We start from the raw sequence: 57,671 nt of genomic DNA on the forward strand, positions 1-57,671 counted from the left end.
CGGGACTCTATTTCGCCTGAAGAAATTCCTGCGGCAGACGAACATGTTCAAGAGTTGCAACGCCTGCAGGAGGTAGAGCAACGCTACCAAAAGGCCGTTAAGGTCCTTGGTGAAAAAGAACTCGAAATCGAAATTTTGCGAGAGTTGCTAAAAAAGAAAAACCCCGCTTATCTGAAAAATTTGAAATAGCCGACCCATTCATTAAGCGGGGGGAACCGGCAGCTGTTGTGCTGCGCATTCTTGGGTTGTCAGAATCAACGTATTACGACCGTAAAAAGCGACTGGCCCAGTCAGCAGAAAAAGGCGAAGAACGTCCAACCGAAAGCCGTGCAGGTCGTCCCGTGCCTGGATACTCTTACACGGCTACAGGTGAGAAAGTTAGCGACGCACAAATCAAAGAATGGCTGCTCGAACTCCTTGAAGGAGAAGAGTTTGTCTATGGTTATAAGTTTTTGGCCCAATCCCTTCGAGATAAGTATGATCTCATCTTCAACAAAAAGAAGTCTTATCGACTTTGCCAAGAGTTAGACATATTGCAGAAACCTAGAAAGCGCGTACGTTCCCACCCTCGCCGATTACCGAGAAATCGAGTTATAACGGGGTCAAACCAACTTTGGCAAATGGACATTAAATATGGATACGCGATCGGGCAGGAACGGTTCTTTTTTGTACTCAGCATTATAGATGTGTTTGACCGAATGGTAGTAGGGCAGTATAGAGGCCCAGTATGCGAAGCTAAACAAGTCGTCCAAACCTTATGGTATGCCTTGCAAGACCGTATAGAGCCCGGCGAGCCTATGCCGGTGGTTCGTACAGACAATGGTCCGCAGTTCGTCAGCAAGCTATTTGGAGATACCTGTGAAAGCTTGGATCTTATTCATGAGCGTATACCACCTCGGTCCCCCAATATGAACGCCTACATTGAGTCATTTCACAGCGTCCTGGAGCGCCATCTGTTTAGCCAAAGGGACTTTATGACCCTCGATGAAGCTTATGAGGCGCTGGACCAATACATGGACTTTTACAACAACCGAAAAATTCACGGTAACTTAAGAAAAATGTCTCCAGCGAAGTTCTCGATATGGGTGAGGACACTGGAAGACACCTCTGCCTTTCATAGAGCGGTGTAATACGGCAGAATAAGGAGCAATCCTGTGAATTCATAAACATTGTAGGGTAGGACTCCGGATTAAGGGGGCCTAGCCGAATCTGCAGGCATTTCTAGCGATTTTAGAGAAACGAGCCTGTTTCGTAGAAAATTCATGCAGAATTGCAGGAATTTTGAAATTTTTGTTCCTAACAAGAAAAAAACATGCGGATATGCAGGAATTCTCTGTTATCAAGGTTGTCTGATGGGGTACTAGTGTAGTTGGAAGAGAGAATGTACTGCTAATGAACCTTGATAGTGCAGCTGAACAAAAAAGGACAGGCCCAAGATGACTTGGTCTGTCCTTTCCGTACGAGCCGCATTGCGCGTCAGAATTGCGGGATGTCCCGCGGATCGCTTGCTTCTTCCGGTCTTTCCAGCAAACCGCCGACACCGTACTCGCTCAGATTCTTGATAAACTGCAGCGCTTCGGCCCGGGTGAGTTTCCCGGCTCCGTCGAAGCCTTTTACGCTGAGGTCGTCCGGGTTTTTACCTTGAGCCAGACCGAAGGCCAGCAGGTAAGAGATGGCGTCATCTCCGTTAAAGCTGACGCCCTCGGCCGACGTCAGCAGCTCGGCCACCTGTTTGCGCGGGATCGGAAGCTTTCGGGACGGCAGCTCGGTATAACTCTTTACGGGATAGTTCAGTTCGCGCGCCCGGTTGTAGTAGATATCCGCCCAGTGGCCCGTTGGACCGGTGACCGCGTCCTTTTCAAAAGCCCGGAACAGCATCGCCAAAAACTCTTCTTCCGTCACAAGCTTGTTCGGCTGAAAGGTTCCGTCCTGAAAGCCTTTGACCATGTTATGGGACAGGCCCCACTGTACGGTGGCTTCATACCACGAACCTTGGCGGACATCGGTAAAAGACGTGCCGGCCGCTTTGACGCCGGACGAAAGCGAAGCTCCCAGCAAGCCGAGGAGGAGGGCTGAGGCGGTTAACGTATTTATAAGCTTGTTGGTTTTCATTTTCATCGTATAATCCCCTATCTGTTGATTCATGAATGTCCATTAGGATGAAAATAGCGGAGCCGGCAAGCCGGCCCCTTTAGTCCGATTAGCGGGTCGTAAATTCCAAAATCAAAGGCTGCTCCAGCGGGCTTCCGCCGGTCGCCTGCAGGCTCGCTTTCCCCTTGACCGTCTTGTCGATCAGAACGCTGTACGTCTCATTGGCGGCAAAATTTCCGCTGCCCGGTTTCACGAAAATCCGGTTCCACAGGATGTAAATCTCGGCATCCTTGACGATTTCGCCCTTACTGTTGATGACGAAGACATTTTCCCCCGGTTTGATCGAAGAGAGGTCGATGTACTTGAAGTTGGTATTTTTCATGGCGACCTGCAGACTGATGCTGATCGGAACGGTAGGCTTGATTCCCTTCCTGGCCGGGAGATCGCGAATTTGCAGTTCCTGCTTAAGCTCATCCAATTTCTCCCGGAATTCCCGGCGTTTCTCGGTATCCGTCAGCGCTTCGACCGCCAGCTTGGTATCAATAAAATCTACCAGAGTCAAAGACGCTTTGGCCTTTTCCAGGGTGGCTGCGGCTCTCTCTACCGGAGTTTCCGCCTTCTCCGCCGGTTTGGACGGAACTGCCGGGCTGCTCGGAGCAGCGCCGCCACCACCGCCACCACCACCGCCACCACCGCCGATTTGGGCGCTGCCACCGGAAGGAGCCGGCGTCGGGTTGGCCGGAATCACGATAACATCCGGCTGGGAAGGCGTGCTTGGCGCCGGCGGCGTAATCGGCGGTGCCGGAACGGAGGCCGGCCCGGTACGTGCCGTCTGACTTGCGCCTTGAGACAGATTGCCTGTGAGATCCTCGGTTTTAACGACAATAGTATATTCGGTATCGGCAAGCAGCCCCGTCAGCTCATAACCGGAACCGGAAGTTTCTCCGGCAAACAGGCCATTGATATAGATTTTCGCCTTGGCAAAATCGCTGTCCGCAGGGTTTGTCCAATGAATGCGAATAGCGTTCGGCATGATCTCGATGGCTCCCCACATCACTTCCCCCGGTGCGGTGGAGTCGCCTGTCGGTGTTGGGTCCGGAGTTACAACAGGCCCGGTCGGGTCCGTTCCCGGATCGGCCGGAACCGCAGGACCGGTAGGCGGATCGCTTGGGTTCCCCGGATCGGTAGATGGGTCGCCCGGGTTCACCGGATCGGTTGGCGGAACGACAGCCGGCAGCGTTCTTACCGGTATGGTTACCCCTTGCGAGCGGTTGTTGCTGCTGTCTATCGTTTTGACCGTGAATTGATAATCGGTATCCGGCGCAAGTCCTTCAAATCGATAGGCTGGAATTGCCGTTTCATTAACGCTTTGGCCATTCACGTACAAGCCGAGTTTGGCGAAATCAAGGTCTAGCGGATTCGTCCAGCTCAACTGAACGGAAGTGTCCGTCACTTCATCGACCGTCAAGCCCGTAACTTCGGCGGGCGGCGTGGCGTCCGGCAGCGGCAGGGTCGACTCGGTCAGGGTTTGACCGGCGGCCTCGTTGCCTCTGCGATCGACGGAATTAATGCTGATTTGATAGCTTGTTTCCGGCGTCAAGCCGGTGGCCTGATAAGAAGTGCCGGGAACCTCGGCGACTTTAACGTTATTGATATAAAAGCGGTTGGTCAGAAAATCGCTATCGACCGGGTTTGTCCACGAAAAAGACAGGCTGTCGGCGGTTTTGTCCGTGACTTGCAAGTTCGTCACATTGGCCGGAGGCGTGCTGTCCTCGGCAAAGGTTAAGGCGCCGAAGCCGAATTCGATATCCCGACCGGGGGAGCCCAGATCGACGGCATATTTCTTTAACTCCTCGCGAAGCTGTACGTTGGACATGGCCGGAAGGGCCTGCTTCAGCAAAGCGAGCATTCCCGATACGTGCGGGGCGGCCTGGGAAGTCCCGTCCGATAAGGCATAGCCGGGCGTGCCGTCGTCTTTCACATAAGTGGAAAGGACCGCAACGCCGGGGGCCGCCACTTCAACCTCGTCCCCGACGGAAGAGAAGTCGCCTCTCCGGTTGTTTTTGTCTATCGCCGCAACGGCGATGACGGAACTGTATTTGGCCGGGTAGTTCACGGTGTATGTCGAAAGAGGGACCGGTACCCCGTTATCGTCGACCTGGCTGTTTCCTGCCGAGCCGACGACAAGAATGCCGGCGTTATAGGCTTGATCCATCATATTGTGCAAAATGGTGGAATCCGTATCGGTTCCAAGCGAAACATTGACGATATCCATGTCGTTTTGAATGGCCCACTCCATGCCCTCCAAAACATCCTGCAAGGTTCCGTTCCCGGCTTGATCCATCGCTTTTACCGCGTACAACTGGACGTTCGGCGCGATCCCGACCCGGGCGTTTCCGTTGCTTTTCGCTGCAATGATGCCGGCGACATGCGTGCCGTGGCCGTTATCGTCGGTATAATTATTGGTGTAATCGACAGTGGAAATGCCGCCGGCGACCGTGAGCTCCGGATGAGTGGTGAGGATACCGGAATCGATCACCGCCACCTTCACCCCTGCGCCGGTATAACCCTGATTCCACATCTTTGTAGGCTGTACCGCTTGAAAATTCCATTCCGATTGTTCGAGGGGGACCGTATCGGATGCGATTTTAAAATCCGCATCCGTCGTTCGAAACGTAATATTCCGCTCAATGAGGGCTATATTAGGATCGTTGACAAGTTCTTTTAGTTCGGCAGGCGTTACCGTTGCCGATACGGCCGGGATCGTATCGAACTCGTGATCGACTTCGACGCTCTCCTCGTAAACGGCTTCCTTGCCTTCGTCATTTTTGTAGACGACGATAACTTCCTGCTCTGTTCCTGACTGCGGGTCACCGGCATAGGCCTGACCTGTCGCTCCTGCATAAAACAGGAGGGACGTAGCGAGAACGGATGTAATGATCTTTTTAGCGCTTCTGCTCATAAGATGATGCTCTCTCCCTTTTAAGATGGTGTCGATTCCTGGAAGTCGATGTAGTGGGGAACACCTCTTTTCGTGGTGAATTAGGGACCCGTCATTAATAGAAAATAAATCAGGATTACTCCATATATCGGAAGGGATTACGGTATAACTTTAGAGGGGAAACGGACTAAAGGGCCGATTTGGCATATTTTTTTTCTCGTCCAGAAAGCTGTATTTCCGGGAGCCCGTCTATTTTTCCAAATGGTGGTTGACAAAGGAAGGGAAAGTGCATATAATACAATTAACAAAACGTTAATTGTTAAAAGCTAACGAAAGGAGTGAGCTTTAACCATGTCAAACGAACAGGCGATGAAGCAGTATGACGTGAAAAAATACGTGACCCCCGACGGTTATACGGCGGATATCGCCGTGTTTACCATCCTGTCGACAAAAGCGGACATGTTTAAGCCGCCGGTCATGGACCTGCACATCATGCTGATCAAGCGCAGTATGACCGACAGCGAGGGACGCCCGAACATCGAGGCGGGGAAATGGGCGCTTCCCGGGGGCTTTGTAGCCCACACGGAAACCGCCTTCCAGTCGGCGGCGCGGGAGTTGAAGGAAGAGACGGGGGTGGAGGACATCCATCTCGAGCATTTTGGCGTGTACGATACGCCGGGGCGGGATCCGCGGGGGTGGATCATTTCCAATGCCCACTACGCCATTGTGCCGGAGCATCAGCTGGCCAACCGCCAGGCGAATGATGACGCCAGTGAGGTGGAACTCTTTTCCGTCAAAGAGGTGCTGAATCTGGATCTTGCCTTCGATCATGCCCGGATCATTAAAGACGCGATCGTGGTGATCCGCCAGAAGCTGCTGGAGACGACGGCCGCCAAAGCGTTTCTGCGCGAGGAATTCACCTATTCCGAGCTTCAGGCCGTGCTGCTGACGGTCACGGACGATTCGGCCATTGCGCTCGACGCCGCGTTTGCCAGAAAGATCAAGACGCTTCCTTTTATTGAGGAAATCCCGGGGAAAAAGACGACCCGCACCTCCAAAAAGCCAACCCAGCTCTACCGCTTCGTGGACGTGAAAGTCAATCATTCACTTTACCATACAAGAAAGCAGGGATGAAGGATGAACGAACCCAAACGGGCCTTGATCAACATCGATTATACGAACGATTTTGTGGCGGAGGACGGCGCTTTGACCTGCGGTGCGCCCGGCCAGGCGATTGAGGGAGCGATCGTGGAAATTACCCGCGAGTTTTTGCAAAAGGGCGAGTTCGTCGTGTTTGCGATCGATCTTCACAAACAGGAGGACGCGTTCCATCCGGAGACGAAGCTGTTTCCGCCTCATAATATCGAGGGGACGGACGGGCGCCGGCTGTACGGGGCGCTGGAATCGGTATATCTGGCGCACCGCGATGAGGGCCGGGTGTACTGGATGGATAAAACGAGATACAGCGCCTTTGCGGGGACCGACCTTGAAATGAAGCTTCGCGCCAGAGGGATTACGGAGCTCCATTTGGTGGGCGTCTGCACGGATATATGCGTTTTGCACACGGCGGTGGATGCCTACAATAGAGGATTCTCGATTGTTGTCCATGAAAAGGCGGTGGCCAGCTTTGACCAGGAAGGCCACGCCTGGGCCTTAAGACATTTTAAAGGCTCGCTCGGCGCGTCGGTCATCTAAATTGTTCAAACAACAACCACTCTACTTACCTAGGAGGAACGCAACAATGAGCTACTCGGACGACGGCCTCGCGCTGCATACGGATAAATATCAAATCAATATGGCGCATGTCTATTGGAAGGATAATATGCACAAGCGCAAAGCGGTGTTTGAAATATACTTCCGCAAAATCCCCTTCCAGAACGGCTATGCCGTATTCGCGGGATTGGAGCGGGTGATCCGCTATCTTAGCGATTTCCGCTTCACGGACAGCGATTTGGCTTATTTAAGAGAAGAAGGCTACAGCGAGGATTACCTGGCCTATTTGGCGGAATTGACGTTTACGGGGACGGTCCGTTCGATGAAAGAGGGCGAGTTGGTGTTTGCCAACGAGCCGATCCTGCGGATTGAAGCCCCCTTGGCGGAAGCGCAACTGATCGAAACTGCCCTGCTGAACATCGTGAATTTTCAGACGCTGATCGCGACGAAGGCATCCCGGATCAAGCAATTGATCGGGGATGAGGTCAGCATGGAATTCGGGACCCGGCGGGCGCAGGAGATGGATGCCGCCATTTGGGGAACGCGGGCGGCATATTTAGCCGGGTTTGACGCGACCTCGAACGTCAGGGCGGGCAAGCTGTTCGGCATTCCTACGGCGGGTACGCACGCCCATGCGATGGTACAGGCTTACCGCGACGAGTACACGGCGTTTAGCAAGTATGCCGAAACCCACCGGAATTGCGTTTTCCTTGTCGATACTTATGATACGCTGAAGTCGGGCGTCCCTACGGCGATCCGGGTGGCCAAGGAGTTCGGCGACCGCATTAATTTCCTGGGCATCCGGCTGGACAGCGGCGACTTGGCTTATCTGTCCAAGGAAGCGCGCAAAATGTTGGATGAGGCGGGGTTCACCGAGGCGAAGATTTACGCTTCAAACGATCTGGATGAGCTGACGATCATGAACTTGAAGGCTCAAGGGGCCAGAATCGATGTGTGGGGGATCGGGACCAAGCTGATCACCGCTTATGATCAGCCGGCCTTGGGCGCCGTTTATAAACTGATTGCGATCGAGGATGAGCACGGTCAAATGGCCGATACGATCAAAATCAGCTCCAATCCGGAGAAGATCACCACGCCCGGGCGGAAAAAAGTGTTCCGCATCATCAATAAGGGCAACGGGAAATCGGAAGGCGACTATATCGTCCTGGAGCATGAGAATCCGGCTGGGGAAGAACGAATCAAGATGTTCCATCCGATACACACGCATATCGCCAAATTCGTGACCAATTTTGAAGCGAGGGAGCTGCATCATTTGATTTTCCGGGACGGGGAATTGGTCTACGAGGTCCCTACGCTCCGGGAAATCCGGGAGTTTCATGCGGACAATTTGCATGTGTTGTGGGATGAATACAAGCGGCTGCTCAATCCGGCGGAGTATCCGGTCGATTTGAGCCAGGCATGCTGGGACAATAAGATGAGGCTGATTGAGGAAATCCGTCAAAAAATCAACGATCGGATCGAATCCTGAGGAGGCGGCCATGGGGAAAATCGGAATTTACGGGTCTTCCTTCGATCCGATTACGAACGTCCATCTTTGGACCGCAAGCACCGTCGCCCACCGCTGCAGGCTGGATAAAGTGATTTTCCTGCCCTGTTCGAACAAGCGGCCCGATAAGACGATGCACATCAGCGATGAGCACCGGTGGAACATGATTTTGCTGGCGATTGCCGGAAACGGAAAGTTCGTGGCCGATGACTACGAAATGAAGCAGGCCGGTTGGGAGATCGCGACCTACATGACGCTCCAGCATTTCAAGGCCGCGTATCCGGAGGATGAGGTGTACTTTATCATGGGAGCCGACCTGTTGTTGGACATCGGAGAAGGGAAATGGAAGAAGTCCGAGGAACTGATTGCCGAGAACAAGTTCATCGTCATGGCCAGGGACGGCATCAACATGCTGTCGGCCATCAGCCGGTCGCCCATTCTCCGCAATGCCGACGATGGACAGACCTTTCATTTGATCGACAAGGGCCTGGCGATGGAGATCAGCTCCAGCTATATCCGGGATGAGCTGCGGCGGGGCGGGGAGCCGCGCTACCTCGTTCCCGAGAGCTGTTACAGTTATATAAAAGAGCATCGATTATACCAATAGGAAGGGGCAAACCAGATGAACACGCAGCAGCAAATCATTGAAACGTTAAAAGTAAAGCCGGGGGTCGATCCGCGGGAGGAGATCCGCATTCGCATCGACTTTTTGAAGGCCTATTGCATTAATTCCGGTGCCAAAGGCTTTGTCCTGGGGATCAGCGGCGGGCAGGATTCCACGCTGGCGGGACGGCTGGCCCAGCTGGCGGCCGAGGAACTGCGCGCCGAAGGGCGGGACGCCGCTTTCTACGCCGTCCGGCTGCCGTACGGGGTGCAGAAGGATGAATCCGACGCTCAAGCGGCGTTGGAATTCATCCGCCCGGACCATTCCCTGGTGTATAACATTCTGGAGCCGGTGGAGGCCGTTACCGAACAGTTTGAGCAATCCGTAGGCGAAAACCTGTCGGATTTTAACAAGGGCAACGTCAAAGCGCGCATGCGGATGATTGCCCAGTACGCCATTGCCGGGGCCAAGGGTTGCCTCGTCATCGGCACGGATCACGCGGCGGAGGCGGTCACCGGCTTCTTTACCAAATTCGGGGATGGCGGTGCCGATATTTTGCCGCTTTCGGGCTTGACGAAAAGCCAGGGGCGCGAGCTTCTGAAGGAGTTAGGCGCTCCGGAACGCTTGTATCTGAAAACGCCGACCGCCGATCTGCTGGACAACAAACCGCAGCAAGCCGATGAAACCGAGCTCGGTATGACCTACGAGATTCTCGACAAGTACCTGACGGGGAACGAGGTTGAGCCGAAGGCGAAAGAGAACATCGAGAAGCGTTACCGTGTAACCCAGCATAAGCGCGAGCTTCCGGTAACGCCGTTCGATACGTGGTGGAAGTAAGGCGAAAGTCAATAAGAAAGCTCAAACAAGGCTGCCCGCAGGGCAGCCTTTGTTCTTTTTACCCGGTTTCCGCCGCCCGTTCCTCCGCGCCCTCCGTTTGATCTATCGCCGGAACCGTGATCATCACGGCCGTTCCATACCCTTCCTCACTTTGAATGCGGATACCGTAACGGGGACCGAATAACAGCTGAATCCGGCTGTGGACGTTCGAAACTCCGATTCCCGACAACCTGTGTTTTTTACGGTCGCGGATCTGCGCGGGGACCGCCGACATCCCGACTCCGTTATCCATGATTTCAATCTTCAGATCCTCTTCCTGCCTGCGGATATAGATATGAATATTTCCGCTGGAGGAGCCGGGAAAGGCGTGGAAAAAGGCATTTTCCACGAACGGCTGAATCACCAGCTTCGGAACGAGAAGCCGGCGGCAGTTCTCGGCAACCTCATAATGAACCCGGATTTGATCGCCGTACCTGATCTGATTAATAAACACATAGTGCTTCAGCGTCTCGATTTCGGTTTCGACGGTAACCCTATCCTCCGTGGAGCCCAGTGTGCTTTGCAGCATGGAGATCAGGCTGTCGATCGTTAGATCCACCTGGTCGGAGCGCTGCATTTTTGCCAAGTACTTGATGGAGCTTAACGTGTTGTACAAAAAATGAGGATTGATCTGCATCTGCAGCGCGTTTAAATCGGCCTTTCGTCGTTCCTGCTGCTCGTAGAGCAGTTTTTCGGTGTAACGGTCGATCTCTTTGATCATCCGGTTATACGCTTTGGTCAACACGTTGGTTTCATAGCTCCCGTCCTCCTGGAGGGGGTGCAGCTTAAGATTGTCCCCCTTGTTCGTCTGCATCGTTTTGACCAGCTTGTTCAGCGGACGGGTAATCCGCCGGCTCATGAAATAAACAAAAATCAGGGTGAGGACCAGCACGATGCTCACGGCTTTCAAAATCTCCCACGAGATGTTATATAACGGCGCGAAGGCCTTGAGCTGGTTGATTTCCTCCAGCAAATAAGCGTTGAACTCCGGCAGATAGTAGGAAATATAGGTTTGCTTCTGCCGGGATTCCGCCCGTACTCCGTCTTTCTGCTTGGCGGTCTCCAGCGCTATGGAGAGAAGCGAGTCGTCCTTTTTGCTGATCATGCTCCGTTCGCTGCTGGAGAGGATGGTCCCGTCCGCCGAAATCAGGGAAATATGGATGCCTTCGGATACATAAGGACTGTATTTGCGAAAAATATTCAATTCATCCATGACCACCGCCGCATACCCGTACATCCAGCCCGTGCCGCTGTCGACGAGCGGCTTGGTGGCGAAAATAAAGTTGTCGTAAGGAACGGATTCCACGAATAAATCGGGACTACTGTGGTACAGAATGCGATTTGGGATCTTCCCGTCGACGGTCATATATTTGGTGACGATATCCTGCGGGATCTTGTCCCATTTAAGCGCATTGCTGGAGTAATGCCGTCCCCCTTCGCCCGGCAGTGCGGAGACGATGATATGCGATTTTTCCGGACTTAAGTAGTCCTTGTACAGGTCGATATACCTCCCTAGCGAAATGACCAGATTGATTTGCTGCAAAGGCGTGTCGGCCGGCTTGGTAATATAGTTTTTGAACTCGCTGCTGCTGCTGATCTGCAGCATGGTGCCCGCGACTTGATCGTTATAGCTCAGCAAATCCTCTTTGACCAGGTTCATATTGGCTGAAGCGCTCCTTACCACCTGCTTTAATAAAATGCGTTCCGCGATCGTGGAAGAGGCGATCATCAGCAGCAGAGAAATGACCAAAATGCCGGATAGCATCAGAATCAACATTTTGATGAATATGCTGTTCTTTTTCAGCATGGGGCCACCTGTCTTTACTGGAAAATATGGTTCCGATACTCCGCCGGAGTCATTCCCGTCATTTTTTTAAACACTTTAGAGAAGTAATTATGCTCCGAAAAACCGGTTAACCGGCTCACCTCGGAGATCGACAACTCATGGTTAAACAGAAGTTCCTTAGCCTTCCCGGTGCGTACCCGGTTGATGTACGAGGTCAGGTTCTCCCCGGTGCGCTGCTTGAAGTACGAGGACAAGTAACTGTAATTCAAATGGAGCGCGTTCGCCATTTCCGCCAGGGAAATGTCCTTCTCGAAATTCTCGTTAACGTAATCGTAAATTTTTTGCAGGATCGCGGTTTGCGACAGATCGGTGGACCGGACCGCACCTTTAAGCGCTTGCAGAAAATGAAGCAGAACCTCCTCCAGTTCCCGGATGCCGAAAGCCAGATCGATCCGCTTAAAAAGCTTCAGCTTGGAAGCGCCCAGCTCCATCACGGGTTGTTTCATCTGTTCCAGCGTGGTCAGCGCGTTATAAACCAAGTTTTGGCACAGGAGTTTCAAGCTGTACTCGTTATAGGACTGGGCCGACGAAATCCCCGATAGAAGCGCTTTCAATTGGCGGATGGATTCATCCATGGCAAGCATGCGCAGCGCGGTCAGAAACGGAGTCTGGTCGAAGGAGGCGCTGTCGTCGTTATGATTTACAATCCGGGTTTCCGGAATGATGGCGCTGTCGGGAAAATAGATCAGTTTGCCCAGACAGGGGAGAAGCCGATCCCGCTCCCTCGCGGTTTGCCGGATATCTTCGAAAGCTTCCGATTGAAGGAAGGTAACAAAGTTCAACGAGGCTTGAATCTGCCGCGCAAAGGCGGCAAGCGAATCGACCGCGTCCCCGGCTTCCTGTAAGTTGAAATTAATAAGCAGCAGTACTTCGTTTTTCAAAAATACGACGGTGTAGGGAAAACCGCTAAATTCTTCCGCCGCATATTGGAGAATGACCTGCTCCACTTGGCTTTGAGTCCATTTGGTTCGGTTCAGCAGCAGGCTGAGATCCGCCAAGGCCATGCGATAAAAACGCGACGGGAAATGTCGGGTTAGCCGGCGCAGCAGCTCCTCATGCATCTCCTCCCGGGGGGTGTCGTGATCCAGCCACTGACCTAGAGCAAGCGAGATATCCAGGGTTTCGGAAGCGGGGGCTTTCGTCTTCCACTCCAAATCGCTGCACAAGCTTTTAATCAGAGAGATGAGCTCGGGCGCAGAAACCTTGGGCTTCAGCAAATAGTCGGTCACCCCGTATTTAAACACCTCGCGGACATAACTGAATTCGCTGTAACTGCTCAATACGATGATTTTGATCTCCGGGTAGCGCAATTTCATCGCTTTCGTAAATTCTACGCCGTCCATCAGCGGCATGACGATATCCGTAATGACCACATGCGGACGAACCGTTTCGATCTGTTGAAACGCTTCCTGGCCGTTTGAGGCCTGAGCGACAATTTCGATTCCATGCTCGCTCCAAGGGCATAGATGCAGCAGTCCCGTTCGCAGGATCGCTTCATCGTCGACAATCATCACTCGGAAGTTTTTGGAGCGCTGTTCCATATTCACACCTCACTGCGGGTTTTCTTTTACCTCATCATATATCAATTTAATATAGAAAGGTATGGCAGGACCGCTAAGAAAAATATCTGCAAAAATATTTGCTAGTCTCCATAATTTTTACTAACCGGGTAAGACCGGTCGGGAGACATCCAAAATTCCTGCTAATATTAAGCTAATTATTATTATACTTTGGGGCCCGCTTTTTCTAAAATGAATATCGAAATCCATGAAGCGCTTACACAAATCAAACAAAAGGGGTTGTACACATTGAAAAAATGGCTTTCCGTTCTTATGCTCGTCTCTCTGACGGCTTCGCTGCTCGCGGCGTGCGGGTCCGCCAAGTCGGAATCCGCCGAAGGCGCGGAGGGAAGCGAAGGAAAATCCGCCTCCAAAAAGGTGGTTGCCTGGGCCTGGGATCCTTCCTTTAACGGCGCGGCGTTGAAAATCGCCGAGGAACTGTACAAGAAAGAACACCCGGATTTCCAGCTTGAAGTGGTGGATATGGCCAAGACGGATCTGGAGCAGAAGCTGAATACGAATTTGGCGGCAGGCGTGAAGGACGGGCTTCCGGATATTATTTTGGTTAACGATCCGAATATTCAAAAATATGTAACCGCTTATCCGAATACGTTTGCCGATTTCACGGACAAAGTGGACTACAGCCAGTTTTCCCCCTACAAAGTGGACGCCCTGCGCATCGATGACAAAATTTATGGCGTCCCGTTCGATATCGGCGTGACCGGCATGTTCTACCGCACCGATTATTTGGAACAGGCCGGCTTCAAAGCGGAGGACCTGGAGAACATCACCTGGGACCGTTATATCGAGATCGGGAAAGCGGTCAAGGAAAAAACGGGAAAATACATGTCCACGATCAACCCGAACGATGAAGCGCTGACCTCCATTTTGCTGCAGTCCGGCGGCTCCTGGTACATTACCCCGGATAACAAGGGGAATTTCGTAGACAACCCGGTTATGGCGGAAACGCTCCGGGTATATAAAGCGATTTCCGATTCCGGGATCGCCAAGCCGGTCACCGGATGGAGCGAATTCGTCGGCAGCTTTAACTCGGGCGACGTCGCCACGGTCGTTTCCGGGGTATGGCAGGTGGCCTCGATTATGGATGCCAAGGATCAAAGCGGTAAGTGGGGCGTGGCTCCGATTCCTAAACTGAATGTCGAAGGTGCGGTTAACGCGTCTAATGAAGGCGGATCGAGCTGGTTTGTCCTTGAAGGTTCGGCCAACAAGGATTTGGCGATCGACTTCCTGGCCAAAACGATTGGCGGCAGCAGCGAATTCTACGAGCGGTTTCTTAAAGAAAAGGGCGGCGTAGGTTCTTACATTCCGGCATTCTCCAGCGCAGCGTACGGCCAGCAATCGGAGTTTTTCGGCGGGCAAGCGATCTACAAAGATTTCACCGAGTGGTCGAAACAGGTGCCGGGAATCAGCCTGGGAACCTATACGCAAGAGGCCAAGGATGCCTTGAAGAACGAACTGCCCAATATATTGAACGGAGCAGACCTGAAGGACAGCCTGTTCAACATCCAAAGATTGTTTGAGCAGCAGGTGCAATAAATCCAATCGAGGTGCAGGTGACTTATGGGCAGTAAATCGACGAAATCAACTTTTATGGGGTGGCAGTTTGTACTGCTGCCCTCCGCTATCATTGTCTTGTTCAGCTTTTATCCGATGATCCAGTCTCTCATCCTATCGTTTCAATCGGGCAAAGGAAATGTCACCAGCTTTATCGGACTGAACAATTACGCGAGACTGTTCTCGGATCCGATGTTCAGGCAGGCGCTGTTCAACACGCTGCTGTATTTGATCGTGCAGGTGCCGATCATGCTGTTTCTGGGCCTGGTGATCGCGTACTTTCTGAATATGCCGAAGCTTCGCTTTAAAGGGTTCTATCGTACGGCGATCTTTCTGCCTTGCGTAACGTCGCTGGTTTCCTATGCCGTTTTGTTCAAAAGCATCTTTGCCGTGGACGGGATTCTGAACAAGATGCTGATGTCGGTCCATCTCATTAATGAGCCGATCGCCTGGCTCATGGATCCCGTATGGGCGCGCGTCGTCATTATTGCTGCGATTACCTGGCGGTGGACCGGCTATAATATGATCTTTTATTTATCAGCGATGCAAAATATAGATCCGAGCGTTTACGAAGCCGCTTCTATCGACGGAGCTTCCAAGACCAGACAGTTCTTCTCCATCACGGTTCCGATGCTCAAGCCGATCATTTTGTTTACGGCGATTATTTCCACGAACGGGACGCTGCAGCTGTTTGATGAGGTCGTCAATATCACCAACGGGGGTCCCGGGAATGCGACGATGACCATCTCCCAATACATTTACAATCTGTCGTTTGTCTATACGCCGAACTTCGGCTATGCGGCTACGGTGTCTTACGCGATCGTCATCATGGTCGCCGTGCTTGCGTTCTTCCAGCTCAAGGTAGGAGGGGAGAAGAAATGAAGAAAGCCAGCGCGCTGGGGATCCACCTGTTTCTAATGATCGTGTCCGCGATCTCATTGTTTCCGTTTCTCTGGATGCTGATCGGCATGACGAATAGTTCCTCCGACATTGTCAAAGGCAAATTCAGCTTCGGTTCGATGCTTTCGGACAATATTACCAAACTGCTGGAGATGACCACGCTGGGAACGGCGTTTTGGAACTCGGCGTTAATCGCCGTCGTCGGCACGCTGTTCACGCTCATTCTTAGCTCCATGGCCGGATATGGCTTTGAAATTTATCGGTCACGGGGCAAGGACCGGTTGTTCGGTCTGCTGATGCTCTCCATGATGATGCCGTTTGCGGCCATAATGATTCCGCTGTTCCGGATGTTCAGCCGGATGGGATTGTTGAACTCGCCGACGGCCGTCATTTTGCCGACGATTACAACGGCGTTTATGATCTTCTTCTTTATGCAAAATACGAAGTCGTTTCCGCGCGAACTGCTGCAAGCGGGACGGGTCGACGGCCTAAACGAGTGGCGTCTGTTTACGCGCGTTTACATGCCGACCATGAAACCGACCTATGCGGCGGCGGCCATCATCACCTTTATGAATAACTGGAACAATTTCCTCTGGCCGCTCATTGCACTGCAAACCCAGGAGAAAAAGACGCTGCCGCTGATCGTTTCCTCGCTGGCCTCCTCTTATAATCCGGACTACGGGATCATCATGGTGGCCATTGTGGTGACGACGCTTCCGACGGTCGCGATCTTCTTCCTGCTGCAGAAGCAATTCGTGCAAGGAATGCTCGGTTCGGTCAAATAAGAACGGAGGTTTAAGATGAGCGCATATTTTAACGAGCGGCTTTTGCATGGGGCCGACTATAATCCGGAGCAATGGCTGAAACATCCGGAAGTGCTGAAGCAGGACATCGAATATATGAAAAAAGCGGGCTGCAATGTGATGTCCGTCGGGATCTTCTCCTGGGCCGCCTTGGAGCCCGAGGAAGGCAGCTACCGGTGGGATTGGCTGGACGGGATTCTCGATTCCTTGCACGGAAACGGAATCTCCGTGTTTCTGGCCACGCCTTCCGGCGCAAGGCCCGCTTGGCTGGCGCAGAAGTACCCCGAGGTCCTCAGGGTCTCGGCGGACCGCCGTCGCAACTTGTTCGGAGCGCGGCATAACCACTGCTTTACATCGCCCGTTTACCGGGAGAAGATCAAGCGGATCAATGGAGAGCTTGCCAAGCGTTACGGCCATCATCCGGCGGTTAAGCTGTGGCATATCTCTAATGAATACGGCGGAGACTGCCACTGCGATTTATGCCAGGAGGCTTTCAGGCAGTGGCTGCAGCGTAAGTACGGCACTCTTGAAAACCTGAACGAACAGTGGTGGACCACGTTCTGGAGCCACACGTATACCGACTGGTCGCAAATCGAGTCGCCCGCTCCTCACGGGGAGAATGCGGTCCATGGCATGAACCTGGATTGGCGGAGGTTTGTCACGGATCAGACGCTGGATTTCATGCAGCATGAAATCGCTGCGGTGAAGGCGTTCCGTCCTGAACTCCCGGCGACGACCAATTTTATGTACTATTACAACGGGCTGAACTATTTCAAGTTCAAGGATGCGGTAGATATCGTGTCCTGGGACAACTATCCGACCTGGCACAAGAAACCGGATATCGAGATTGCCGTGGACGCGGCCATGAATCACGACCTGATGCGATCGATCAAAAAAGCGCCTTTCCTGTTGATGGAAAGCTCGCCCAGCATGACCAATTGGCAGAGCGTATCGAAACTGAAGAAGCCGGGGATGCATAAGCTCTCCTCCCTGCAAGCGGTGGCCCATGGATCGAATTCGGTCCAGTATTTTCAGTGGCGCAAAAGCCGCGGCTCCAGCGAGAAATTTCACGGGGCGGTCGTGTCTCATGACGGCAGCGCGGACACGAGAGTTTTTGAAGAGGTCGCGGATTTGGGCCGATTGCTCGGCAGCCTGTCCGAAGTAGCCGGAACGGTGCCGAAGGCGGAAGCGGCTATCGTGTACGATTGGGAGAACAAATGGGCGATCGAAGACTCGCAAGGCCCGCGGAATGTAGGTATGGGTTATATTGAGGAGGTGCAGGCTCATTACCGGGCGCTCCTCAAGCGGGGCATTACGACGGACTTTGTGGATATGGAGAGCGACATCGGTGGGTATAAACTGCTGATCGCGCCTATAACTTATATGCTACGTGCGGACTTTGAACGGAAGCTCCGCTCTTTCGTTGAGCAGGGCGGCGTACTCGTCATGACCTATTGGAGCGGGATCGTAAACGAGAACGACTTGGTTTTCCAAGGGAAAGCTCCTTACCGATTGACCGATGTGGTCGGGGTTGTCAGCGAAGAGACCGACGGACTGTATGATCACGAACTAAACAACGGCAGCGTGGTCCATCCGTTCAGCAAAGAAACCGGCGGAGCTTTGCGGGGAACCTATTCCTGCGGCAAGCTTTGCGACCTGCTCCATCTGGAAGGGGCCGAGGCGCTGATGGTTTTTGACGCGGATTTCTATGCCGGCAGAGCGGCGGTGACGCGGAATCATTTCGGCAGCGGCCTGGCGTATTATATCGCCAGCCATTTCGAGGACCGGTTTTACGACGACTTTTACTCGGATCTCTCCGAATCGCTCGGGCTGTACAGGCCGGTCAAGGTTGCGCTTCCCGAGGGAGTATATGCGGCCGCCCGGTCCAATGACAAGGTGGAGTATATTTTCATCCAGAACTATAACGCCGCTTCCTCGGCCGTTTTGCCGCTCGGTGCGGACTGGCGGGCCGTCAGCCGTGAAGCCGACCTGAGCCAGCCATGGGCGCTCGGCCCTTATGAGGTGCTGGTGGCCGGAAGAAGTATTCAAGCCTAAATGGAATTAAAGCGAAGGGGTCTTCCTTAAAGCATCCGTATTGGAACTGCGGTATTGCTTGGGGGAGAGCCCTTTTTCCTTTTTGAACATTTTGGAGAACAGCAGCGGATCCTCATAACCGACGGACCTGGCAATGTCGCCGATCGTCAACAATCGGTTGCTCATAAGGCTGCAGGCTTTGTTGATTCTATAGCGGATCAGGTGTTCCTGGACGCTGGCGCCCATCCGCGCTTTAAACACGGCGCACAGGTAGCTCCTGTCCAGGCCGACGTAATCGGCGATTTGCGAGATACTGATTTTGTTGGCGTAGTTTGTCTCGATAAAATCGGTCACCTTTTGCACATACTGATCCTGCCGGTTTTTTCTTCCCGGAACGGAAGAAGGTTCGGGATTGGCTTCGGCCATATGGGAGAACAGCGAGTACAGAAGCGCGGTCCGCCGCAAATCGCGTCCGCGTTCCATCCCTTTGGATTCGTGCATCTGAAGGATTTGCTTTTCGACCAGTTCCGGATCAAATCGGTTTAGAATCGGAGATTCCACGGTAAGACCCGCTTCGTGCAAATAGGCCTCCGCCTGGGTTCCATGGAATCCGACCCAGACGTATTTCCACGGATGTTCCCCGTCGGCCAGATAGTAAGTCACTTCCCCGGGGAAGATGAGGAAGGCTTGGCCCCGCTCCAATGCATAGCTGCGTTCGCGGGTTTCAAACCGGCCCTTTCCTCCCAGAACGAAATGCAAAAGATAATAATCCCGGATCGCGGGCCCGAAGTCATGAAACGGACAGCATTTCTCGATTCCGTACTGGGTCAGATGCAGATCGGTAAAGGACGGGTTGAACGTCAGGTATTCGATCAAAGGGGACGCCTCCTTATTGCTTGGTTCAATTCTAGTACGATACCATATATAATAGTCGATTTTCAGTGCATTTTCACAATAATCTATGATTATGCCATATTTGTATAGCGATGTTCCATTTACGCCTTTAGACGGTCGGACTTATGATGGGGATAGTACGATAAGGTTATGAATTTTGTCGAAAAGGGGATTATTATGGCGATTCATTATCATGAAGAGGAACAAATCTTTCATCTCCAATCGGAGAATATGAGCTATATCTTGCAAATTGTGAACGGCTATCCCGCACATGCGTATTGGGGGCAAAAACTGCGCATAACGGACCGCCCGCAAAGCTTCATTAATTTGGACGGCAATCTTGCGCTGGACCGGCTTCCACAGGAGTACCCGCAGTACGGGTCGGGGGATTTCCGCCACCCGGCGTATCAGGTCCGGCTCGAGGACGGTTCCCGGATTACGGAGCTGAAGTATCAGGGACACCGGATTCTCGGCGGTAAGCCACAGCTTGAAGGGCTGCCAGCGGTTTATGCCGAAAGCGAGGAGGAGGCCGAAACGCTGGAGTTGGAGTTGAAAGACGAATACAGCGGCCTCACGGTGTTCTTGAGCTATACCGTATTTAAACATTCCGACGCGGTAACCCGGTCGGCGCGGATCATCAATTCCGGGTTGGACACTCTTCAATTGATGCGGGCGCTGAGCGCCAGTGTCGATTTGCCTCGCTCCGACTTCGACATGATCTACCTGGCCGGCACTTGGGCCCGGGAAGCGCACATGGAGCGTCGTCCGCTCGGACCCGGAGGAACGGTCATCGAGAGCAGACGGGGGGTCAGCGGGCATCAGTTGAACCCGTTTGTCGCGCTGGCGGAGCCGGGCGCAGGGGAAGAGCACGGCAAGGTGTACAGCCTGAGCCTGGTATACAGCGGCAACTTCGCGGCCCAGGCCGAAGTGGACCCCTTCAAGAGCACGCGGTTGTCCATCGGGCTGAATCCGTTTGATTTCAACTGGATTTTGAAACCGGGACAATCCTTCCAAACTCCGGAGGCCGTGATGGTCTATTCGCAGGCCGGGCTCGGAGCCATGTCGAGAACGTATCACCGTTTGTACCGGACCCGGTTGAGCCGCGGCGCGCATCGTGACCGGGAACGGCCGATCCTGGTCAACAACTGGGAAGGGACCTACTTCGATTTCAACACGGACAAGATCGTTGCGATTGCACGGGCGGGCGCCGAATTGGGCATCGAGCTCTTCGTGCTCGACGACGGTTGGTTCGGCAAGCGGGACAACGACAGATCTTCCCTCGGCGACTGGACGCCCGACCTCCGCAAGCTTCCCGGCGGCCTGACCGATCTTGCAAATCAGGTCAAGGCGCTGGATATGCAGTTCGGATTATGGGTGGAGCCGGAGATGATCTCGCCGGACAGCGACCTGTACCGCCAGCATCCGGACTGGTGCCTTCACGTCGAAGGCCGGCGCCGTTCGGAGGCGCGGTGGCAGCTTGTGCTTGATTTTTCGCGCGCGGATGTGCGGGAATATATCTACAACACGCTGAGCGGCATATTCAGCACGGTACCGGTCTCCTACATCAAATGGGATATGAACCGTTATTTGACGGAAATCGGTTCCGTACAGAGCCCGCCGGAGCATCAGGCCGAGATCGCCCACCGCTATGTGCTGGGGCTGTACGAACTGCTTGAGCGGCTGACGTCCGAGTTCCCGCACATTTTGTTCGAGAACTGCTCGAGCGGCGGCGGCCGGTTTGATCCGGGCATGATGTATTACATGCCGCAAACCTGGACCAGCGATAACACCGATGCGGTCGAGCGGCTCAAGATCCAGTACGGCACCAGCCTGGTCTATCCGATCAGCTCGATCGGGGCCCATGTTTCCGCGGTGCCGAACCATCAGGTCGGGCGGATGACCTCGCTGAAAATGCGCGGTGATGTGGCGATGTCCGGCAACTTCGGCTATGAGTTGGATTTGACGAAGTTTACGGATGAGGAGAAGGACATCGTGAAGGAACAGGTCCGGGCCTACAAGGAGATTCGCTCATTGGTTCAACAGGGCGATCTCTACCGGCTGCTGAGCCCGTTTGAAGGCGGCGAATCCGCGTGGATGTTCGTGTCCGCCGACCGGAAGGAAGCGCTGGCCTTCTATTTCCGGGTGCTGGCCGAGCCTAACACTCCGGACCGGCGGCTCGCCCTCCGAGGTCTCCATCCTGACTACGATTACCGGATCGAAGGCACGGATGGTGTACTGCCCGGCGACCGGCTTATGGGAATTGGCCTGACCCTTCCCGAAATGAAAGGCGATTATGCCAGCGTGATGTTCAAGCTGAAAGCCGTGGAGGGCTGAGGAGAACTGAGGAGAGCTGAAGGAAGCGGAAAAGAGCGGATACCTGCTCCATACGAAAAAGCCTGCGAATTCGCAGGCTTTTTCTGTTTGACAGACTTTTCCGCGGCTGAAGAATTTCTAACGGAAGCAATAGCCGCAATATCTCTCGAAAAGGCCGATTTCGAACTCTAACGGAAATCATAGCCGTTATTTGTTTGTAGCACCGCACTTTGGACGGCGATGGAGGGAGATAGGCGCTATGAGTTCCGTTAGAATCCGGAAAGAGGCTTTTTGCCAAAATAGCGGCTACTGAGTCTGTTAGTCCGTTAATGATGATCCGGCGGGTGCTGGAATCCCCGAACAGGCTTAAAGGCCCGGTCTTCTTTTTTTCCGGATAGGCGCATACCCTGTATTGAAGGCACCCATGGACAGGGCAGGGGGGATGAAGGTGCGGTTCAGAAGGGGATGGCGTTACCGGAGGGTAAGAAGGTGGAGCAGCGGGCGCAGCCGAAGGCCGATCAGCCGGCGAAAACTGTGGCTCCTCGCGGGCGTTGTCGTGATCTTCGTCTTTTTTCAGTTTTTTAGTTATGTCGAGCGTCATATGCGGGAGCCGATCATGCATTTGGCTAAAATCCGGGTCAAGCAGCTCGCCACGGAATCGATCAATGAGGCGATTACGGCGCAGGTTGCGAATGAGGAGCATGTCGGCAACCTGATCGACTGGAAGACGGACGGAGCGGGAAAAGTCTCGGGCTTCATGCTGAACTATTCGGCCCATATGCGGATCACGTCGGACACGATTCATACCGTCCGGAACACGCTGGACGAGGTGGCCCGTCTTTCGGAACACATTCCGCTCGGCCAGGCGTTGGGCAGTCCGATCCTGGCTTCGTTCGGGCCAAGTATCCCGATCAAGATCGAGCCCAAAGGCGATGTGAAAGTCGATTTGAACACCCGCCGGCAGGACGCGGGAATTAACAATATTCTGGTAGAGGTTTATTTGCGGGTACGCACGGAGCTGGCCGTTGTCGTTCCGTTTGACATGGAGCCGCAGGCTGTGGAGACGGAAATTCCGGTCTCCTATCTGCTTGTGGTGGGAGAAGTTCCGATGTATTACTACGACAGCAAGGGAAATCCGGTAGGCGATCAGGGGGGAGCCCCGAGCATCGCGTTGCCGTCCCAGCCCGGAAAGTCGGGTGCGCACGGAACGGACCCGGAAGCGGACAGCGGTGCTCCGGGAACCGGTGGAGGAGGCGTCGACGGGACCGAGGGCCATGGCGAGGGAGAAGGCGCCGGGAATGGGCGCCAGGAGGCCGACCCGCAAACCGGGGATCCGCCGTCCGATGCCTCTCCGAAGGGGGAGGAGATAAACGGAGAGTCATCCCCGGAACACCCAAACGGTTCCCGTTAAGAACCGGCAAACCCAAATAAAATGGCGCCACAGGTTTCCACTCCTGCGGCGCCATTTTCTGTTTGATCCGGATCTTATCGCTGCTTCCGCTTGCGATCCGCCTGCTCCCACTGTCTAAGAAGCGGGTAAGGATTGAACGCCCATTCGGCCGTCCCGGTGTCCCGGTAAATGCCATAGTGAAGATGCGGCGGGAAGCGGCCTTGGGTGCCGGGAGGGCCGTAGCCGCTGCTGCCCACCCATCCGACCGTTTTTCCGGGTTCGATCGGGTCGCCAACTTCGATATTTTTCTCATAGCCCTGGAGGTGTGCGTAGTAATGATACCGGTTGCTCAGGTCCCGAATGCCGATGCGCCAACCTCCATAGGGATTCCAGCCTTTGGTTTCCACAATCCCGTAGCAGACGCTGCGGACCGGGACGCCGTAAGGGGCGAACAGATCGGTCCCTTCATGGATCCGCAGGCCGCCCCATCCGCGCCGGTCCCCATAAGTGTCGCGGTAAGTGTAAGTGGCTTTTACCGGCAGAGGGAAAGCGGTGTCCGAGAGGTTGACCCGACCGAACGTACGGTAGATTTTGGCGAACTGGCGGATGCGTGTCACGGAGGAATCGTTTTGGTAGTAACGCCATAGGGCGATCCGAAAGTCATCTTCTTCGTACCCGAAACCGTTCAAATAGGTAGCCATCGTGAACAGGGCATCCCGGTCATTTTCGGGCGTTGCCTCTCCGTCGGCCGTCGCGTCTTTGCCGATTCCACCGAACAGCTCGATCGTAGCCGGATTCGTGTCGGCCAGGTCGGGATTTAACGCTCCTGCCCAGAACGCCTCCTTGAAACGGATCCCGACCAGTTTTTTTAACGGTTCCGGCTGCCCTTTTTTACGTGGCGTAATCGTCCGTTCATATTGATCGATCGCCGCGAGCCAATACCAGGGGATATGCGTCAGCATGCCGATCTCCCGATACAAGCTGTGCCTCAGCTTATCCACATTTTTCTCGCCTTGGGGGGCCGGTGTTCCCGGGGCCTCGGCCGCGGCGGCGCCGAAACCGGGCGCCGTGGACAACAGAGCCAGCACCAGTACGCAAATGACGCTGCGAATCGTCCGGCTGCGTGACAAATTATCAGATTTCAAGGAAGATCTCCTCCTTCGATGAAAGTGGCTGTCCTTTAGGATGAGGCTAACGCTGTGTTTTTATTCCATTACTATTCCAGTATTACTGTAGGTATTTCCAGCCCATTCATGGTATAATAAATGGCGCTATAGCTGATTCCACAAGAAGGAAGGTTTCCGGATTTGTCTAAACGTGTGATTGAACCTAAACCGGATTGGATTCGAATTAAGCTGACCACCGGCGATAACTATCAGGATATTAAAAATATGATGCGCTCCAAAACCTTACATACCGTTTGTGAGGAAGCGCGTTGTCCGAATATTTATGAATGCTGGGCCAACCGTACCGCGACCTTTATGATCCTGGGCGACATTTGCACCCGGGCTTGCCGGTTTTGCGCCGTCAATACGGGGATGCCTACCGAGCTGGACTTGGAGGAGCCGGGACGCGTGGCGGAAGCCGCGGAGAAGATGAACCTCCGTCACTGTGTCGTAACGAGCGTGGCGAGGGACGATCTCAATGACGGAGGCGCCATGATCTTTGCACAGACGATCTCGGCCATTCGCGAGCGTCTCCCGCTTTGCTCGGTGGAGGTGTTGATTCCCGATTTTCTCGGGAACGAGGAAGCGCTGCGCACCGTAATGGAGGCGAAGCCCGACATCCTGAATCATAATATTGAGACGGTTGAACGGTTGTCCGATCGGGTTCGGGCAAAGGCGAAATATCGCCGCTCCCTTGAACTTTTGCGGCGCGCCAAATCCATGAAGCCCGACATCCCTACCAAATCCAGCATTATGCTCGGTGTAGGGGAGAATTGGGACGAGATCTTGCAGGCGATGGACGATCTTCGGGCCGTGGACTGCGATATTCTGACAATAGGTCAGTATCTGCAGCCGTCCCCGCAGCATTTGCATGTGGAGAAGTACTATACGCCCGAGCAGTTTGCGGAGCTGAAAGAGGAAGGCTTAAAGCGCGGCTTCAGCCATGTGGAGTCGGGGCCTCTGGTCCGCAGTTCCTATCATGCCCATGAACAGGTGAAATCGGCGAAGAATCATAAAGAAGGTGTGCCCGCATCCAGTTAAGCGGTGAAGGAGGGAAAGCCATTGATTCAAATCGGCGGCAGAACATACGAATTAATTCAGAACTACAAGGATGCCTGGGACCCCGAAGCGTTTAAGCAAAGATACAGCGAAGTGCTGGACCGGTATGATTACATTATCGGCGATTGGGGCTACGAGAAGCTGAGGTTGAAAGGGTTCCTGCGGGACAACCATCCGAAGGCGAACAAGGACACGGCTTTTTCCGGGATTACGGATTATATCAACGAATACTGTAACTTCGGATGCAAATACTTTGTGCTGCACAAAGTGAAGGATCCGCAGAAAGAACAGGCTCACGGCAAATCTGCGCCGAGCGAAGAAAAAACGGTTCCCGAGTCATAGGGGAACCGTTTTTTTTACTGAATATAGTTTGGGCATATAAACTAAATAAGTTCGGGTTGCCAAACGTTCTAGTTGTAAGATAACTGTATGCCGCCTTGTTGATAGGACCACGTTAAGCGCGGAAACTTGCCCGCCAGCTTATGCATTTCCACATAGGTTTCGCCGTTCATCAACTTGACGTCCCCTGCTCCGACCGTAAATCCGGCCGCTTTTCCGTTACCGTCCGCCACGGTCAGTTTCCTGCCGCTTGTAGTCCAAGATACATTTCCCTTCATCAGCGCGCCTATGATGCGTGAGGGTACATAGACCTTGTTTCCGTCTTTAAAGGAATCGATATAACCGCGGAAAGAAACGCCGTTCACACTCAAAGTGGCCGGGCTTCCGCTAATTTCGAGGCTTCTTGCTCCCCCTTTGTACAAGCCGGTGATCAACTGGGCGACGGCGTTATTCTTCACTTCGATATCCGGGTTGAGGCCGACGTGGTTGAAGTCTTCACGGTTTGGCGTGAGATACCGCTGGACCGTAAGCTTCAGGGAACTGCCGTTGGATAAGCTGAACACATTCTGGATCCGGGCTTTGCCGTACGTTTTCGTCCCGACCACCGTCGCGATCCCGTTGTCCCGGAGAGCGCCGGTCAAGATTTCGGATGCGCTCGCCGTAAGCTCATTCGTCAAAATGACGACCGGGATCCCGATGTCCTGCCCGCCCGAGATCGTAACGGCTTCCAGTTCATTGTTCTGACCGGAGGTATACATCAGCGTTCCGCTCTTCATAAAATACTTGGCGATATTCGCCGCCGTCTCCACATAACCGCCGAGATTATCCCGCAGATCGAGGACGAGGGACCTTATTCCTTTGTCGCGGAGCTTGTCCAGTTCGGCCGAAAACTCCTTATCCCCTTTCTCGGAAAAAGAAGAGATGGCGATATACCCGATCCGCCCCGAGGGCAGATAGCTTCCAGTCACCGCCGGAAGCGAGACCGGATTGCGGGTGACGGTGATGCTCAGCGCTTGGCCGCCACGGGTAACGCCGAGAACCACTTTGGTGTTCTCTTCGCCTTGAATCCGCAGAATATCCTCGTTTCCGCTTACGGGCTCACCGTCGATTTTGGCGATGACGTCGCCTTTTTGAAGGCCGGACGCTACGGCCGGAGAACCCGGAAGAACGTCGGTGACATACAGTTTGTGTCCGGAGAAACGAAGCGTTGCGCCAATCCCGACAAACTCCTGATTGACGCTGTTCTCAAATTCCTTCAGCTCCTCGGCCGTGAAATAATCGCTGTAGGGGTCGTCCAGGGAATAAACCATCCCCCGAATGGCGTTGTCCAGCAGTTCTTCCCTCTTTACTCCCTCGATGTTATACGTATCCAGGTAGTCCAAAACCTCCTGGATCACTTGCAGTTCCGAAGCCTGTGCGCCAGCCTCCGCCTCCGCCTGATCCGCGGCGGCCCCGGCCGTTTGCGGCAGAGCCAGGAGCGGAAAGGCCAGCAGGGAGACCAGCGCTTTTTGCCATAGTTTGTGGGGCTTGTTCAATTTCATAGTTAAAGTGTCCTTTGCTGTGGATTCATCCCAGGAAAGCGTTGCGGACCCGTTCCCAAAAAGGGAAGGGACGATAACGCACGAAGCTGATCTTGTGAGCCGCCACTTGGCAGCGGACGGAAATCAGATCATCCATGGGAAGGGTGATATGATCGACGGTAAGCACCAGATTTTGCTCCTTCCGCGAGTAGATATCGCAATGATGATGCTTGGGCAGCACGAGGGACGAGCCCATCGTTCGGAATACCCGGTTGTTGATCGAAGCGATCTCCGAGATTTGCAGCGCTTCGATGGAAGGGTGAATCATGGCTCCGCCAAGGCTCTTGTTATAAGCCGTGCTCCCCGAGGGAGTCGATACGCAGATCCCGTCACCGCGAAACATTTCAAACATGTGGTCATTGATATCGACCTGGGCAACGACGGTGCCGTCGACGCTTTTTAGCGTGAACTCATTGAGGCAGACATAGGAGGTCGTTCCCGATTTTTTGCGGATTTCCAGGTCCACCAGAGGATAACGCACGATGCGCGGGGTGAGTTTCCCTTCCTCCTGATGGCTGCTCATCATCCGGACCAGTTCCGGAATCTCGTCCGCTTTCCAATCGGCATAGAAGCCGAGATGGCCGGTATGTACGCCTACGAATGCGATGGATGGAATCCGGTCGATGAAGGTATGAAAAGCGTGAAGCATGGTGCCGTCTCCGCCGATCGATACGACGATATCCGGAGATTCGGCATCCAGTTGCAAGCCTTGCGCCGCCGCTAGCTTATGGAAGGATTCGCTTAAGTCAACGGACAGTTGATCTCCTCGGTCCAGAACGTAATATCTCAAGATGAAAGGCTCCTTTATTTTTCCTTTTGTAACGATCATAATCAATTCCGAAACAGAACACAATCTTTCATTTTCCTTGCTTGCCGCCCGTTCCCGAGGTCATCCGGCGAAGCCATGCGGTCAGCAGCGATAGGATGACCAACGAGATGAGGACCACCGCGGATATCAGCATGTTGTCCGGCAGCGAGCTCCAACCGGAAAGACTTGAACCTCCGGTGACAGCCAGGGGAAAAAGGACCGGAGCCGAGCTCATAAGCGGCTTCCAGAGCAGGATGGCCAATATGGCGGACAAAACGGCGTGGATTAACCGGGCGACCAGAAATGGGAGGTAGCGAAGGTCGGCTCCGTTGAGAATACTGGCAACCTGGGCGTGCACCGACAGACCGCCCCAGGAAAGGATAAAGGCCGCGGCGGCGGCTTTGTACATCAAGGGAACTCCTTCGGGGGAAGCGGCTGCTTTGGCTCCGAGCGTCACTTCAAAAATCCCGCCGACCAAAGGTTCCGCCAGTTCCGAGGGCAGGCCGGTTACCGGCAGCAATGCCCGGACACCGGAATAAAAGGCGCTCATCATATCGGAGACGGTCAGCACCTCCAAAATGACGGAAAAAAATACGACCAGCCCCCCCACAACAGTCATCAACTGAAGCGAGGAGGTCACGGCCTGGCGCAGCAGTTCGCCAAGGCTGCGCCCGTCTTGCAGGCGGGCCTCATGCATCGCCCGCACTGCGGCACGCAGACTGAAGCGGGACGAGGGGGCCTGTTTCGTCGCGGTTTCCGCCGCTTCAGGACCTTCTTTGGTCCCATAAAAGCGCATCAACAATCCGACCAGCAGGGCGCTGCCGTAGTGGGCCGCGGCGAGGAGGCCGGCGAGCTTGGGATCGCCGAAAAAACCGATCGAGACGGCGCCGATCAAAAAAATCGGATCGGACGAGGTGGTGAAGGAAACGAGACGTTCTCCTTCCACGCGGCTCACCAACCGCTGCTCCCGCAGCTTGGTCGCCAGCTTGGCGCTTACCGGATACCCGGAGGCGAATCCCATCGCCGCGACGAAACCCCCGCTGCCGGGAATGCGGAACAGTGGCTTCATCAGCGGGTCCAATAGTTTCCCGAGAAAGTGGACGATGCCAAAGCCCAGCATCAATTCGGAGATAACGAAAAAGGGGAACAGGGACGGAAACAGCACGTCCCACCAAATTGCCAGCCCGCGGACTCCCGCTTTCCAGGAGGCATGCGGATAAGCCACCATCATTATTGCCAGAATAACAGCCATAAATAGCAGGAGCGGAGCGCTCCACCGCTTTGGATTCATAAAATAACGCCCCCATTGAGATCATAGTGAATTGTATGAGTCCAGCGGGACAAACAGCACAAAAAAACGAAGAAAGCGATTACAAATGGGGCTGTATTTTTTGCATCTTTATGATAAAATGTGACTATAAATCGATAATGGATGGAGTGTTGAATATGAGTTTTGTCGCCGGTGTTCTCGTATGCGCCTTCGTATACGTCATTCGCGCCTCTCTCGTCCATTCCGGTGAAGAGGATTGGCGCAGCTATTGAGCATCCTCAATGAAGAGGTCACCTAATACGTAGAAGCTCCTTTCGGGAGCTTTTATTTTTTTTTGACCTGAATTTGGTATAATTAGAGTGCAGTTTAAAATTATTGAAAGATGGAGATCGCCTGTGAATCCAAGTTTAAGCATCTACGACAATTTGGGTGGGGCCGAAACGATCCGTAAGCTGGTTGAGGCTTTTTACCCGAAAGTTCAAGCCGATCCCCTGCTGGGGCCGCTGTTTCCCGAAGACATTAGGCCTGTGATGGAGAAACAGTACATGTTCTTGAGCCAGTTTTTCGGCGGCCCTTCCCTGTATTCGGATGCCTTTGGCCATCCGATGATGCGGGCGCGCCATCTTCCGTTTCCCGTGACTCCGGAACGGGCCGAAGCCTGGCTGGCCTGCATGTCCGCCGCCCTGGAGGAAATCGGCGCGGAGAAACCGCTGCGGGACCTTGTGCTTCAACGCTTATCCGGCCCCGCATTTCACTTTGTCAACACGACGGAGGAGTAAGTTTATTTTAGTCGGAAATGAAAGGATGTTAGTCCTGTGGAATCAGTGGAGTTAGAACCGCTTTACCAGATCAAGGTGGAATGTATCAATTGTGAAGCCAGTTTTTCTACCTCGCGTGTGCGCCCTAGCTTTAAACGGGCGGTCCGTACCGATACCGACTTTTGCGGGTATTACCGCAACGAGAACCCGGATTACTATGTCGTGCGCATCTGCCCGTCCTGCGGGTTTGCGTCGACGGAAAACTTCAATCCGAAGCTCACGGAACAGCAGCGCACCAAGTTTAAAGAGCAGATCGGCCGGCGCATGAATCACCGGGACTACGGCGGGGCCCGGGACTGGGATGCGGCTCTTGAAGCATACAAGCTGGGGTTGTTGTGTGCTCAGACGATCGGGGAGAAGGATCGGATCATTGCGAGCCTATTGCATCATATCGCCTGGTTATACCGTTATAAGGGAAATGAGGAACAAGAGCAGCGGTTTTTAAAGTATTCCTTGGACTCTTATATTCGCGTTTTTGAAAATGAAGATACGCAGGGAAGTGACGCCCGTCTGATGTATCTCATCGGCGAGCTTCACCGCCGGACGGGGAATGACAATGATGCGGTCAAATGGTTCTCCCGCGTTATTAACGATAAGCGGATTATGGATGCGGCGATGATTCGGGCCTGCAGAGAACAGTGGGCCCTGCTTCGCGAGGAAATGCTGAATAAAGGCCAGGATCTGCCCGAGGAAATGCGGGGTTGAGCGGCCCCGCGGTTCCGCTTGACGGGCGGGCTCAGGACCGGCGGAGCACGGTATCCGTGAGCAAATAGTCGGCATCGCTGTCCAGGATGGTGACCTTGTTGCCGCAGCAGGGAAATACGAGCAGTTTTTTCTTGCCCTCGCGGACATGAAGAATATCCTTGGGCTTGATGGGAAGCAGGACATTACTGCTGCTGCAGTATGGACACTCATGTACATAGACATCCCCCATCACAATGTCGTATGGCAGCGTTTTTTCGAAAGGGATCATGTCGGTTGACCCGGGTCGTTGTTTTTATTCGTTTCGGCGTCCCGCTTCGCCAGCTCCGCGATTTTTTGCAGTAGTATATGTTGGGGCATGTGCATCAGATGCTCGATCGGGACCTTGAGCTCGGCGGCCAGTTTGACCGCGGTCTCCGGTGAAATTTGCAGCGGCTTCATGAAAATACCTCCTTGAGATTTTTACCCTATTGCATTAATAAACAACTTGGATCAGGGCGAACTTGTACTTATAGTTATACACTTTTAATCCACCCCGCATCAATAAGGCGGGAGGAAAGGGCGAGATTTATGGAACCATTGAAGAATCCGGTTAATCCGACATGGGAGCTTGACTCCATTTTTCCGGGAGGATCGTCTTCCGCGGAGTTTCAGCGTTTTCTCCATCAATTGGGCGAGGACTTGAAGACTTTGCATGACCGGCTGATAAGCATGATCCCACCGGCTAATGTAGAGGAAACCCGGGCTTTTGACGAGGTGATCGAGGGGCTGCAGAGCGCCAGCGCGCGTATTACGGAAGCGGACAGTTTTGTCGGCTGTTTGGCCGCGCAGGATCAGCATGACAAGAAAGCCGTTCAACTGGCCGCCAAAGTCACCGGCCTGCGGGCGGCGTATGAAAACGCGATGACCCAGTTTCAAAGCGTGCTGCGGATGACGGAAGATCCGGTATGGAACGTTTGGATGGAGCGGACGGGAATCTCTCCGATCTCGTTCGTTCTTTCCGAGAAGCGGCAAGCGGCCCGGGAGAAGCTTGCTCCGGAGCTGGAAAGCCTGGCGGCCGAATTGGCGGTTGACGGCTATCACGGCTGGGGGCAACACTACGATACGATCGTCGCCAAAGTCGGAGTACCGTTTACGGACGATCACGGGGAAAGCGCGCTCCTGTCCGTGGGCCAGGCTGCCAACAAGCTGGATGATCCGGACCGCGATGTCCGCGAGACCACATTTGACAAGTGGGAAGAGGCCTGGAGCCAGGTTGCCGATTACTGCGCGGATACGTTGAACCGGTTGGCGGGCTTCCGTCTGAAGATGTATGAGAAACGCGGCTGGGACGATATTCTGAAGGAACCGCTGGATATCAACCGCATGTCCCGGGAGACGCTGGATACGATGTGGCGGGTTATTCAGGAGGCGAAGCCGGTTCTCGTCTCTTATCTGGAACGGAAAGCGAAGCTGCTCGGCGTGGAACGCTTGAACTGGACCGATGTGGAGGCGCCTCTGGGCGAGGTGACCGGCAAAATCACTTACGATGAAGCGGCGGCGGAAATCGTGAAGCAATTCCGGAAATTCAGTCCGAAGCTGGCGGATTTCTCGGTCGAGGCGTTTAACCGGCGGTGGGTGGAAGCGGAGGATCGTCCCGGAAAGCGGCCCGGCGGGTTCTGCACCTCTTTGCCGGTCAGCCAGGAGACGCGCATCTTTATGACCTTCGGAGGCACCGTATCGAATATGGCGACATTGGCTCATGAACTCGGGCATGCCTACCATCAGTATTTGATGGATGAGCTTCCGCAATTCAACCAGGAGTACGCGATGAATGTGGCCGAAACCGCCTCGACGTTCGCGGAAATGATCGTTGGCGATGCGTTGGTGAAGAATGCGGCGGGCGAAAAAGAAAAAATCGCTTTGCTAGCGGACAAAATCAACAACGGCGTTACCTTCTTTATGAATATTCATGCCCGCTTCCTGTTCGAAACGCGTTTCTATGAGAAACGGAAGCAAGGGCTGCTGGAGCCGGAGCAGCTGTGCAAATTGATGGAAGAGGCGCAGCGTGAAGCGTATATGGACGCTTTAGGCAAGTACCACCCGCATTTCTGGGCGTCCAAACTGCATTTCTATATCACGGACGTCCCATTCTATAATTATCCGTACACGTTCGGTTATTTGTTCAGCACGGGCATTTACGCCCTGGCTTCGCGCGAAGGGGAAGGCTTTGCCGATAAATATGACGCGCTGCTGATGGATACCGGACGGATGACGGTGGAGGAACTGGCGGCCAAACATTTGAACGTTGATTTGACGCAGCCGGACTTCTGGCGGGAAGCCGTCAATGTTGTGGTTGAAGATGTCAAGCTGTTCCTGAAGCTGACCGAATAGGTCTGCGGTTTATTTAAAAAGGCCGTCCCCATGTCATTTTTAAGAGATGACGGGGGCGGTCTTTGTCCTTTCTGTCGAATGAACGGTGTTCTCGTCTCCCCCGTTCATTCGGCCTCAGCGGCCACTTCCCTTTGCCGGGCGGATGAATAGGGGTATTTTGCGGCGCTATTTTGTCGAATTTGGCTGGGTGGTGTGAAATAGCGGCGTTCTAAGGTCTTATTTTGGAAAAAAGCGGGGCCAACCCCCGATTTCTCGTCCCGCAACAGGGTAATAAGGTCCGCCGGTTCACTGTACTGTAAGGAATTGGCTCTGAAGTTCCGATTCCTGTCTTCCGATATATAGGATGATGAATATCCCATATAAGGAGGCAGACAGCATGACAAGAAAATGGTTAGTAGCACTCTCCTGTGTTTTGGCAATCAGTCTGGTTAGTGCCGGGGCCGCTTCAGCCAAGCCGGGAAACGGCAAGGGGCCGGACAAGGAGACGACGGCCGCGGAGCCAAGCAAGGCGGAATCGAAACAGGATGGCAAGCCGGAGAAGCCGGAAATGGGTGCCGAGGGCAAAGCGAAGAAAGAAGCAGTAACTCCGTCCGAAGAGAAATCCAAAGGGAAAGATAAGGAACAAGGAAAGGATAAAGAAGACAAGGGTAAAGATAAGGAAAAAGATAAGGAAAAAGTCGGCGAAAAGACCTCGGTTACGGATGATACATACAAAAACAAAGGTCCCCAAGGTTACAAAGGACTTCTTCGCGCGATAGAAAACGTCAAGGACAAGCCGGCGGGGGCGGTACTCGCCGATCTTTTGCTGACGAAGTATGAAGCGCAGCTCAACGATGAAATGAAAGCCAAGTTGGAAAAGATCGTTAAAGCGGAAGACGCCTTGTCCGAAGCGGCGGACCTTCTGGATCGTCAAGGCAGCGTGACCGATGCGGTTTATGTCCAGAAGGAAGCGATTTTGGCCGATTTGACGAACCTGGACTCCTACAAAAAGCTCGGCAAATTTTATAAGAAGTTGGGTAAACGGGGCGTCAAGCTTTATGTAAACGGTGAAGAGCCGGCATCCAGCGTGAATCCGGTTGTGAGCAGCGGAAACACGCTCGTGCCGTTCAGAGTGATCGCCGAGTCGCTCAAGGCGGATGTGATCTGGAGCCCGAAAGATCAAACGATTACGGTAACGAAGGACGGGGTTACGGTTAAGCTCGTCGTTGGTTCGAAAAATGCTACAGTGAATGGTAAAAAGCAAACCCTTGACGTTCCTGCCCAAGTTGTCTCGGGCAGCACGCTGGTGCCTGCGCGTTTTGTAAGCGAGGCGCTCGGGGCTGTAGTGAAATGGGAGGCGGAATCCCAATCCGTTGTGGTATACGAGGATAAAGCAACGAAGGAATGAGTGACAACATTGCAATTCACAAAGAGGACCGGTGCTATGACGCCGGTCCTCTTTGCTTAGGTGTAGACCGGCTGGACAAGGGGAATTCTAGGAAATGGGCATTAAACATAACAAAGGAACGGAGCCGATACAATGAAGGTGGCGATTATGGGGGCGGGGTTGTCCGGGCTGGCTTGCGCCATCCGGCTGGAGCAAATGGGCGTATCTCCGACGGTGTTTGAAAAGCGCAGTTGTCCAGGAGATCGCTTTGCGAATATGGAAGCGCTGATTTCGGTTTTTTCACGGCCGATACGTGACGAAATCGCTTTTTTGGCGGACCGGTATCAAATTTATCTCCAACCCTCCTCGAACATCAGTGAATTTGTGATTCGGTCGGCCAACGAAAAAGCCGTGCTTACGGGGAACTTGGGCTTCTGCAATCATCGGGGCAGACAGGAGGACGCGTGGGAAAACCAGTTGGCGCGGCAAGTGAAGTCGAAGATTCATTTTCATGCGGAGCAGTCATACGAGCACCTCTTAAAGGAGTTTACCCATGTGGTGGTAGCCACCGGGGATCCTTCCTACACAGCGGCCGTTCACAATTTCAGGACGGATTTTACCGCTACCTTAAAAGGCGCTACCGTAGAAGGAGAATTTTCGCGGTATCGGGTCATAAGTTGGCTGGATGACCGCTTTGCGCCTAAAGGATACGGCTATCTACTCCCTTTTACCGAAAAACTGGCCAATATTGTCATTGCGTTTCGCGAGGGGGTTAATGATGATGGTTTGGAGTTGAAAGAGAAGTGGGCGTTGTTTTTCGACCGGGTTTGTACGGATCTGGGTCAGGACCTGCAGGTTACGGATCAATTTGAAGTCAACGGCTACAAGGTGGGACAGTGCCGCAGAGCCAGAGTCGGAAACACCTTTTTTACCGGGAATTGCCTGGACAGCGTGATGCCGTTGTTTGGTTTTGGACAATTTCCCGCCATTTTGTCGGGCATTTATGCGGCTGAAGATCTATGCGGCGGCACCCCTTACATAGAAGCGACCCGGGCGATTCATGCGTCTTATGACAATTCAATGGTTATACGAAAGTTATACGAGAGGCTGGATACCGGGCAAAAAGACAGGCTTGTTAAAATGCTCAATGGTAAAATGGGCGAAAAGTTGCTGACCACACGCTTTGATGTATTGAAGATAGCGTCCCGTTTATTGAGATGGACCGGAATTCAATAAACAAGTAATATTTAACCAAATATGTTGTTTATTGTTGAACGATACATAAGAATGACATATAATGAGACATAAGTCCTATTACTAAATAGGCAATTTTATAGGAAGGGAGGGTGAATATGCTGAACACCGATCAGCTTTCACTCGCTAGACAGATGGATCTTGTTTTTAAAGAACTGGAGACCGAGTTGGGGGGAATGACATCGGGGACCGTATTCATCCAAATTCGCAATAACGTCATCGGCAAATTCGGGATCCGGCATAATCCGATTGCGGGTCGGAACGGCAAATTGACCGAGGAGAACAAGGGACTCTCGGCCAGCCAATGGCAGGCTTTCCGGACGATGGCGATCGAAGCTTTGAAGTACAAAAAGTACTGGACTCATGGCGAAATCAGCTACGATTTTGCGCTTAAGCAGGATACCGTGGTTGTGGACGCCGTTCTGGAATCCAATTACAACATGGCTAACCTTATGATTCAGCGTTATCCGCGCAAGAATGCCACGGGTACATATCAAGATAAGCGCTCTGATTTGTCTTCATAAAAAACACTACAGGCGACCTGCTTATGGCAGATCGCCTGTCTCCCTATAGGTCACTAGGGAAATTTACGGATTACAGGTTCGAACGACCCGACAATTGCTGCTCTGCCAATTGTACCAGACGTTTGGTGATGTAACCCCCAAGGGAACCGGTTTCACGGGAAGTGTAGTTTCCATAGTAACCGTCTTGCGGGATCGTCACGCCCAATTCTTGAGCTGCCTCAAATTTCAATTGTTGCAAAGCAGCAGTTGCTTGAGGAACGATAAGGTTGTTACGGCTGCCGCCGCGTCCTTGTGCCATGTTTGTCACCTCCTTCGGGCTTTGTGATGTTAGTATGGTTTTCGGAGCGTAAAATATGCGGCAAACCTCTAAACTAGAGCAGTGGAAATTATTGCATTTCTCCTTTAAACAACAAAAAGAGCCGCTCATGAAGATCACGAGGCGGCTCTAAGCCCAATATTAAGCTTCTTCGGTAGGATAGATCATATCCAGTTGAACGTTTAACTCCAGATGTCCCCCCGGCTGGAGATCGATCAATCCGGTTTCGGAAGGGGAAAGACCGGAATTCGGAGCATCCGGCAGCCAGGTGTAGGGTTCAATGCAAAGAAATTGGTCCGCTTCACCTTTGGTATAAAGAACCCAATGCTTGAAATATTCAGGATCGGCGGAATAACGGAGGCCGTATCCGTCACTGCGGATTAAATCGGCTTCCACCGGCTTGCCGCCAATGCGCAGCATGGTGTCGAAATTAGTCCCTTTCAGATTCAACCCTTCATTCAGCGCTTCGAACTCGCCGAGTTGAACGGTCTCTCCGGTTGGAATTAATTCCTGATCCGAAGTATAAAGTCCCGATACCGGGAGCGTGAGCTTCCACCGTTCCGGCTCGCCGTCCAGCAGAAACCAGGTGTGCAGCCCCAAACCGAAAGGGGCGGGCCGATCGCCCAGATGGCTTACTTTAAACGTTTGTTTTAAAGAGGAGCCCTGAAGCCGGAGCGTCATTTCCAGCTTGAGCGGTACGGGGAACTGTCTCATCCAGTTCGCATCATCGCTGGTGATGAATTCGGTAGTAATTGCGCAGCCTTCATCGTCCTCGTCGATATCGCTCACACGCCAAGCTTGCGTACGGTGCAATCCGTGGATATGGTTGTCGTTTGCGGTGTTACGGTCAAATTGGAATTCCTCGCCGGCATACGTAAACCGCCCACGGCGGATACGGCCGGGCGGAATCAGCAGCGGAATTCCGAAGTGATATGGTTTTTGCAAATAGAAATCAAGATCGCTTTCTTCCGGACCACGCAGCACATCGCGCTGCTGGATGTGGTCCCAGATGCGAATGACATTATTGCCGAGTCGGGGTAGCAGTGTGACTTCAAGTTCACGGCTATGTAAGATATACGTATCGTAACCGTTCCATTGCCCTTTGGTCACTTTTTTCATATCGTTGCTCCTTTTCCCACATAATAATCGTATCCCTAAGCCTAGACTAATCATAACACTTTTTCTTTGGGACGAAAAATGGATTTGACATGGCACTTTGCCGGGCATTATGATGATCTTATATCAAAGCGTGAATATTGTAAATGCGATGACAGGGACAAGTAGGTAAGGTTTTGCTTCCTTCAGAAAGCCGGTGGTTGATGCGAACCGGAGGAAATGCCGTACCGAATGGCCCCTTGAGTGCCGTGCAGAACGTTGAATGGACTTTCCCAGTATGCCGGCCGTTTGTTCCACGTTACGGAATCGAAAGGCCGCGAAATGTTTTGTGATATTTTCGGCGAATTAGGGTGGCACCACGGTCTCACGTCCCTTGCGGATGTGGGGCTTTTTTGCGTCCGTACCCACGCAAGCCGACGATGAGAAGGTTTTTATTTCAATGTATAACGGAGGTTGGTTGATTATGAAGAAAAGAGTGCTTTCCGGCATTCAGCCCAGCGGCAAATTGACATTGGGCAATTATATCGGAGCGTTGAAAAATTTTGTCACCTTGCAGGATGAATATGACTGCAACTTTATGGTGGTGGATCTCCATGCCATCACTGTTCCGCAAGACCCGGCCGATTTGCGGGAGCAATCCGAATCGGTAGCCGCTTTATATTTGGCGGCGGGGATTGATCCGAATAAAGCGAACGTGTACATGCAATCCCACGTGCGCCAACACGCCCAGTTGGGATGGTTGCTGACGACGCTCACCTATATGGGGGAACTGGAGCGAATGACCCAGTTTAAAGATAAATCGGAAGGGAAGGATTCCGTAGGGGCTGGCTTGTTCGTCTACCCGTCTTTGATGGCCGCGGATATCCTCATATATAATGCGGATCTGATTCCCGTAGGCGAGGATCAGAAGCAGCATCTGGAGTTGACCCGGGATTTGGCCGGCCGATTCAATCACCGGTACGGCGACTACTTTACGATTCCGGAACCATACATTCCCAAGGTGGGGGCCCGGATCATGTCGCTGGACGACGCGTCGAAAAAAATGAGCAAGAGCAATCCGAACGCGGGCAGCTATATTGGAATGCTGGATGAGCCGGACGTGATTCGCAAGAAGATCAGCCGGGCGACGACGGATTCCGGCCGGGAAGTGAAATTCAATCCGGCGGAAAAGCCGGAGGTCAGCAATCTCATTTCGATTTACAGCCAATGTTCCGGCTTGAGCATCCCGGAAGTCGAGCTGCGTTACGAGGGGCAAATGTACGGACCGTTCAAAAAGGATTTGGCCGAGGTGGTCGTCGGCACGCTCGAACCGATCCAGCAGCGCTATCGGGACATTCGCGAATCCGGCGAGATACGCAGCATTTTGCGTCAAGGCGCCGAACGGGCCGCGGAGATGGCGGAGAAGACGCTGCGAGATGTGCAGGAGCGAATGGGTTTTTTGGCGGAATAATGAAGTAACGGAAATCATCCGGGCAGATATCTGTCCGGATTTTTTTGTGCGTCACCGAATTGTCATAAATTCACCCAATGATCAAACGATTGTCAAACACTTTCGCATTTTGATATGATAAAGTTTATAGCGTAGGGAAGAAATTGCGGAATTTTTAATGAATTTTTATATATATTTACCTCTATCTCAATTATAGGAGGCATAATTTCAAGTGGATAAACAAATCAGTTACCATGCACCTGCGGATTCTGCGGCGCTGTCTGTGAGCAATACGCCACCCGGAGAAGCGGCAACATGGAAAGATTTTGTTGCGCTGACCAAGCCGGGAATTCTGCGCTCCAACCTGATCGCGGTGTTTGCCGGGTTTTGGCTTGCATCGCAGTGGCAATTGGACTATTTAAAGTTGGTTTTGACGTTGGTCGGAACCGTTTTGATTATGGCGTCATCCTGCGTGTTTAACAACTATTTCGACCGGGATTTGGATACCAAAATGGCACGGACGAAAAACCGCGCTCTCCCAATCGGAAAATTGTCGCCGAGAACCGTTCTCTGGTACGCCGTGATTTTAGGAGTCATCGGAGCCGCGGTATTATTCTCCTTTTCCGGTCTTTTGGCCGGGGCCTTCGGGCTCGTGGGGATGTTTGTCTACGTTATTATTTATACCTTATGGCTTAAACGTACATCCACCTGGAGCACATCGATCGGCGCGATCTCCGGGGCGATGCCGCCATTGATCGGCTATGTGGCCGCTACCGGAACCGTGAATTTGGGCGCGTTGCTGATCTTCGCCTTGCTTTTTTTGTGGCAGCCGCCGCATTTTTGGGCATTGGGCATTCGCCGGGTCGAGGAGTACCGGGCTGCGGGATTCCCGCTTCTTCCCGTCGTCAAAGGGATTCCGAGAACGAAGCTGCAGATGATTCCTTACTTGGTATTGCTGATTCCGATCCCGATCTTGATGTATGTATTCGATTACACCGGATTATGGTTTTTGGTGATCGGGGTAGCTTTGTCCGCCGCTTGGCTGCTGATGGCGCTGAAGGGCATTTCCTCCAAAGAGGAAGGCGCCAATGAAATTTGGGCCAAGAAAGTGTTTCTTTTCTCGGTAAATTACCTGACCATCGCCTTGATTGTGATGATTTTGGATACGGTGCGGCTATAATGGAGGATCGGATATGACCCTGTTGAAGAAGTACAAATGGACCTGGATTCTATTGGCGATTTGCATCGTTCTGGCGGGATATCTCCTTTGGGAAGCATTCGCCAAGCCAAAGCTTCCGGTCATCCGGCCGGTGGAAAACTTCAGCATGGAAAATGTCGACGGGAAGACCGTCACGCTGGAAGACACCAATGGCAAGGTAAGACTGTTCTACTTTTTCTTCGCCAATTGCCCCGACGTGTGCCCTATAACCACTTTCCGGCTCAGTCAGGTGCAGGATGAGTTGAAGGAGAAGGGGCTGTTCGGCAAGGACGCCTCCATCGTCTCCATCACCTTTGACCCTGAGAGAGATTCGCTGGAGAATATCAAAGCTTTCGGGGACAAATTCAAAGCGGATTACTCCGGTTGGTACTTCCTGCGGGGAGACCAGCAGAAGACGATCGATCTCGCCATGAATTCATTTAAGATTCTCATCAATAAAGACCAGGACGGCAATTTTGTCCATATGGACCTGATCGGATTGGTCGACCGGGACGGCAACCTGCGGGAAATCTACCGTCCTGAAGCCACCGCGGCCGAAATTGCCCAAGGCGTGGCGGATCTGGCCAAAGAGTAAAGGATCGGGATGTCGGCTTCTAGTAAGGGCTGGCCGGGGGATACAGGATGTATTCTTCCAGGCCGGCCTTTTCCAATTGGGCGATGACATATTCGTCGGGAGTCCCCTCAACTCCGGCATAACCGCGGCGGGTGTAAATTTGCTCCGCGTCCGGGAAGACATCCCTCAGAACGCCGCGGATCTTTTTGCCGGAAGAGTCGTTATCCATGAACAGATAAACTTCGTCATCCTTTATCTTTTTGCGCAGCGCCTCCAGCTTAAGGGTGTTCAGGGTGCCGAATGTGCAATAAATCCGCACATCTTCGCTCAAAAGCCGCCGCAGCTTGCTGCGGTCATTTTTGCCTTCAACGATAATACAGATGGACAACGTCATCACTCCAACTTTTTGCGCATGGAAGCTGTGTTTAGAAATACTCTTTATATGTAGTGTATACCCCCGAGAGGGATTCATGCAAAACGGGATTACGACATATTTCCCGGGAAAAGTAAAAAGTCCGCCTTTCGGGCGGACCTTGGTTGAGGCGCTTTAGCAGTAAAAAAAGGGGGAGCGCAAGACAATCACCAGCAAAATATACAATACGAGAATGGTTCCGGTCGAGGTCCATATGCCTCCAACAGCCGGCCCCGACCCGCAAGGATCGATGTGGCCCATAGGTTCACCCTGCTCTCTAGGTCGCTAAGTAGTTTCTACACGATATCCTATGTGGGGAGGAAACCTATGCCCTGTACTGTTGCCCAAAGCCGGAAAATAGTCCTTGCCTCGCGTTTAGAGGCGGTGTGTGCCGATTTGTGCCGGCGGGGCGGAGGTTTCTATGGGTCTTCGCTGCGGGGCGAAGAGCAGGGCAATCATCAGCAGCAGAAATGCCAGGAAGTAAGGCGAGTAGACGCCATGAATCATCCCGGCCGAAATCGGGCCGATAAAGGAGCCGATCGACATCGCGATCGATTGCAAGGAGAAGACGGTCCCGAGCCGTTTCCCGCCGCTAAGGTCGATAAAGACGGAAGCGATGGCCGGAAAGGTGACCCCCTTGGCCATCCCGAGCGCAAAGAGCGAGACGGGTAGGGGGATGAATTCCAGTGCCGCCAACGCGAAAAAGGAAAGGGCGATGCCCAAAATTCCCGCTATCGCCCGAAGGTAAGGGGAATAGCGGTTAAGAAAGAGCATCGACAGCGTTGTGAGCGCACCCAAGCTGATCAGGGAGAAATACAGCCCGGTATGCAAAATACCGGAAGTTCCTCCAGCCTGGAGGGGAAGCTCAAAAAACAAAATCCCTTGCGAACAGGACACTGCCAGCGGGAGAATATAGTATCTGAGCGGGATGACATTGAGTTTGACAGGGATTTGGGCCTGGGTAGCCCGGCCGGGACCGGAGGCACCCGGGATGGCTCTTCTCGGCTCGTGAATCGTAAAGATGGCGATGATGCCGGTTGCGATCAAAAGCCAGCCCAACGACTGAAATGTGAGCGTGTAGCCTGTATTCGCGACAAGAAATGCCCCGGCCGCAGGCGAAACGACGGAGGCGAGCGTATGCATGACTCCGTGGCCGGCCATCAGTTTTCCTTGCTGAACGGCGTTTTTGCCGAGAGAAGCCAGCATCGCCAGGCACGCCGGGGACAAGAAAGCGAGCACGAATCCGCTGATGGAGCGAAGCACCAGCAACTGCCATGGCTCGGTGACATGCGCCTGCATCAGCAGGATGATCCCCGCCCCCAATAGGCTGAAAACCATGTATCCTTTGCTGCCGTGCCGGTCCACACCCTGCCCCGCCAGCAGATTTCCGGGCAGATGCGTCAGGGCGTAAACCCCCATCATCCAGCCGATAAAGGCGGGGGCGGCTCCGATCGAGAGCGCAAATGGCGTCAGGATCGGATACTGGGCGTGAAGGTCAAAGAAAGCTAGGAACATAAAAAAATAAAGCCAAAACGCTGCGATCTTCATTACCTTGCCTCCCCTGGGAAAGTCTTTATGCTCTACTTGTACGTTTTAAGGGACGAACTTATTACCGTGGATTGGTTTTTGCATGCCCGATTATTCGGCCAATCCCCCGTAAAAAGGGTTAAGCTGACACCGCCCTGGGCCATCATGTATAATGGGGAAAGTGCATGAATGATGAACATGAATGATGTACAGTATGTGACGAAAACGGATGGTAGGAGTGTATAGCTGATGTTTGATTTGAATTTAGAAGTATGGACGGAGTTTTTAAAGCAGAACTGGCTGGTGATCGTAGTTGCGCTGGTCGTGCTGTTCCTGATTTTGAATTTTGTGAAGACGCTTGTTAAATGGGCGCTGGTGCTTGTCATTGCGGCTTTTGTCATCATCTATAGCGGAATTTCACTGAAGGATATCGGGGACGCCATCACGACAGTGAAGGATCAGGCGGTGGAGATCAGTCGCAGTGAAGCGATGAATATGATGAAGAAGGAAGCGGCCGATGCGAAGATGACGCGGAACCCGGACGGTACGTTCACCATCAAAACCCCCAACCTGGAAGTTAGCGGGAAAGAGGGCGACGGGAAAGTCAAGGTCATGTTCCATGGCGTTTCTTTGGGCGAGTGGAAAGTGAGCGATACGCTGGAGGCGTTTATTCAGCAAGCGAAACAAAACACCCCTTAATAATAAAGACATCGAGAATGGAGGGTGACGATGACGGAGAGTTGGCTGCAGAGCTTGTTCGATTTGAATCTGGTTTCCGCTTTGTTGTTGGTCATCCTGCTGTTTTCCATAACGCAGGGCTTGCTGCGGGGGGCCTCGCGCAGCGCGGGCAGGCTGGTGTCGCTGCTCAGCGGGGGCATACTGTCGGTGCTCGGCTTGCTGGCTTCGATCCCCCTTACGGTCTGGCTGTCGCCGATCGTACAAGAATGGCTGGCCGGCATCAAGCTGCCCGCGCGGGACTTATCCCGATGGGAGCAGGTCTATTTTACGCTGCTGACGGCTGTACGGGATTTTTCGCTGATGCGTTTTGCGGTGTTGTTCATGATCAGTTATTGGCTCATCCGCACGGTGCTGGGGCTTGCTTCGGCGTTTGCGCTGGGAGGCAAGGGCAGCTCGTTTTTGGGGCGGCTCGTCTTCGGCGGGGAGCGTCCGGCCTCCCTGCTCAGCCGTCTTGCGGGTGCAGGAATCGGCGCAGTGATCGGTGCGGCCCGGTGTTTAATGGTGATCGCCGTCTTGTTTATTGCCGTAACGCTGTTCCCGGACAGCGGGTTTAGCCGGTATGTACAGGCTTCCCCGGTTTACCAGCATGGGGCGCGTACGGTCATCGAACCGCTGTCGGGCAATTTGATCAAGGAGAAGCTGCCCGTTTTCACCCGCAGTGTCGAGGAAGAACTGAACGGCATTCTTCAGCAGAGATACGAGGTCATCGATGCCAATATCCCTCAGGATATTGAACTGGCGGCGGCGGAAATTACCAAAGGGGCCGGAAACGATGAGGAAAAGGCGCGCCTGCTGTACGATTGGGTCGGATCGCGCGTGACTTATGATTACGAGAAGGTCCGGGACTATGAGGACAATGGCCATTGGCGCGAGCAGACGCCGCAGAAGACCTTCGACACCAAGCGGGGGGTATGTATCGACTATTCCCGGTTGTATGCGGTGATGGCCCGTTCGCAAGGGCTGGATGTCAAAGTGGTTACCGGGCTGGGTTATGACGGCCGCGGCGGGTACGGCCCGCATGCGTGGAACGAGGTATATCTGAAAGAGCAGAAGAAATGGATTCCGCTCGACGCCACTTGGGCGAGCAGCGGGGATTGGTTTAATCCGCCCGCTTTTGAGGAGACGCATATTCCCGACAAGCTCGTCTAAAAGCTGGGAAACGCTGTAACTTCGCCATGCCCTTTTTCGTTATGCTAATATAAGAGTACGGAGTTTTAAGAATCAAAAGGGGTAAAGAGGGGAAACGGAAATGAAAAGTGTGTACTCTGACGATCCGCGCGAACAAGAAGCTGTGATGCAGCGTCATTTTAATATCCGCTTGAATTTGTTTTTCTTCAGCGCGTTTGCCATTTTTACCGTGATTATCGTTCGCCTGGCGATCCTGCAGTTTGTCGAAGGACCCACCTTGTCCAAGCAGGAAACCGCCATGCGGATTAAAGACGTGCCTCTGCCGCCTACCCGGGGAACGATCTATGCAGCCGGCGGCGAGAAGCTGGCGTATTCCACGCCGGTGCAATCGCTGTATATTACGTTGCAGAAGGATTACAGCAAAAAAAGCGGTGAGAAGAACCGTCCGGAAGCCATGGCTTTGGTCGACAAGCTTAAAGAAGTCTTCGATAAGTACGGTGATCCGAAGACGGAGAAAATGACCAAGGAAGATATTATTGAGGCGATGGACCTGGATTACCGGCAAAATGGAGGTTTTACGCCTCGGCGGATCAAAATGGATCTTAAGCCGAAGGAAGTGGCATACTTTCTCGAACGCAAGGATCAATTCCCGGGAATTGAGGTCGTGGAAGAAAACATTCGACATTATGATAAAGATACGGTTGCGGTTCAGGCAATAGGATACATCCGCAAGTATTCCAATGCATCAACGAATCTTGAGTTCTATAAGCAGATTAGAGCCCAGGAAGAAAAAGATCCTTCCTTGCACTATACCGAAACAGAAAATGTGGGGTACGATGGACTGGAACTTTATTATCAGGCTGAATTGCGCGGTAAAAACGGTTTTAAGAGCATCCCCATAGATCCGCGTAATATGGCGAACGGGATTCCGGAGGTGACTCCGCCCGTCAAAGGATATGATCTTCATACTTCAATAAATAAAAATATACAATTGGTGACCGAGCAAGCGATTATGGACCAAATCAACTGGGTACACCGTAATGCCGTATCGGGAAAGACACATCCTTATGCAAATACAGGCTATGCGGTAGCGATGGAAGTGGACACCGGCAATGTGGTGGCTATGGCCAGTATGCCGGATTATGATACAAACCTTTGGCAAAGTGGTAGTGTTCCGAAAGAGGAATGGAATAAAATAAGCTCGAATTATCAAAATGGCACGGTTACTCCATATAGTTCAGGACGTTCCGGTCATAATTTTGAATCCACGGTATTATTGGGCTCGACAGTAAAGCCATTATCGGTACTAGTTGGACTGAATGAAAATTTATTTACTACGAGCACCACATATTCTGACCGTGGAGTAGCCTATTTTGGCAAAAATGATTCCTCCCGGGTTCGCAACTCAGGTGGGCATGTTTATGGGTCACTGGACCCAGCGGAAGCGATCCGTCATTCTTCCAATGCCTTTATGGTGGATATGGTTGGCGAGAAGTTGTATAACAAGTACGGAGCCAAAGGAATTGACGTATGGGATAAGCACATGAAGGAGTTTGGATTGGGAGTTTCTACCGGCGTGGATTTACCTAATGAGTATCTGGGAAAGCTTGAGTACTTTAATAAAACGGAAACACCACTGACCCGGCTGGCCCTCGCTTCCTTCGGACAGCAAGGTAAATATACGGCAATGCAGCTTGCTCAATATGTAGCTACTATAGCCAATAGAGGAAAGCGGATGGAACCCCATTTAGTCACTAAAATTACAGATTCGGAAGGGAATATCATTAAAAAAATCGAACCAAAAGTATTGAATGAAGTTAAATTTAAAGATAACTATTGGGATGAAGTAATAAGAGGGATGCGCACAGAGGTAAGCGCGTTTAACGGTTTTGCGTATGATTTTGCTAGAAAAACGGGGACATCAGAGCAAGACTACAAAGGTAAAAGATTAGAGAACGGGGTATTTATCGCTTTTGCTCCACGCGAAAATCCTAAATTAGCTGTGGCCGTGGTGATACCGGAAGGGGGCTTTGGTGCCCACAGCGCCGCGCCGGTGGCCCGCAAAATTTTTGAGGCTTACGATCAGGAATATGGGCTCGACGGCGTGCCGAAGAAATCTTTGAAGCAGCAAAATGGGCAGACTGACGGGAAGAAGCAGGATTAATCGCCCTTGAATGCCGGAAATGCGTTGTCCTGCAGATATACGGCCGGTTCGCACCGGTTATGCGGGAATGTGCGTTTCGATTTAACAGGATCTTTTCCAGCTAATTTACCGAGCCACTTTATCGGATGACACGTGCCTCTTTTTCAAGTTATATCCATCCATCAGCCAAGCAAGAGGAAAAATTCCTCTTGCTTTTTTGTATGTTTATCCCTTAAAATTTGCCTTGAGGAAACTTTTTTACACTTAACTAAAAAATAATCTACAAGGAAACAAATATTTACTTGTACAACAAATGGGCGTGGACGCCGAAAATGTGGGAGGAGAGAACAAATGAACGAAATCAAGGTGAAGAAAAGTCCGCTGCAACGGGCGAAGATGACGCTAGGCGTATTGGCTCTGATCATTTTGGCGGCCTGCTCCAAGGTGGAGGGAAGCGCGGATCGGGCGAAGAGGCCGGCCGATGCTGGCAAGATTCAGGTGGTGGCCACGATCGGGATGATCACGGATGTAGTTCAGGAAATCGGCGGCGAGGAAGTGGAGGTCCACGGACTGATGGGACCTGGGGTGGATCCGCACTTATATAAGGCATCTCAGGGAGATATTCAGAAGCTCGACGAGGCCCAAATGATTTTTTACGGAGGACTGCATCTGGAAGGGAAGATGACGGAGATTCTGGAGAAGCTTGAGAAACACAAGCCGACGGTCGCCGTATCCAAAAATATCGATCCCACTCAGCTAAGAGCCGGGGATAAGGAGCAAGGAACGCAATATGACCCGCATATTTGGTTTAATGTGAAGTATTGGGTTACGGCGGCCGAAACGATTCGCGATACACTGACGAAATACGATCCGGCCCATGCCGATACCTACAAGCAAAACGCCGATGCCTACATCACGGAGCTGACGGAACTGGACGACGAGGTTCGGGCGCGGATCGCGGAAATTCCGGAAGCCGGACGCGTGCTGGTTACCGCGCATGACGCCTTCGGTTACTTCGGAGACGCTTACGGTATCGAGGTGATGGGCCTGCAGGGCATCAGTACGGCGGCGGAATACGGATCGAAGGATGTCAGCGAGCTGCGCGATTTTTTGGTGAAGAATCAAATCAAAGCCGTCTTCGTGGAGAACAGCATTCCCACAAAATCGATGGAAGCGGTCATTGCCGGAGCCAAGGAATTGGGGCATGAGGTCAAAATCGGCGGAGAGCTGTATTCCGATTCGTTGGGCGAACCGGGTTCCGAAGCGGACACTTACATTAAAATGGTACGCCATAATGTGAACACCATTGTGGGGGCTTTGAAATAGACTGTTAGGGTGAAAAGAGCCCAGAGTAAAGGAGAGCAAGCGATGACGATCTATCCTCTTGAAGTTGATCAACTTACCGTCGCCTATCAGAAAAAACCGGTGCTTCGCTCCGTTTCGTTTCAAATCCCGTCGGGGAAATTGATCGGTGTGTTGGGGCCGAATGGAGCGGGAAAATCGACGCTGCTGAAAGCCGTGCTCGGCTTGATTCCCAAGGTGGGGGGCGAAGTGAAAATCTTTGGCCAACCCTACCGTGAGCAGCGTAAAAATGTAGGTTACGTACCGCAGCGCGAATCCGTGGATTGGGATTTTCCCACGAACGCTCTGGACGTCGTAATGATGGGCCGGTACGGCCATCTGGGCTGGCTTCGCCGCCCGGGCGCGAAGGAGCGGGAAATTGCCCTGGAATGCCTGACCAAAGTCGGCATGGCGGACTATGCCGGGCGGCAGATCAGCCAATTGTCCGGCGGCCAGCAGCAGCGGGTATTTCTGGCCCGGGCGCTGGCTCAGAACGCCAAGCTGTATTTTATGGATGAGCCGTTTGCCGGCGTGGACGCCACGACGGAGAAAGCGATCATCCAACTGCTGCACGAACTGAAAGACCAGGGGAAAACGGTGTTGGTCGTGCACCACGATCTGTCCACCGTTCAGGAATATTTTGATCATGTGATGCTCCTCAATGGAGAACTGGTGGCGTCGGGGCCGACCTCCGACATTTTTACACCGGAATATTTGCAAAAAACCTACGGCGGAAGAATCGCCATGCTGCAGGATTTTGCCGCCGTACCGGCAGGGAAGGTGTAAGACTTATGATAGCCTCGTTGATAAATTGGCTGACCGATCCGAATATGCAGTGGATCCTGATGGGTTCCTTACTGCTCGGGCTCGGCACCGGGGTGATCGGCTCATTTACCTTCCTCCGCAAACAAAGCTTGCTTGGCGATGCGCTGGCGCACGCCGCGCTTCCCGGCATCTGCATCGCGTTTATGCTCAGCGGAGTGAAGTCGATCGGGCTCTTTATGATCGGAGCCGTTTTGGCGGGCGTGGTTGCTACCTTCGGCATCCATGCCATTACCCGCTATTCCCGGATCAAGCAGGATGCCGCGCTGGGCATCGTGTTGTCCGTGTTTTTCGGGATCGGCGTGGTCATGATGACCAAAATCCAGCACAGTGGCAACGGCAATCAGAGCGGGCTGGACAAATATATGTTCGGCCAGGCGGCTTCCATGATGCTGTCCGATGTTTATCTGGTCGGTATCGTTTCACTCATCCTTGTGGCCGTATGCACTCTGCTGTTTAAGGAATTCAAGCTGGTCAGTTTTGATCCCGGGTTTGCCCGGGGCATGGGGTTGAGGGTCGGCCTGCTGGAACAGCTGCTGCTCCTTATGACGGTTATTGCCGTCGTGGTCGGCATTCAGGCCGTGGGAGTGGTGCTGGTCGCAGCGCTCCTGATCACTCCCGCGGTGGCGGCCCGTTATTGGACGGACGCTTTAAGCGTCATGGTCGTCCTGGCCGGTCTGTTCGGGGCGCTCTCGGGGGTGACGGGCACCCTGATCAGCGGCACGCTGTCAAATCTGCCGACCGGGCCGGTCACCGTGCTCGCCGCGACCTCCTTGTTCGTCGTATCGGCGGTATTCGCGCCGAATCGCGGGCTGGTCGCCAAGCTGGTCCGCCGGCTCCGGCAGAGGAATGACCTTCGGCGAAGCTTCGAATCCGCGGTCGTCGACATGCCGGGGATTTCGCAAAGAACGCAAGCAGCGGAAAGGAGTGCGGACTGATGGCGGATTTTTGGATCATACTAACCGGCACATTGGTTGCCGCGACCTGCGGGGTACTGGGCTGCTTCCTGGTTCTCCGCAAAATGGCGATGGTGGGCGATGCGATCAGCCACTCCGTCCTGCCCGGCATCGCGATCGCTTTTCTGGTCAGCAGTTCCAGGGATTCGCTTCTGATGCTGGTCGGGGCCGCCGTTTTAGGCTTGATCACGGTCTTTCTGATTCAACTGCTGCAGCAGGGCGGCCTCCAATCCGATGCCTCCATCGGCATCGTGTTTACCGCGCTGTTCGCCATCGGGGTCATTCTGATCAGCCGAAACGCGGCGCATATCGATCTCGATCTGGATTGCGTCCTGTTCGGGGAGATCGCCTATGTCCAGTGGGATACGCTCATCTGGAACGGCTATGATTTCGGACCGGTCGCCGTGTGGATGCTCGGCGGAACGCTCGTGCTTGTGCTGACGGTCATCGGTCTCTTTTACAAGCAGTTCAAGCTGTGCGCCTTCGATCCGGCGCTTGCCGCAGCGGTGGGCATCCCCGTGGCCCTATTCCACTACCTGTTGATGGGGATGGTGTCGCTGTCGACAGTGGCCTCTTTTGAAAGTGTTGGAGCTATTCTGGTCGTCGGTATGCTGATCGTTCCGGCCTCGACGGCTTACCTGCTGACCGACCGGCTCAGCGTGATGCTGCTGTACAGCGTACTGATCGGCGCCGTCAGCTCCGCGGGCGGCTACTATGCCGCCAAATGGCTGGACGCTTCCATCGCGGGCGCGATGATCACGGTGGCGGGCATCCTGTTCGTGTTGGCGTTTGTTTTCTCGCCGCTGCACGGGCTGTTGGCCCGCTACCAGAAGCGCCGCAAGCTGAAGACGGCGTCGGCCTGAACGGCCTAAGCGCCGGCTAGCCGGCGGTGTCAACGGTATCGACAATTCGGGAAAAGCATATCTTTATGCAGTTCAGGGTCCCCTGCTCTAGGGGGCCTTTTGTTTGGATTGGGGCTGGTTTGACATATTTAGACCTGGTACTTTGTGAAATTCCTGCAAATCTGCAGGCTTTTACGTTGAAGAGGACTCATTTGTGAAAACCACCGGAAATTCCTGTAGATTTGCAACTTTTGAAGGGGATGCCTCATACCTTGGGAGGAAAATAATTCCTAAAGTCGAATAGTTGTACGAGGACAGGCGCTGTCGGATTTAGCTACTACTTCATTTATTTAGGGAGAAGTGAATGATATTGAGCAAACGGCAAATTATGGTTCTACTTACGGCTGTGTTGATTTGTATACCGTTAATGGGGGCAAGCCGAAGCAATCTTAATCTTGAGCAAGCCTCCGAATTGACCATTAGAATTCATAACATTCCTCGTCAAAAAACCACGGAACCTTTGACGATCTTTTGGGCAAAAGCTAGTGACGGCTTGTACAAAACGATCGTAAACGGAGATAAGACGAAGACTTATTCAATCCTTAAAGGGAATTTCAGCAATGTCCTCTATAAAGACTACGAGACGGTTTATTTTCTTAAGCAGGGAGATGGCCAAACCGGTGATATTTACAAGTTTACCATGTCCTCCAAAAAATTAACGCGCTTGACCAACCTAGGAGAGATCGATCTATTTTTCCTCAAGAGCCAAAGTATTTATTATACTACCAATAGCATCGACCCGGGCGTGTATCGAATATCGCTTGACGGGAGTTCGAAGATAAGGGTAAATCCGATTGTATTGAATCCGCAGGACAAAAAATATCATTATTACATTGGCTACGGAATACAAACCCTTGGCGATATCTATTTTCCACTGATGAGACAGCCCTTGCCATCCACGGGCGAGATGTATATTGAGGAGAACGATGACGACGAAACGGCCTTCGATCAGATTTTCAAGAAGACCAAGGAGGAGCAACTATCTTCTTACTTCTTTTTTATGGATGATTACATAGGTGAAGCAGATTCGGATTCGTTCTTTTTTGTGGAACGTGATAGGGATAAGCACGCAACTTACCTTCATCTGTTCCAAAAGGGGGATGAAATTGTGCGTAAAATTATCGGTTGGGATCTCGAGCCCCTGGATGTTTTGGATGGATGGGCATATTTCACCGTAAGTGATGAAGATAGGGAAACAGGGGGAATATTCGCCATCCGAATGGATGGTTCAGGGCTGCGCCAGGTTGGCAGCAACGAATTTTTCTATTCCGACTACCTGGGCAGTATTAAGCGGCATCTCGTTTTCCAAAACCGAAACGACGACTCCTTTGCGATTTTAAAGGGAATATGACCCATATGCGAATAGGAGGGCAAATAATAGATGATCCAAGAGGTCCAGCGATGGTTTATGTTCAAAAGAAAACGAAGTAGGTCCGAAATCCGTTTAAGGTTATTTCTGTTCCCTCCGGCGGGAGGCGATGTTTCTACCTACTTGCGTTGGGAAGAGGACATGCCCGAATTCGTGGAGACTTGTTTCGTGCGGCTTCCCGGCAGGGGTGCCAGATTCGCGGAACCTTCCATCGACCGCATGGACAGGTTGATCCATTCACTGTCGGAAGAGATGGGGGAGTATACGGATGTCCCCTATGTTTTGTTCGGGCACAGTATGGGAGGACTTGTCGTTTACGAACTGGCGCGGAGGATGCAGCATCTGGGATGGCGACTGCCGGAAGGGTTGATTATTTCTTGTGTCAGGGCTCCCCATCATATGAACCGATTTACGGAAAGCTTGACGGAAAATAATGATGACAAACTATATATGAAAAGCGATGCGGAGTTTCTTGATAACATCGTCCATTTGGGAGGAATTCCGGAGGTGCTCCGTCAGAATCGGGACTTCTTGGAGATGATTCTGCCTACATTTCGAAAAGATATGAAGCTGTGCGAAACCTACCAGCCGGAGCATGCTGCGCCGCTGCCGATTTCCATAGAAGTTTACGGGGCCAGCAGGGACCACCTGGCTAAGGGAGATGAGCTGGAGGGCTGGAAGCGGTACACTTCCAAAACGTTCGCGCTTACGATGTTTCAAGGCAACCACTTTTATTTTGTGGATCAGCCCGGCCCTGTCCTGACGCATCTGCGGAATAAACTGATCGAGTTGGATGCACGGAACGGCGCGGAAAGGACGATCGAGCGAAGATGATAGAGATGTATTACGTCGACATTGAAGAAGAAATCTCCTGCCAAGACAACGATACCTTGCTGGGGATCTGCTCACGGGAAAAACGCATGGAAGCGAACCGGTTTCGCTTTGAGTCGGATCGAAAAAGAGCCGTTTACGGAGAAGCTTTGGCCCGTTATATGGTCGCCGGGAAAACCGGACTGTCGATGAATGAATTGATCTTCGACAAAAACCGATACGGAAAGCCCTATCTTCGGGGGCAGCATCGGATTTTTTTTAACCTCTCCCATTCGGGAAGATATGTGATCTGCGGTTTGGATCAGGAGGAAATCGGGATCGATATCGAAGAGGTCAAGAGCATGGACTTGGGGATCGCCAGTAAATTTTTTCATGCTAGCGAATATGCATATCTTCTTTCCAGGGAGCAGGAGCAGCGGATGGATGCGTTATTTGAGCTGTGGACCCTAAAGGAAAGCTATATCAAATTTTTGGGGGTCGGATTGCAAAAACCTTTGGATGCTTTCTACTTCAACTTGGAGGGCCCTTCGGTCGAACTGCATTCGGATGATCGAATCCCCGCATTCATTCAGAGCTGTACGATCAAGGGGAGCTACAAGCTGGCGGTTTGCGCCGACAGCCCCGGACCGATCCGGGTGCGGCAAATCTCGGTCAAGGATATCGTTTCGAGCATAGGTAGAAGAGGGCTCCAGCACACCGACGGATAAATTAATAACAGGTACCTTGCATTAAACAGTACCGTATGTTAATATTTGGTTATCCAGCTACTGCACAATGCTCAGTACTAAACAAAGCGTGGTGGAAGATATTGAATATTCAATTCAAGAAAGGTGTGTTGGAGCTTTGTGTCCTGGTATTAACGGCCAAGAAGGACCGCTACGGATATGAGTTAGTGGATCAGATTTCGCAAAAATTTGAAATCGCGGAAGGTACGATTTATCCGTTGTTAAGGCGGTTGGCTGCCGAAGGACTATTTTCAACGTATCTGTTTGAGTCGGATGAGGGCCCTCCCCGGAAATACTATAAGATTACGGATGAGGGAAGAAAAGTCATGCATGAATTAATCGAAGAATGGAGTAAGTTTGCCAAAGGGGTGCAGGAGATGATTGAGGAGGGTTCAGAGTGAAGAAAGAAGACTACTTGAACGAACTGTCCCAATATCTTAAGCCGCTGCCTCCCGATGAAAGGGCCGAAGCCATGGCTGATTACCGAGAGCATTTCGAGATGGCCGAATTAAACGGACGGTCCGAAGAAGAGATCATCTCCAGGTTGGGCCAACCCCAATTGGTCGCACGGGCCGTGCTTGCCCAATTTCAAATTCGGCTGGCGGGAAATTCCCCCTCGCTGGCTAGCGTAACCAAGGCGGTTCTGGCGACCGTAAGTTTGGGATTGTTCAATCTGGTTATCGTCCTGATCCCCTTTGCCGCCTCGTTGGCTGTCCTTGCCGGACTATTCGGCTTCGCTCTCTTCTTGATGATTTCGCCGGTCTTGCTGATCATGCAGCATCCGATCCTCACGGTTGTTATCAGCGACTTTTTCCTGATGTTGGGGCTGGTCGGCACAGGTCTGCTGCTTCTGGTCGGGATCATCCAATTAACCCGGTTGTACTATCGTCTTGTCATCCGGTATCTGAAATATAACCTGAAAATGATGAGAAGGGAGTGATCTGAGTTGACCCGGAGATTACGAAAAATAAGCAGACTCGCCCTTCTGCTGATCGCCGTCTCGGTGGTTGGAAACGCGGTTATGTATCTGCTGGGCAATTCTCCATTTAACTTGGGCGATCTTTCCGTCGAACGGACCTTCGGTGCGGAGTTGGCGGACGAAATCCGTATTGAAACGGATACGGAAAAGGTCGAGGTACTTCCGATCGAAGGAAATGAAATCCGGACAGCGTTGGGTGGGAAGACGACGAAAAAGTGGCTGGAGGATTACCGGATAGATATCACGGAAGACCAAGGGAGCGTCCGGATCAAAGTTGTCCAGGACAGTAGATTTAAATTTCTTGATATCTATACGGATCTTAAGTTGACCGTGGGGATCCCGGAGAAAAAGCTAAGCCGTCTGCAGGTCGTTTCGGACACGGGAGATATTTCGATAGGTTCCGTTTCAGCGGATATCTATTCGGCGGCAAGCGATACGGGCTCGATCCGATTGGATGTCCAAGAGGGAGAAATTCAGGCCAGGACGGACACCGGCACCATTGCGGCCTCACTCCGTCACATTGCCCACGACATCCATGCCGAAACGGATACCGGCGATATTACGATACAAACGGCCTTGGTTCCGCAAGCGCTGCAAACGAAATTATCCGCGGGTTCGGGAAAGACCGACGTTTCATTGCCGGACTATCGGGACGATGGGATCGGGAAAGGGGGGCCATGGGTGGAACTGGTCTCCGACACCGGCAATCTAACCGTCAAACAGAGTAACGAGCTTCAAAAATGAGAAATCCCACTTTTAGGAGGGTGCCCTTATGATAACCCCAAATGCCAGCAAAGTCGTTTTGATCAAGACGGAGGATTTGTGCAAAACTTACTCGACCGGAACCGAACAATTTCACGCGGCAAAAAAGATCGATCTGGAGGTCTATAAAGGCGATTTCACAGTGATTATGGGAAGCTCGGGATCGGGAAAGTCCACGTTGTTGTACCTCCTAAGCGGATTGGATACGGTTAGTTCCGGAAAGGTGTTCTTCAAAGGACAGCGGATTGATGCCTATTCGGAAAAAGAAATCACGGATTTCCGCTCCAGTAAAATCGGCTACGTGTATCAATCGATCAACCTGATTCCGGATTTCACCCTGCTGGAAAATGTGGCCTTCCCGGGTTATGTGGCCGGGCGAAGCAAGAACGATGTGAATAAACAAGCCTTGAAGCTGTTGAAAACGATGGGCATCGGGGAGCAGGCCGACCGCTTGCCTTCCCAGGTTTCCGGCGGTCAGCAGCAAAGGGCGGCCATCGCCAGAGCCCTGATCAACTCGCCCGAGGTGATCTTTGCCGATGAGCCCACCGGGGCGCTGAGTCAAGAGCAGGGGACGATCATTCTCGACCTGTTGACGGATATGAACCGGACCGGCCAATCCATAATGATGGTGACGCACGATATCAAGGCGGCTTGCAGGGCGGATCGGCTGATTCTGGTCAAGGACGGTATGATCGACGGTATTTTGGAACTAGGCAAGTATACGCCGGAACAATTGAAAGCAAGAGAAAGCCAAATCTTCATGTTCATGTCAGGGAAGGGGAGATAAGGCATGTATGCCGTTTGGAAGCTTTGTTGGACGAATCTGAAGAACAAAAAAGTTCAAAACAGCTTCATTGCCATCATCATCATGCTTGCGGCCCTGCTTCTGTCGACGGCTGTCCTGGTCCTTAACAACACGAATCGGATGTATGAGCAGATGCACGCCGAGACCCGCGGCGCCCATCAAATACTACGGCTGGAGAACGGGATTTACGACCCCTACCGGGTTCAGCAATGGTGGGCGGGGCAGGAGGGAGTCACCGTCTCCGAAGTAATGCGGTACCGCTATTTGTCCAGCATGTCGCACGCCGGGAAAGAGATTCCCAATGTCGATTTGTACATGATGGATACGTTGAACGGACCTTTTCCCGTTGACCGCCTGTTGTTTGCGGAAGGAGAAGAAAGAAGCTCACCCGAGGCCGGAACGGCCTGGATCCCCACATCTCTCGCTTATTCCAACAATATTCATGTCGGAGACGCAATCGAGTTTAAAACCGACGAAGGAAGCTTCCGGCTCAACGTTGCCGCCGTGGTCGTAGATATTTCCTATTGCTCCCCCTTCGCGACCAGCGGCCGGATCTGGCTGAACCATCAGGACTACAATACAAACTTGTCGGCTCTGCAGGGGGACGATAAATACATGACGGGCCTGCGGTTTGACGATTACAGTCAGAACAGGGCCTATTGGGAGAGGTTCGAACAGTTTCTGGGAGCCCCTTACCTGGAATCGGTAAAAGACTTCGAGAGTCTGTCGTCCTATTATATGATAGCGAATCAGGTCATTAGTTTCGTGATGATCTTTCTGGCTGTCGTCATGATCGCGGTCGCGCTTTACACACTGGGATTCACCATTTCCGACGCGATCCTATCAAGCTACCGTACGATCGGAATCATCAAGTCCGTCGGCCTATCCTCCCGTAAAGTTATTTTAGCCTATGTCACCCAGTATACGTTTTTGGCGTTCATTTCGGTCATACCCGGGATTTTGGCCAGTTATGTCTTCTCCGCCAAAATCGTTGCCGGCTCCATGGCTTATCTCAGCATAGGCTCCGCCGATATGAACAACGCTTATTCGATGCTCGCCGTTTGGCTCGGAGCAGCCGTTGTCGTGATGATCTTCCTCTCCGCGCTGCTATTCTCTTACAAGGCCCGCGCAGTGGAGCCGGCCCAAGCCGTCCGTTACGGCATGTCGGAGAAAGAGTATTCCCGGAAAGCGGGCGGAAGCGGAAGCTGGAAAGGGAAACTGCTTCAGTTGGGCACGCTCCCCACCTCGTTAATCATCGGTCTTAGAGGCGTCACGAAGAATGTTCGCGGTTCG

The 57,671-nt window shown here is 52.7% G+C and carries 53 protein-coding genes, 1 pseudogene and 1 other annotated feature (1 of these 55 running past the window's edge); of the genes and pseudogenes, 39 read left to right on the plus strand and 15 right to left on the minus strand.

Annotated elements, in window-relative coordinates:
* A pseudogene (locus V4U88_RS21540) lies at positions 1–189 on the plus strand (hypothetical protein); the annotation flags it as partial.
* A 38-nt stretch (positions 190–227) separates the two neighbouring features.
* Positions 228–1,130 (plus strand): IS3 family transposase, encoded by a 903-nt coding sequence (locus V4U88_RS21545; protein ID WP_334074351.1) that lies wholly within the window; start codon positions 228–230, stop codon positions 1,128–1,130.
* 346 nt (positions 1,131–1,476) lie between these two features.
* Here the strand turns inward: V4U88_RS21545 and V4U88_RS21550 are convergent, their stop codons facing one another.
* Together V4U88_RS21550 and V4U88_RS21555 are read right to left on the minus strand one after the other, a co-directional pair.
* A complete protein-coding gene (locus V4U88_RS21550; protein WP_334075320.1) occupies positions 1,477–2,118 on the minus strand; it encodes an S-layer homology domain-containing protein in 642 nt (213 codons plus the stop codon).
* Between the two features lie 82 nt (positions 2,119–2,200).
* Entirely contained in the window at positions 2,201–5,053 is a 2,853-nt protein-coding gene (locus V4U88_RS21555; protein WP_334075321.1) for a S8 family serine peptidase, read from the minus strand.
* Between the two features lie 330 nt (positions 5,054–5,383).
* Between V4U88_RS21555 and V4U88_RS21560 the strand changes: the two genes are divergently transcribed.
* Genes V4U88_RS21560 through nadE form a run of 5 tightly spaced genes read left to right on the plus strand, consistent with a single transcriptional unit; the run spans position 5,384 to position 9,693 of the window.
* Positions 5,384–6,166, plus strand: coding sequence for an NUDIX hydrolase (locus V4U88_RS21560; protein WP_334075322.1), 783 nt, complete (start codon positions 5,384–5,386; stop codon positions 6,164–6,166).
* Between the two features lie 3 nt (positions 6,167–6,169).
* Positions 6,170–6,727, plus strand: a complete 558-nt coding sequence (locus V4U88_RS21565; protein ID WP_334075323.1) for a cysteine hydrolase family protein — start codon at positions 6,170–6,172, stop codon at positions 6,725–6,727.
* Between the two features lie 46 nt (positions 6,728–6,773).
* Positions 6,774–8,234 (plus strand): nicotinate phosphoribosyltransferase, encoded by a 1,461-nt coding sequence (locus V4U88_RS21570; RefSeq protein WP_334075324.1) that lies wholly within the window; start codon positions 6,774–6,776, stop codon positions 8,232–8,234.
* Positions 8,235–8,244: 10 nt separating this feature from the next.
* Complete coding sequence (gene nadD / locus V4U88_RS21575) at positions 8,245–8,859, plus strand: nicotinate (nicotinamide) nucleotide adenylyltransferase (protein WP_334075325.1); 615 nt, start codon at positions 8,245–8,247, stop codon at positions 8,857–8,859.
* 15 nt (positions 8,860–8,874) lie between these two features.
* Positions 8,875–9,693, plus strand: coding sequence for an ammonia-dependent NAD(+) synthetase (gene nadE, locus V4U88_RS21580; RefSeq protein WP_334075326.1), 819 nt, complete (start codon positions 8,875–8,877; stop codon positions 9,691–9,693).
* A 58-nt stretch (positions 9,694–9,751) separates the two neighbouring features.
* Here nadE and V4U88_RS21585 read toward each other — a convergent pair whose 3' ends face one another.
* Both V4U88_RS21585 and V4U88_RS21590 read right to left on the minus strand, forming a co-directional pair.
* On the minus strand, positions 9,752–11,539 hold the full coding sequence (locus tag V4U88_RS21585; RefSeq protein WP_334075327.1) for a sensor histidine kinase: 1,788 nt from the start codon (positions 11,537–11,539) through the stop codon (positions 9,752–9,754).
* A gap of 14 nt (positions 11,540–11,553) precedes the next feature.
* Positions 11,554–13,119, minus strand: a complete 1,566-nt coding sequence (locus V4U88_RS21590; protein WP_334075328.1) for a response regulator transcription factor — start codon at positions 13,117–13,119, stop codon at positions 11,554–11,556.
* Positions 13,120–13,386: 267 nt separating this feature from the next.
* Here V4U88_RS21590 and V4U88_RS21595 point away from each other — a divergent pair, with 267 nt between their 5' ends.
* The 4 genes from V4U88_RS21595 to V4U88_RS21610 are packed head-to-tail and all read left to right on the plus strand — an operon-like array spanning position 13,387 to position 18,470.
* Positions 13,387–14,694 carry an ABC transporter substrate-binding protein gene (locus V4U88_RS21595; protein ID WP_334075329.1) on the plus strand — a complete coding sequence of 436 codons (1,308 nt, stop codon included), beginning with the start codon at positions 13,387–13,389 and terminating at the stop codon, positions 14,692–14,694.
* Between the two features lie 24 nt (positions 14,695–14,718).
* Positions 14,719–15,594 carry a carbohydrate ABC transporter permease gene (locus V4U88_RS21600; protein WP_334075330.1) on the plus strand — a complete coding sequence of 292 codons (876 nt, stop codon included), beginning with the start codon at positions 14,719–14,721 and terminating at the stop codon, positions 15,592–15,594.
* A complete protein-coding gene (locus tag V4U88_RS21605; RefSeq protein WP_334075331.1) occupies positions 15,591–16,397 on the plus strand; it encodes a carbohydrate ABC transporter permease in 807 nt (268 codons plus the stop codon). Before V4U88_RS21600 ends, V4U88_RS21605 begins: the two co-directional genes overlap by 4 nt.
* A gap of 15 nt (positions 16,398–16,412) precedes the next feature.
* A complete protein-coding gene (locus V4U88_RS21610; protein ID WP_334075332.1) occupies positions 16,413–18,470 on the plus strand; it encodes a beta-galactosidase in 2,058 nt (685 codons plus the stop codon).
* Positions 18,471–18,476: 6 nt separating this feature from the next.
* Here the strand turns inward: V4U88_RS21610 and V4U88_RS21615 are convergent, their stop codons facing one another.
* Positions 18,477–19,325 carry an AraC family ligand binding domain-containing protein gene (locus tag V4U88_RS21615; protein ID WP_334075333.1) on the minus strand — a complete coding sequence of 283 codons (849 nt, stop codon included), beginning with the start codon at positions 19,323–19,325 and terminating at the stop codon, positions 18,477–18,479.
* A gap of 195 nt (positions 19,326–19,520) precedes the next feature.
* Between V4U88_RS21615 and V4U88_RS21620 the strand changes: the two genes are divergently transcribed.
* A complete protein-coding gene (locus V4U88_RS21620; RefSeq protein ID WP_334075334.1) occupies positions 19,521–21,677 on the plus strand; it encodes an alpha-galactosidase in 2,157 nt (718 codons plus the stop codon).
* Between the two features lie 421 nt (positions 21,678–22,098).
* Entirely contained in the window at positions 22,099–23,067 is a 969-nt protein-coding gene (gene yunB / locus V4U88_RS21625) for a sporulation protein YunB (protein WP_334075335.1), read from the plus strand.
* Between the two features lie 74 nt (positions 23,068–23,141).
* On the opposite strand, the gene V4U88_RS21630 is transcribed toward yunB, so the two are convergent.
* Positions 23,142–24,191: a M23 family metallopeptidase gene (locus V4U88_RS21630; RefSeq protein WP_334075336.1), complete on the minus strand. Its 1,050-nt coding sequence runs from the start codon at positions 24,189–24,191 to the stop codon at positions 23,142–23,144.
* Positions 24,192–24,353: 162 nt separating this feature from the next.
* Between V4U88_RS21630 and lipA the strand changes: the two genes are divergently transcribed.
* Together lipA and V4U88_RS21640 are read left to right on the plus strand one after the other, a co-directional pair.
* Positions 24,354–25,253, plus strand: coding sequence for a lipoyl synthase (lipA, locus tag V4U88_RS21635; protein WP_334075337.1), 900 nt, complete (start codon positions 24,354–24,356; stop codon positions 25,251–25,253).
* 21 nt (positions 25,254–25,274) lie between these two features.
* The gene (locus V4U88_RS21640) at positions 25,275–25,613 is read left to right on the plus strand and encodes a YutD family protein (protein WP_334075338.1); all 339 of its coding nucleotides are present in this window, start codon (positions 25,275–25,277) and stop codon (positions 25,611–25,613) included.
* A gap of 68 nt (positions 25,614–25,681) precedes the next feature.
* Here the strand turns inward: V4U88_RS21640 and V4U88_RS21645 are convergent, their stop codons facing one another.
* From V4U88_RS21645 to ylbJ, 3 genes are all read right to left on the minus strand, one after another.
* The gene (locus tag V4U88_RS21645; protein WP_334075339.1) at positions 25,682–27,151 is read right to left on the minus strand and encodes a S41 family peptidase; all 1,470 of its coding nucleotides are present in this window, start codon (positions 27,149–27,151) and stop codon (positions 25,682–25,684) included.
* Between the two features lie 25 nt (positions 27,152–27,176).
* A complete protein-coding gene (locus tag V4U88_RS21650; RefSeq protein WP_334075340.1) occupies positions 27,177–27,980 on the minus strand; it encodes an NAD kinase in 804 nt (267 codons plus the stop codon).
* Between the two features lie 67 nt (positions 27,981–28,047).
* Positions 28,048–29,289, minus strand: a complete 1,242-nt coding sequence (gene ylbJ, locus V4U88_RS21655) for a sporulation integral membrane protein YlbJ (protein WP_334075341.1) — start codon at positions 29,287–29,289, stop codon at positions 28,048–28,050.
* A 374-nt stretch (positions 29,290–29,663) separates the two neighbouring features.
* Between ylbJ and V4U88_RS21660 the strand changes: the two genes are divergently transcribed.
* Both V4U88_RS21660 and V4U88_RS21665 read left to right on the plus strand, forming a co-directional pair.
* Complete coding sequence (locus V4U88_RS21660; protein WP_334075342.1) at positions 29,664–30,047, plus strand: globin domain-containing protein; 384 nt, start codon at positions 29,664–29,666, stop codon at positions 30,045–30,047.
* Between the two features lie 45 nt (positions 30,048–30,092).
* Complete coding sequence (locus V4U88_RS21665; protein ID WP_334075415.1) at positions 30,093–30,791, plus strand: DUF2225 domain-containing protein; 699 nt, start codon at positions 30,093–30,095, stop codon at positions 30,789–30,791.
* Between the two features lie 31 nt (positions 30,792–30,822).
* Here V4U88_RS21665 and V4U88_RS21670 read toward each other — a convergent pair whose 3' ends face one another.
* Together V4U88_RS21670 and V4U88_RS21675 are read right to left on the minus strand one after the other, a co-directional pair.
* Positions 30,823–31,059 carry a hypothetical protein gene (locus V4U88_RS21670; protein WP_334075343.1) on the minus strand — a complete coding sequence of 79 codons (237 nt, stop codon included), beginning with the start codon at positions 31,057–31,059 and terminating at the stop codon, positions 30,823–30,825.
* A complete protein-coding gene (locus V4U88_RS21675) occupies positions 31,056–31,229 on the minus strand; it encodes a YycC family protein (protein WP_334075344.1) in 174 nt (57 codons plus the stop codon). The genes V4U88_RS21670 and V4U88_RS21675 overlap by 4 nt, the downstream gene beginning before the upstream one ends.
* A gap of 129 nt (positions 31,230–31,358) precedes the next feature.
* Between V4U88_RS21675 and V4U88_RS21680 the strand changes: the two genes are divergently transcribed.
* The 4 genes from V4U88_RS21680 to V4U88_RS21695 all read left to right on the plus strand — a co-directional run bounded on the left by V4U88_RS21680 (position 31,359) and on the right by V4U88_RS21695 (position 36,305).
* Positions 31,359–33,161, plus strand: a complete 1,803-nt coding sequence (locus tag V4U88_RS21680) for a M3 family oligoendopeptidase (RefSeq protein ID WP_334075345.1) — start codon at positions 31,359–31,361, stop codon at positions 33,159–33,161.
* Between the two features lie 376 nt (positions 33,162–33,537).
* Entirely contained in the window at positions 33,538–34,548 is a 1,011-nt protein-coding gene (locus tag V4U88_RS21685; RefSeq protein ID WP_334075346.1) for a copper amine oxidase N-terminal domain-containing protein, read from the plus strand.
* A gap of 132 nt (positions 34,549–34,680) precedes the next feature.
* Positions 34,681–35,763, plus strand: a complete 1,083-nt coding sequence (locus tag V4U88_RS21690) for an NAD(P)/FAD-dependent oxidoreductase (protein WP_334075347.1) — start codon at positions 34,681–34,683, stop codon at positions 35,761–35,763.
* A gap of 116 nt (positions 35,764–35,879) precedes the next feature.
* A complete protein-coding gene (locus V4U88_RS21695; RefSeq protein ID WP_334075348.1) occupies positions 35,880–36,305 on the plus strand; it encodes an O-methyltransferase in 426 nt (141 codons plus the stop codon).
* A 70-nt stretch (positions 36,306–36,375) separates the two neighbouring features.
* Here V4U88_RS21695 and V4U88_RS21700 read toward each other — a convergent pair whose 3' ends face one another.
* On the minus strand, positions 36,376–36,603 hold the full coding sequence (locus V4U88_RS21700) for an alpha/beta-type small acid-soluble spore protein (protein ID WP_334075349.1): 228 nt from the start codon (positions 36,601–36,603) through the stop codon (positions 36,376–36,378).
* Between the two features lie 159 nt (positions 36,604–36,762).
* Positions 36,763–37,740 (minus strand): aldose 1-epimerase, encoded by a 978-nt coding sequence (locus V4U88_RS21705; RefSeq protein ID WP_334075350.1) that lies wholly within the window; start codon positions 37,738–37,740, stop codon positions 36,763–36,765.
* A 139-nt stretch (positions 37,741–37,879) separates the two neighbouring features.
* Positions 37,880–38,114, plus strand: a binding site (T-box leader).
* A gap of 86 nt (positions 38,115–38,200) precedes the next feature.
* Here V4U88_RS21705 and trpS point away from each other — a divergent pair.
* The 3 genes from trpS (at position 38,201) to V4U88_RS21720 (ending at position 40,959) form a co-directional block, all read left to right on the plus strand.
* The gene (trpS, locus tag V4U88_RS21710) at positions 38,201–39,187 is read left to right on the plus strand and encodes a tryptophan--tRNA ligase (protein ID WP_334075351.1); all 987 of its coding nucleotides are present in this window, start codon (positions 38,201–38,203) and stop codon (positions 39,185–39,187) included.
* Between the two features lie 211 nt (positions 39,188–39,398).
* Entirely contained in the window at positions 39,399–40,346 is a 948-nt protein-coding gene (gene cyoE, locus V4U88_RS21715; RefSeq protein ID WP_334075352.1) for a heme o synthase, read from the plus strand.
* A 13-nt stretch (positions 40,347–40,359) separates the two neighbouring features.
* A complete protein-coding gene (locus V4U88_RS21720) occupies positions 40,360–40,959 on the plus strand; it encodes an SCO family protein (protein WP_334075353.1) in 600 nt (199 codons plus the stop codon).
* Between the two features lie 19 nt (positions 40,960–40,978).
* Here the strand turns inward: V4U88_RS21720 and V4U88_RS21725 are convergent, their stop codons facing one another.
* Both V4U88_RS21725 and V4U88_RS21730 read right to left on the minus strand, forming a co-directional pair.
* Positions 40,979–41,326: a toprim domain-containing protein gene (locus V4U88_RS21725; protein ID WP_334075416.1), complete on the minus strand. Its 348-nt coding sequence runs from the start codon at positions 41,324–41,326 to the stop codon at positions 40,979–40,981.
* Between the two features lie 399 nt (positions 41,327–41,725).
* Positions 41,726–42,898, minus strand: coding sequence for an MFS transporter (locus V4U88_RS21730; protein WP_334075354.1), 1,173 nt, complete (start codon positions 42,896–42,898; stop codon positions 41,726–41,728).
* Between the two features lie 237 nt (positions 42,899–43,135).
* Here V4U88_RS21730 and V4U88_RS21735 point away from each other — a divergent pair, with 237 nt between their 5' ends.
* The 15 genes from V4U88_RS21735 to V4U88_RS21805 form a co-directional block, all read left to right on the plus strand.
* Complete coding sequence (locus tag V4U88_RS21735) at positions 43,136–43,576, plus strand: hypothetical protein (RefSeq protein ID WP_334075417.1); 441 nt, start codon at positions 43,136–43,138, stop codon at positions 43,574–43,576.
* Positions 43,577–43,606: 30 nt separating this feature from the next.
* Positions 43,607–44,764, plus strand: a complete 1,158-nt coding sequence (locus tag V4U88_RS21740) for a transglutaminase domain-containing protein (protein ID WP_334075355.1) — start codon at positions 43,607–43,609, stop codon at positions 44,762–44,764.
* Positions 44,765–44,864: 100 nt separating this feature from the next.
* Positions 44,865–46,907: a peptidoglycan D,D-transpeptidase FtsI family protein gene (locus tag V4U88_RS21745; protein WP_334075356.1), complete on the plus strand. Its 2,043-nt coding sequence runs from the start codon at positions 44,865–44,867 to the stop codon at positions 46,905–46,907.
* A gap of 330 nt (positions 46,908–47,237) precedes the next feature.
* Positions 47,238–48,212: a metal ABC transporter solute-binding protein, Zn/Mn family gene (locus tag V4U88_RS21750; protein ID WP_334075357.1), complete on the plus strand. Its 975-nt coding sequence runs from the start codon at positions 47,238–47,240 to the stop codon at positions 48,210–48,212.
* Between the two features lie 42 nt (positions 48,213–48,254).
* Positions 48,255–49,013 carry a metal ABC transporter ATP-binding protein gene (locus tag V4U88_RS21755; protein WP_334075358.1) on the plus strand — a complete coding sequence of 253 codons (759 nt, stop codon included), beginning with the start codon at positions 48,255–48,257 and terminating at the stop codon, positions 49,011–49,013.
* Between the two features lie 5 nt (positions 49,014–49,018).
* Positions 49,019–49,987 carry a metal ABC transporter permease gene (locus V4U88_RS21760; RefSeq protein ID WP_334075359.1) on the plus strand — a complete coding sequence of 323 codons (969 nt, stop codon included), beginning with the start codon at positions 49,019–49,021 and terminating at the stop codon, positions 49,985–49,987.
* Positions 49,987–50,868 (plus strand): metal ABC transporter permease, encoded by an 882-nt coding sequence (locus V4U88_RS21765; protein ID WP_334075360.1) that lies wholly within the window; start codon positions 49,987–49,989, stop codon positions 50,866–50,868. Before V4U88_RS21760 ends, V4U88_RS21765 begins: the two co-directional genes overlap by 1 nt.
* Positions 50,869–51,217: 349 nt before the next feature.
* Positions 51,218–52,258, plus strand: a complete 1,041-nt coding sequence (locus tag V4U88_RS21770) for a DUF5050 domain-containing protein (protein WP_334075361.1) — start codon at positions 51,218–51,220, stop codon at positions 52,256–52,258.
* A gap of 30 nt (positions 52,259–52,288) precedes the next feature.
* Complete coding sequence (locus V4U88_RS21775; protein WP_334075362.1) at positions 52,289–53,110, plus strand: thioesterase II family protein; 822 nt, start codon at positions 52,289–52,291, stop codon at positions 53,108–53,110.
* Positions 53,107–53,814 carry a 4'-phosphopantetheinyl transferase family protein gene (locus V4U88_RS21780; RefSeq protein ID WP_334075363.1) on the plus strand — a complete coding sequence of 236 codons (708 nt, stop codon included), beginning with the start codon at positions 53,107–53,109 and terminating at the stop codon, positions 53,812–53,814. Before V4U88_RS21775 ends, V4U88_RS21780 begins: the two co-directional genes overlap by 4 nt.
* A 101-nt stretch (positions 53,815–53,915) precedes the next feature.
* A complete protein-coding gene (locus tag V4U88_RS21785; RefSeq protein WP_334075364.1) occupies positions 53,916–54,233 on the plus strand; it encodes a PadR family transcriptional regulator in 318 nt (105 codons plus the stop codon).
* On the plus strand, positions 54,230–54,772 hold the full coding sequence (locus V4U88_RS21790) for an HAAS signaling domain-containing protein (RefSeq protein WP_334075365.1): 543 nt from the start codon (positions 54,230–54,232) through the stop codon (positions 54,770–54,772). The genes V4U88_RS21785 and V4U88_RS21790 overlap by 4 nt, the downstream gene beginning before the upstream one ends.
* A gap of 6 nt (positions 54,773–54,778) precedes the next feature.
* On the plus strand, positions 54,779–55,555 hold the full coding sequence (locus V4U88_RS21795) for a DUF4097 family beta strand repeat-containing protein (protein ID WP_334075366.1): 777 nt from the start codon (positions 54,779–54,781) through the stop codon (positions 55,553–55,555).
* Between the two features lie 28 nt (positions 55,556–55,583).
* Entirely contained in the window at positions 55,584–56,360 is a 777-nt protein-coding gene (locus V4U88_RS21800) for an ABC transporter ATP-binding protein (protein WP_334075367.1), read from the plus strand.
* 3 nt (positions 56,361–56,363) lie between these two features.
* A protein-coding gene (locus tag V4U88_RS21805; protein WP_334075368.1) for an FtsX-like permease family protein crosses the window boundary here: on the plus strand, positions 56,364–57,671 show its 5' portion. It continues 1,107 nt past the right edge of the window; only the first 1,308 of its 2,415 coding nucleotides appear in the window; its start codon is at positions 56,364–56,366; its stop codon lies beyond the right edge, outside the window.

The organism is Paenibacillus sp. A14 (genome assembly GCF_036864815.1).
In the GTDB taxonomy this organism is placed as follows: Bacteria; Bacillota; Bacilli; order Paenibacillales; family Paenibacillaceae; genus Fontibacillus; species Fontibacillus sanfengchensis.

Bases quoted from the DNA above. Each gene is read 5' to 3' on its own strand.
- V4U88_RS21550 (WP_334075320.1), bottom strand. From the start codon at position 2,118: ATGAAAATGAAAACCAACAAGCTTATAAATACGTTAACCGCCTCAGCC.
- V4U88_RS21555 (WP_334075321.1), bottom strand. From the start codon at position 5,053: ATGAGCAGAAGCGCTAAAAAGATCATTACATCCGTTCTCGCTACGTCC.
- V4U88_RS21560 (WP_334075322.1), top strand. From the start codon at position 5,384: ATGTCAAACGAACAGGCGATGAAGCAGTATGACGTGAAAAAATACGTG.
- V4U88_RS21565 (WP_334075323.1), top strand. From the start codon at position 6,170: ATGAACGAACCCAAACGGGCCTTGATCAACATCGATTATACGAACGAT.
- V4U88_RS21570 (WP_334075324.1), top strand. From the start codon at position 6,774: ATGAGCTACTCGGACGACGGCCTCGCGCTGCATACGGATAAATATCAA.
- nadD (WP_334075325.1), top strand. From the start codon at position 8,245: ATGGGGAAAATCGGAATTTACGGGTCTTCCTTCGATCCGATTACGAAC.
- nadE (WP_334075326.1), top strand. From the start codon at position 8,875: ATGAACACGCAGCAGCAAATCATTGAAACGTTAAAAGTAAAGCCGGGG.
- V4U88_RS21585 (WP_334075327.1), bottom strand. From the start codon at position 11,539: ATGCTGAAAAAGAACAGCATATTCATCAAAATGTTGATTCTGATGCTA.
- V4U88_RS21590 (WP_334075328.1), bottom strand. From the start codon at position 13,119: ATGGAACAGCGCTCCAAAAACTTCCGAGTGATGATTGTCGACGATGAA.
- V4U88_RS21600 (WP_334075330.1), top strand. From the start codon at position 14,719: ATGGGCAGTAAATCGACGAAATCAACTTTTATGGGGTGGCAGTTTGTA.
- V4U88_RS21605 (WP_334075331.1), top strand. From the start codon at position 15,591: ATGAAGAAAGCCAGCGCGCTGGGGATCCACCTGTTTCTAATGATCGTG.
- V4U88_RS21610 (WP_334075332.1), top strand. From the start codon at position 16,413: ATGAGCGCATATTTTAACGAGCGGCTTTTGCATGGGGCCGACTATAAT.
- V4U88_RS21620 (WP_334075334.1), top strand. From the start codon at position 19,521: ATGGCGATTCATTATCATGAAGAGGAACAAATCTTTCATCTCCAATCG.
- yunB (WP_334075335.1), top strand. From the start codon at position 22,099: ATGAAGGTGCGGTTCAGAAGGGGATGGCGTTACCGGAGGGTAAGAAGG.
- V4U88_RS21645 (WP_334075339.1), bottom strand. From the start codon at position 27,151: ATGAAATTGAACAAGCCCCACAAACTATGGCAAAAAGCGCTGGTCTCC.
- ylbJ (WP_334075341.1), bottom strand. From the start codon at position 29,289: ATGAATCCAAAGCGGTGGAGCGCTCCGCTCCTGCTATTTATGGCTGTT.
- V4U88_RS21670 (WP_334075343.1), bottom strand. From the start codon at position 31,059: ATGATCCCTTTCGAAAAAACGCTGCCATACGACATTGTGATGGGGGAT.
- V4U88_RS21675 (WP_334075344.1), bottom strand. From the start codon at position 31,229: ATGAAGCCGCTGCAAATTTCACCGGAGACCGCGGTCAAACTGGCCGCC.
- V4U88_RS21680 (WP_334075345.1), top strand. From the start codon at position 31,359: ATGGAACCATTGAAGAATCCGGTTAATCCGACATGGGAGCTTGACTCC.
- V4U88_RS21685 (WP_334075346.1), top strand. From the start codon at position 33,538: ATGACAAGAAAATGGTTAGTAGCACTCTCCTGTGTTTTGGCAATCAGT.
- V4U88_RS21690 (WP_334075347.1), top strand. From the start codon at position 34,681: ATGAAGGTGGCGATTATGGGGGCGGGGTTGTCCGGGCTGGCTTGCGCC.
- V4U88_RS21695 (WP_334075348.1), top strand. From the start codon at position 35,880: ATGCTGAACACCGATCAGCTTTCACTCGCTAGACAGATGGATCTTGTT.
- V4U88_RS21700 (WP_334075349.1), bottom strand. From the start codon at position 36,603: ATGGCACAAGGACGCGGCGGCAGCCGTAACAACCTTATCGTTCCTCAA.
- V4U88_RS21705 (WP_334075350.1), bottom strand. From the start codon at position 37,740: ATGAAAAAAGTGACCAAAGGGCAATGGAACGGTTACGATACGTATATC.
- trpS (WP_334075351.1), top strand. From the start codon at position 38,201: ATGAAGAAAAGAGTGCTTTCCGGCATTCAGCCCAGCGGCAAATTGACA.
- V4U88_RS21720 (WP_334075353.1), top strand. From the start codon at position 40,360: ATGACCCTGTTGAAGAAGTACAAATGGACCTGGATTCTATTGGCGATT.
- V4U88_RS21730 (WP_334075354.1), bottom strand. From the start codon at position 42,898: ATGAAGATCGCAGCGTTTTGGCTTTATTTTTTTATGTTCCTAGCTTTC.
- V4U88_RS21740 (WP_334075355.1), top strand. From the start codon at position 43,607: ATGACGGAGAGTTGGCTGCAGAGCTTGTTCGATTTGAATCTGGTTTCC.
- V4U88_RS21745 (WP_334075356.1), top strand. From the start codon at position 44,865: ATGAAAAGTGTGTACTCTGACGATCCGCGCGAACAAGAAGCTGTGATG.
- V4U88_RS21750 (WP_334075357.1), top strand. From the start codon at position 47,238: ATGAACGAAATCAAGGTGAAGAAAAGTCCGCTGCAACGGGCGAAGATG.
- V4U88_RS21755 (WP_334075358.1), top strand. From the start codon at position 48,255: ATGACGATCTATCCTCTTGAAGTTGATCAACTTACCGTCGCCTATCAG.
- V4U88_RS21760 (WP_334075359.1), top strand. From the start codon at position 49,019: ATGATAGCCTCGTTGATAAATTGGCTGACCGATCCGAATATGCAGTGG.
- V4U88_RS21765 (WP_334075360.1), top strand. From the start codon at position 49,987: ATGGCGGATTTTTGGATCATACTAACCGGCACATTGGTTGCCGCGACC.
- V4U88_RS21775 (WP_334075362.1), top strand. From the start codon at position 52,289: ATGATCCAAGAGGTCCAGCGATGGTTTATGTTCAAAAGAAAACGAAGT.
- V4U88_RS21780 (WP_334075363.1), top strand. From the start codon at position 53,107: ATGATAGAGATGTATTACGTCGACATTGAAGAAGAAATCTCCTGCCAA.
- V4U88_RS21800 (WP_334075367.1), top strand. From the start codon at position 55,584: ATGATAACCCCAAATGCCAGCAAAGTCGTTTTGATCAAGACGGAGGAT.